Annotated in this window: 57 protein-coding genes and 4 tRNA genes; 28 read left to right on the top strand and 33 right to left on the bottom strand. The window is 71.2% G+C overall.

Going from position 1 to position 54,877, the window contains the following annotated elements:
- The first annotated feature begins 298 nt into the window (after positions 1-298).
- Complete coding sequence (locus PUR26_RS04580; protein WP_329869455.1) at positions 299-568, top strand: GlsB/YeaQ/YmgE family stress response membrane protein; 270 nt, start codon at positions 299-301, stop codon at positions 566-568.
- Between the two features lie 38 nt (positions 569-606).
- Here the strand turns inward: PUR26_RS04580 and PUR26_RS04575 are convergent, their stop codons facing one another.
- The 3 genes from PUR26_RS04575 to PUR26_RS04565 all read right to left on the bottom strand — a co-directional run bounded on the left by PUR26_RS04575 (position 607) and on the right by PUR26_RS04565 (position 2,559).
- On the bottom strand, positions 607-1,311 hold the full coding sequence (locus PUR26_RS04575; protein ID WP_329869453.1) for an alpha-ketoglutarate-dependent dioxygenase AlkB family protein: 705 nt from the start codon (positions 1,309-1,311) through the stop codon (positions 607-609).
- On the bottom strand, positions 1,308-1,898 hold the full coding sequence (locus PUR26_RS04570; protein ID WP_329869451.1) for a methylated-DNA--[protein]-cysteine S-methyltransferase: 591 nt from the start codon (positions 1,896-1,898) through the stop codon (positions 1,308-1,310). The genes PUR26_RS04575 and PUR26_RS04570 overlap by 4 nt, the downstream gene beginning before the upstream one ends.
- A 172-nt stretch (positions 1,899-2,070) precedes the next feature.
- Entirely contained in the window at positions 2,071-2,559 is a 489-nt protein-coding gene (locus PUR26_RS04565; protein ID WP_329869450.1) for a YajQ family cyclic di-GMP-binding protein, read from the bottom strand.
- 190 nt (positions 2,560-2,749) lie between these two features.
- Here PUR26_RS04565 and PUR26_RS04560 point away from each other — a divergent pair.
- Both PUR26_RS04560 and PUR26_RS04555 read left to right on the top strand, forming a co-directional pair.
- A tRNA-Tyr gene (locus tag PUR26_RS04560) sits at positions 2,750-2,831 on the top strand.
- Positions 2,832-3,723: 892 nt separating this feature from the next.
- Complete coding sequence (locus tag PUR26_RS04555; RefSeq protein WP_329869448.1) at positions 3,724-3,993, top strand: hypothetical protein; 270 nt, start codon at positions 3,724-3,726, stop codon at positions 3,991-3,993.
- 144 nt (positions 3,994-4,137) lie between these two features.
- Here PUR26_RS04555 and PUR26_RS04550 read toward each other — a convergent pair whose 3' ends face one another.
- Genes PUR26_RS04550 through PUR26_RS04540 form a run of 3 tightly spaced genes read right to left on the bottom strand, consistent with a single transcriptional unit; the run spans position 4,138 to position 6,567 of the window.
- The gene (locus PUR26_RS04550) at positions 4,138-4,629 is read right to left on the bottom strand and encodes a GyrI-like domain-containing protein (RefSeq protein WP_329869446.1); all 492 of its coding nucleotides are present in this window, start codon (positions 4,627-4,629) and stop codon (positions 4,138-4,140) included.
- 14 nt (positions 4,630-4,643) lie between these two features.
- Positions 4,644-5,300 carry an SDR family oxidoreductase gene (locus PUR26_RS04545; protein WP_329869444.1) on the bottom strand — a complete coding sequence of 219 codons (657 nt, stop codon included), beginning with the start codon at positions 5,298-5,300 and terminating at the stop codon, positions 4,644-4,646.
- A gap of 34 nt (positions 5,301-5,334) precedes the next feature.
- Positions 5,335-6,567 (bottom strand): amidohydrolase family protein, encoded by a 1,233-nt coding sequence (locus PUR26_RS04540; RefSeq protein WP_329869443.1) that lies wholly within the window; start codon positions 6,565-6,567, stop codon positions 5,335-5,337.
- A gap of 352 nt (positions 6,568-6,919) precedes the next feature.
- Here PUR26_RS04540 and PUR26_RS04535 point away from each other — a divergent pair.
- The 6 genes from PUR26_RS04535 to PUR26_RS04510 all read left to right on the top strand — a co-directional run bounded on the left by PUR26_RS04535 (position 6,920) and on the right by PUR26_RS04510 (position 9,487).
- Positions 6,920-6,992, top strand: a tRNA-Thr gene (locus tag PUR26_RS04535).
- A gap of 46 nt (positions 6,993-7,038) precedes the next feature.
- Positions 7,039-7,111: transfer RNA gene (locus PUR26_RS04530), tRNA-Met, on the top strand.
- Between the two features lie 88 nt (positions 7,112-7,199).
- The gene (gene rpmG / locus PUR26_RS04525; protein ID WP_003956487.1) at positions 7,200-7,364 is read left to right on the top strand and encodes a 50S ribosomal protein L33; all 165 of its coding nucleotides are present in this window, start codon (positions 7,200-7,202) and stop codon (positions 7,362-7,364) included.
- 85 nt (positions 7,365-7,449) lie between these two features.
- Positions 7,450-7,902, top strand: coding sequence for a MaoC family dehydratase N-terminal domain-containing protein (locus PUR26_RS04520; protein WP_329869441.1), 453 nt, complete (start codon positions 7,450-7,452; stop codon positions 7,900-7,902).
- Between the two features lie 4 nt (positions 7,903-7,906).
- Positions 7,907-8,335 (top strand): MaoC family dehydratase, encoded by a 429-nt coding sequence (locus PUR26_RS04515; protein WP_329869439.1) that lies wholly within the window; start codon positions 7,907-7,909, stop codon positions 8,333-8,335.
- Positions 8,336-8,431: 96 nt separating this feature from the next.
- Entirely contained in the window at positions 8,432-9,487 is a 1,056-nt protein-coding gene (locus PUR26_RS04510) for a UDP-N-acetylmuramate dehydrogenase (RefSeq protein ID WP_329869437.1), read from the top strand.
- 26 nt (positions 9,488-9,513) lie between these two features.
- On the opposite strand, the gene PUR26_RS04505 is transcribed toward PUR26_RS04510, so the two are convergent.
- On the bottom strand, positions 9,514-10,146 hold the full coding sequence (locus tag PUR26_RS04505) for an NAD(P)-dependent oxidoreductase (protein ID WP_329869435.1): 633 nt from the start codon (positions 10,144-10,146) through the stop codon (positions 9,514-9,516).
- Between the two features lie 83 nt (positions 10,147-10,229).
- Between PUR26_RS04505 and PUR26_RS04500 the strand changes: the two genes are divergently transcribed.
- Entirely contained in the window at positions 10,230-10,820 is a 591-nt protein-coding gene (locus PUR26_RS04500; protein ID WP_329869433.1) for a TetR/AcrR family transcriptional regulator, read from the top strand.
- A 61-nt stretch (positions 10,821-10,881) separates the two neighbouring features.
- On the opposite strand, the gene PUR26_RS04495 is transcribed toward PUR26_RS04500, so the two are convergent.
- A complete protein-coding gene (locus tag PUR26_RS04495) occupies positions 10,882-11,898 on the bottom strand; it encodes an adenosine deaminase (protein ID WP_329869431.1) in 1,017 nt (338 codons plus the stop codon).
- 121 nt (positions 11,899-12,019) lie between these two features.
- Entirely contained in the window at positions 12,020-13,249 is a 1,230-nt protein-coding gene (locus tag PUR26_RS04490) for a pyridoxal phosphate-dependent aminotransferase (RefSeq protein ID WP_329869428.1), read from the bottom strand.
- Between the two features lie 193 nt (positions 13,250-13,442).
- Here PUR26_RS04490 and PUR26_RS04485 point away from each other — a divergent pair.
- The 9 genes from PUR26_RS04485 to PUR26_RS04445 all read left to right on the top strand — a co-directional run bounded on the left by PUR26_RS04485 (position 13,443) and on the right by PUR26_RS04445 (position 25,949).
- Positions 13,443-13,515 (top strand) — tRNA-Trp (locus PUR26_RS04485).
- Positions 13,516-13,617: 102 nt separating this feature from the next.
- Positions 13,618-13,905 carry a preprotein translocase subunit SecE gene (gene secE, locus PUR26_RS04480; RefSeq protein ID WP_329869426.1) on the top strand — a complete coding sequence of 96 codons (288 nt, stop codon included), beginning with the start codon at positions 13,618-13,620 and terminating at the stop codon, positions 13,903-13,905.
- Between the two features lie 77 nt (positions 13,906-13,982).
- Positions 13,983-14,885 carry a transcription termination/antitermination protein NusG gene (gene nusG / locus PUR26_RS04475; protein ID WP_443076966.1) on the top strand — a complete coding sequence of 301 codons (903 nt, stop codon included), beginning with the start codon at positions 13,983-13,985 and terminating at the stop codon, positions 14,883-14,885.
- A 186-nt stretch (positions 14,886-15,071) separates the two neighbouring features.
- Entirely contained in the window at positions 15,072-15,506 is a 435-nt protein-coding gene (gene rplK / locus PUR26_RS04470) for a 50S ribosomal protein L11 (protein ID WP_329869423.1), read from the top strand.
- Between the two features lie 163 nt (positions 15,507-15,669).
- On the top strand, positions 15,670-16,392 hold the full coding sequence (gene rplA, locus PUR26_RS04465; RefSeq protein ID WP_329869421.1) for a 50S ribosomal protein L1: 723 nt from the start codon (positions 15,670-15,672) through the stop codon (positions 16,390-16,392).
- A 466-nt stretch (positions 16,393-16,858) separates the two neighbouring features.
- Positions 16,859-17,389, top strand: coding sequence for a 50S ribosomal protein L10 (gene rplJ, locus PUR26_RS04460; protein WP_329869419.1), 531 nt, complete (start codon positions 16,859-16,861; stop codon positions 17,387-17,389).
- 111 nt (positions 17,390-17,500) lie between these two features.
- Complete coding sequence (gene rplL, locus PUR26_RS04455) at positions 17,501-17,884, top strand: 50S ribosomal protein L7/L12 (protein ID WP_329869417.1); 384 nt, start codon at positions 17,501-17,503, stop codon at positions 17,882-17,884.
- A 533-nt stretch (positions 17,885-18,417) separates the two neighbouring features.
- Positions 18,418-21,903, top strand: coding sequence for a DNA-directed RNA polymerase subunit beta (rpoB, locus tag PUR26_RS04450; RefSeq protein ID WP_329869415.1), 3,486 nt, complete (start codon positions 18,418-18,420; stop codon positions 21,901-21,903).
- A gap of 131 nt (positions 21,904-22,034) precedes the next feature.
- On the top strand, positions 22,035-25,949 hold the full coding sequence (locus tag PUR26_RS04445) for a DNA-directed RNA polymerase subunit beta' (protein WP_329869413.1): 3,915 nt from the start codon (positions 22,035-22,037) through the stop codon (positions 25,947-25,949).
- Positions 25,950-26,007: 58 nt separating this feature from the next.
- Here the strand turns inward: PUR26_RS04445 and PUR26_RS04440 are convergent, their stop codons facing one another.
- From PUR26_RS04440 to PUR26_RS04355, 18 genes are all read right to left on the bottom strand, one after another.
- A complete protein-coding gene (locus PUR26_RS04440) occupies positions 26,008-26,271 on the bottom strand; it encodes a hypothetical protein (RefSeq protein ID WP_329869412.1) in 264 nt (87 codons plus the stop codon).
- Positions 26,258-26,494, bottom strand: a complete 237-nt coding sequence (locus PUR26_RS04435; protein WP_329869411.1) for a hypothetical protein — start codon at positions 26,492-26,494, stop codon at positions 26,258-26,260. Before PUR26_RS04435 ends, PUR26_RS04440 begins: the two co-directional genes overlap by 14 nt.
- A 55-nt stretch (positions 26,495-26,549) precedes the next feature.
- On the bottom strand, positions 26,550-27,425 hold the full coding sequence (locus PUR26_RS04430; RefSeq protein WP_329869410.1) for a peptidoglycan-binding protein: 876 nt from the start codon (positions 27,423-27,425) through the stop codon (positions 26,550-26,552).
- Between the two features lie 27 nt (positions 27,426-27,452).
- Positions 27,453-27,602, bottom strand: coding sequence for a hypothetical protein (locus tag PUR26_RS04425; protein ID WP_329869409.1), 150 nt, complete (start codon positions 27,600-27,602; stop codon positions 27,453-27,455).
- Between the two features lie 111 nt (positions 27,603-27,713).
- Complete coding sequence (locus PUR26_RS04420; RefSeq protein ID WP_329869408.1) at positions 27,714-28,427, bottom strand: hypothetical protein; 714 nt, start codon at positions 28,425-28,427, stop codon at positions 27,714-27,716.
- On the bottom strand, positions 28,427-29,536 hold the full coding sequence (locus PUR26_RS04415; RefSeq protein WP_329869407.1) for a hypothetical protein: 1,110 nt from the start codon (positions 29,534-29,536) through the stop codon (positions 28,427-28,429). Before PUR26_RS04415 ends, PUR26_RS04420 begins: the two co-directional genes overlap by 1 nt.
- Positions 29,533-30,591, bottom strand: a complete 1,059-nt coding sequence (locus PUR26_RS04410; protein WP_329869405.1) for a hypothetical protein — start codon at positions 30,589-30,591, stop codon at positions 29,533-29,535. The genes PUR26_RS04415 and PUR26_RS04410 overlap by 4 nt, the downstream gene beginning before the upstream one ends.
- A 22-nt stretch (positions 30,592-30,613) precedes the next feature.
- A complete protein-coding gene (locus tag PUR26_RS04405; RefSeq protein WP_329869403.1) occupies positions 30,614-31,786 on the bottom strand; it encodes an H-type lectin domain-containing protein in 1,173 nt (390 codons plus the stop codon).
- 28 nt (positions 31,787-31,814) lie between these two features.
- The gene (locus PUR26_RS04400; protein WP_329869402.1) at positions 31,815-32,717 is read right to left on the bottom strand and encodes a phage distal tail protein; all 903 of its coding nucleotides are present in this window, start codon (positions 32,715-32,717) and stop codon (positions 31,815-31,817) included.
- Positions 32,718-32,906: 189 nt separating this feature from the next.
- The gene (locus PUR26_RS04395) at positions 32,907-34,088 is read right to left on the bottom strand and encodes a hypothetical protein (protein WP_329869400.1); all 1,182 of its coding nucleotides are present in this window, start codon (positions 34,086-34,088) and stop codon (positions 32,907-32,909) included.
- Between the two features lie 103 nt (positions 34,089-34,191).
- The gene (locus PUR26_RS04390) at positions 34,192-35,112 is read right to left on the bottom strand and encodes a phage distal tail protein (protein WP_329869399.1); all 921 of its coding nucleotides are present in this window, start codon (positions 35,110-35,112) and stop codon (positions 34,192-34,194) included.
- Positions 35,113-35,237: 125 nt separating this feature from the next.
- A complete protein-coding gene (locus tag PUR26_RS04385; RefSeq protein WP_329869397.1) occupies positions 35,238-36,509 on the bottom strand; it encodes a tape-measure protein in 1,272 nt (423 codons plus the stop codon).
- Positions 36,506-37,696 (bottom strand): phage tail protein, encoded by a 1,191-nt coding sequence (locus tag PUR26_RS04380; RefSeq protein ID WP_329869395.1) that lies wholly within the window; start codon positions 37,694-37,696, stop codon positions 36,506-36,508. The genes PUR26_RS04385 and PUR26_RS04380 overlap by 4 nt, the downstream gene beginning before the upstream one ends.
- Before the next feature lie 23 nt (positions 37,697-37,719).
- Positions 37,720-38,403 (bottom strand): hypothetical protein, encoded by a 684-nt coding sequence (locus tag PUR26_RS04375; RefSeq protein WP_329869394.1) that lies wholly within the window; start codon positions 38,401-38,403, stop codon positions 37,720-37,722.
- 51 nt (positions 38,404-38,454) lie between these two features.
- Entirely contained in the window at positions 38,455-38,793 is a 339-nt protein-coding gene (locus PUR26_RS04370; RefSeq protein WP_329869392.1) for a hypothetical protein, read from the bottom strand.
- 65 nt (positions 38,794-38,858) lie between these two features.
- Positions 38,859-39,149: a hypothetical protein gene (locus PUR26_RS04365; protein ID WP_329869390.1), complete on the bottom strand. Its 291-nt coding sequence runs from the start codon at positions 39,147-39,149 to the stop codon at positions 38,859-38,861.
- A gap of 76 nt (positions 39,150-39,225) precedes the next feature.
- Entirely contained in the window at positions 39,226-39,819 is a 594-nt protein-coding gene (locus tag PUR26_RS04360; protein ID WP_329869388.1) for a phage tail tube protein, read from the bottom strand.
- Between the two features lie 104 nt (positions 39,820-39,923).
- The gene (locus tag PUR26_RS04355) at positions 39,924-40,331 is read right to left on the bottom strand and encodes a hypothetical protein (protein WP_329869386.1); all 408 of its coding nucleotides are present in this window, start codon (positions 40,329-40,331) and stop codon (positions 39,924-39,926) included.
- 216 nt (positions 40,332-40,547) lie between these two features.
- On the opposite strand from PUR26_RS04355, the gene PUR26_RS04350 reads away from it, so the two are divergent.
- Positions 40,548-41,150 carry a hypothetical protein gene (locus PUR26_RS04350; protein WP_329869384.1) on the top strand — a complete coding sequence of 201 codons (603 nt, stop codon included), beginning with the start codon at positions 40,548-40,550 and terminating at the stop codon, positions 41,148-41,150.
- Positions 41,151-41,254: 104 nt separating this feature from the next.
- Here PUR26_RS04350 and PUR26_RS04345 read toward each other — a convergent pair whose 3' ends face one another.
- The 3 genes from PUR26_RS04345 to PUR26_RS04335 are packed head-to-tail and all read right to left on the bottom strand — an operon-like array spanning position 41,255 to position 42,734.
- A complete protein-coding gene (locus PUR26_RS04345; protein ID WP_329869382.1) occupies positions 41,255-41,494 on the bottom strand; it encodes a hypothetical protein in 240 nt (79 codons plus the stop codon).
- Positions 41,491-42,276: a hypothetical protein gene (locus tag PUR26_RS04340; protein WP_329869380.1), complete on the bottom strand. Its 786-nt coding sequence runs from the start codon at positions 42,274-42,276 to the stop codon at positions 41,491-41,493. Before PUR26_RS04340 ends, PUR26_RS04345 begins: the two co-directional genes overlap by 4 nt.
- A 41-nt stretch (positions 42,277-42,317) precedes the next feature.
- The gene (locus PUR26_RS04335; RefSeq protein ID WP_329869378.1) at positions 42,318-42,734 is read right to left on the bottom strand and encodes a WhiB family transcriptional regulator; all 417 of its coding nucleotides are present in this window, start codon (positions 42,732-42,734) and stop codon (positions 42,318-42,320) included.
- A gap of 197 nt (positions 42,735-42,931) precedes the next feature.
- Here PUR26_RS04335 and PUR26_RS04330 point away from each other — a divergent pair, with 197 nt between their 5' ends.
- The 6 genes from PUR26_RS04330 to tuf all read left to right on the top strand — a co-directional run bounded on the left by PUR26_RS04330 (position 42,932) and on the right by tuf (position 49,107).
- Positions 42,932-43,375: a helix-turn-helix domain-containing protein gene (locus tag PUR26_RS04330; RefSeq protein WP_329869376.1), complete on the top strand. Its 444-nt coding sequence runs from the start codon at positions 42,932-42,934 to the stop codon at positions 43,373-43,375.
- A gap of 230 nt (positions 43,376-43,605) precedes the next feature.
- Positions 43,606-44,457, top strand: a complete 852-nt coding sequence (locus PUR26_RS04325; protein WP_329869374.1) for a hypothetical protein — start codon at positions 43,606-43,608, stop codon at positions 44,455-44,457.
- A gap of 296 nt (positions 44,458-44,753) precedes the next feature.
- Positions 44,754-45,125 (top strand): 30S ribosomal protein S12, encoded by a 372-nt coding sequence (gene rpsL, locus PUR26_RS04320; RefSeq protein WP_003948652.1) that lies wholly within the window; start codon positions 44,754-44,756, stop codon positions 45,123-45,125.
- Between the two features lie 2 nt (positions 45,126-45,127).
- Complete coding sequence (gene rpsG / locus PUR26_RS04315; RefSeq protein ID WP_254372672.1) at positions 45,128-45,598, top strand: 30S ribosomal protein S7; 471 nt, start codon at positions 45,128-45,130, stop codon at positions 45,596-45,598.
- 38 nt (positions 45,599-45,636) lie between these two features.
- The gene (gene fusA, locus PUR26_RS04310) at positions 45,637-47,763 is read left to right on the top strand and encodes an elongation factor G (protein WP_329869370.1); all 2,127 of its coding nucleotides are present in this window, start codon (positions 45,637-45,639) and stop codon (positions 47,761-47,763) included.
- A 150-nt stretch (positions 47,764-47,913) separates the two neighbouring features.
- Entirely contained in the window at positions 47,914-49,107 is a 1,194-nt protein-coding gene (gene tuf / locus PUR26_RS04305) for an elongation factor Tu (RefSeq protein WP_329869368.1), read from the top strand.
- Between the two features lie 203 nt (positions 49,108-49,310).
- On the opposite strand, the gene PUR26_RS04300 is transcribed toward tuf, so the two are convergent.
- The 3 genes from PUR26_RS04300 to PUR26_RS04290 form a co-directional block, all read right to left on the bottom strand.
- On the bottom strand, positions 49,311-51,422 hold the full coding sequence (locus tag PUR26_RS04300) for a PIG-L family deacetylase (protein WP_329869625.1): 2,112 nt from the start codon (positions 51,420-51,422) through the stop codon (positions 49,311-49,313).
- Between the two features lie 260 nt (positions 51,423-51,682).
- Positions 51,683-52,687, bottom strand: coding sequence for a helix-turn-helix domain-containing protein (locus PUR26_RS04295; RefSeq protein WP_329869366.1), 1,005 nt, complete (start codon positions 52,685-52,687; stop codon positions 51,683-51,685).
- Between the two features lie 139 nt (positions 52,688-52,826).
- Positions 52,827-53,408: an ATP-binding protein gene (locus PUR26_RS04290; RefSeq protein ID WP_329869364.1), complete on the bottom strand. Its 582-nt coding sequence runs from the start codon at positions 53,406-53,408 to the stop codon at positions 52,827-52,829.
- Positions 53,409-53,572: 164 nt separating this feature from the next.
- On the opposite strand from PUR26_RS04290, the gene PUR26_RS04285 reads away from it, so the two are divergent.
- Together PUR26_RS04285 and PUR26_RS04280 are read left to right on the top strand one after the other, a co-directional pair.
- A complete protein-coding gene (locus PUR26_RS04285) occupies positions 53,573-54,451 on the top strand; it encodes a helix-turn-helix domain-containing protein (protein WP_329869362.1) in 879 nt (292 codons plus the stop codon).
- Positions 54,448-54,657, top strand: coding sequence for a DUF397 domain-containing protein (locus PUR26_RS04280; RefSeq protein ID WP_329869360.1), 210 nt, complete (start codon positions 54,448-54,450; stop codon positions 54,655-54,657). The genes PUR26_RS04285 and PUR26_RS04280 overlap by 4 nt, the downstream gene beginning before the upstream one ends.
- The last annotated feature ends 220 nt before the right edge of the window (positions 54,658-54,877 follow it).

Genomic DNA, 54,877 nt, shown 5'->3' with positions numbered 1-54,877 from the left:
GCCGGGGACCGCCCGACCGCTCGCGGTGGCCGGGCGGCCCACGGACGGAACCGCGAGCCGGGAGCTGGGAGCCGCGAAACGGTTAACGGCGAGCAGCGATCGTTCGCGAGCGCACAGAGCTGCCCCGGGTCGCCGTCCGGGGGGCGGGCCGCCGCAGCACCTTCCGCGCGTGCCCTCGGCCGGCGTTCCGGCCCGCGAGGGGCCGTGTGTCCTGTGCCGCACCTGTGGGATCTCCGCAACCGCCACGGCGGCCCCCGGCGTCTTCCCGGGCACACGCGCGAAAGGCAGGTTCCACGACATGGGCATCATCAGCTGGATCGTCCTCGGGCTGCTGGCCGGAGTCGTCGCGAAGGTCCTGCTCCCGGGGCGCGACCCCGGCGGGCTGATCGGGACGACCCTCATCGGCATCGCCGGCGCCTTCGTCGGGGGATGGCTCTCCGCCCGATTCCTCGACAGGCCGATCACCAACGAGTTCTACGACGGCGCCACCTGGATGGCGGCCATCGGCGGCTCCCTGGTGCTGCTGGTCGTCTACCGCATCCTCTTCGGCCACTCCCGGGCACGCTAGCGGGCGCCGCCCAAGACGGCGGGACTTCCCGACGCGACCTAGGCGCCCAGCGGCCCGCGGGACGGCCGGTGGGGGCCGGCCAGTCCCGTCTCCCGGAGGGTGATGTTCAGCCGCCCCGACCCCAGCCCCGACTCCGGGTCCGTCGTCCCCGTCCCCGTCCCCGGGCACACCTTCGGCACCCCGTGGTAGGCGAAGCGAGACGGCCCGCCGAAGACGAACAGATCACCCGACTCCAGCGTCACGTCCGTGTACGGCCGGCCTCGGTTTTCGGTGTTCCCGAACCGGAACACGCAACTGTCGCCGATGCTGAGCGACACCACCGGGGCACCCGACCGCTCCTCCTTGTCCTGGTGCATGCCCATGCGGGCGGCGCCGTCGTAGAAGTTGACCAGCGCGGTGTCCGGCGCATAGCCGTCGTCGTCCCCGTACGCCTCCACCAGCGCCGCCCGCCCCAGCTCCACGAGCCACCCGGGAAACGCGGCCACCCGCGCACCGTTCACGTCGTCGGCGGTCCGGGTGTAGCGGTACGGCTGCCAGTGCCAGCCCACGCACACCGTCCGTACGGACATCACGCCGCCGCCCGGCAGCGCGGTGTGCCGCATCGGCACGGGGCCGCGCGCCCACTCCCGGCAGGCCGCGACCAGCTCCCGCCGGCGCGCCGGGGGCAGCCAGCCGGGGACGTGCACCGCCCCGGGAGCGATCTCCGCCCGCTCCCGGGGAAGCCGGAAGAGCCCGTCCGTCACGACGCCAGCGCGCCTTCCAGGCCGAGCAGCCGCTGCTTGCTCTCCAGCCCGCCCGCGTAGCCCCGCAGCGCCCCGTCCGCGCCGATGACCCGGTGGCAGGGCCGCACGACCAGCAGCGGATTGCGCCCGATCGCGGTGCCGACCGCCCGTACCCCGGCCCCCGGCGTCCCGATCCGGGCGGCGATGTCGCCGTACGACACCGTCGCGCCGTACGGAATGTCCTCCAGGGCCCGCCAGACGCGCCGCTGGAAGTCCGTGCCCCCCTCGGCACACGCGATGTCGAAGCGCGTCAGCTCGCCCGCGAAGTACGCCCGCAGCTGGGCGGCGATCGCCTCGAACGCCTCCGGTGCCCGTCGCCACCCGTCCTGGACGACCGCGCCGCCCTTCTGCCCCGGCAGGGAGAGCGAGACGAGCACCGTGGCGCCCCGCGTGCCTCCACCGGACGCCGGCCCGCCCTCGGTGCCCGCGGCCCGGGGCAACCCGTCGGCGCGGGCCGGTCCTTCCCGCGCCGGCCGGTCCTGGGTCGCCTCCTCGCCGACCAGCAGCATCTCGCCCAGCGGGCCGTCGACGTACGCGTACACCGTCATGGCTCGGTCCTTTCCTCGCGCGCCACGAGCGCCCCGCCGTGCGGGCTCCCGCTCTCCCGCCAGTCTCCGCCCGCGCCGGCCGGAGGGCTGGCGGGATTCGGACACCGTGCGCCCCGGGAAACAGGGCGGGGGCGGACCGGCCGCAGCCGTGTCCGCCCCCGGTCCGCCCGGGTCAGCGGTAGTTCACGAACTGCAGAGCGAAGTCGAAGTCCTGCCCCTTGAGCAGCGCCTGCACGGCCTGGAGGTCGTCACGGCTCTTCGAGCTGACCCGCAGCTCGTCGCCCTGGACCTGGGCCTTGACGCCCTTGGGGCCCTCGTCGCGGATGACCTTCGCGACCTTCTTGGCGTTCTCCTGGGAGATGCCCTCCTCGATCGAGGCGAAGATCTTGTACTCCTTGCCGGACAGCTGCGGCTCGCCCGCGTCCAGCGCCTTGAGCGAGATCCCGCGCTTGATCAGCTTGGTCTGGAAGACGTCCAGGATGGCGGTGACCCGCTCCTCGGAGTCCGCCTCCATCAGGATCTTCTCGCCGGACCAGGAGATGGAAGCACCGACGTTCTTGAAGTCGTAGCGCTGCGAGATCTCCTTCGCCGCCTGGTTGAGGGCGTTGTCGACCTCCTGCCGCTCGACCTTCGAGACGATGTCGAAACTGGAGTCGGCCATGTCCTGTGGCTCCTTTGTCGGGTGCGAAGAGATACGGCCCGGCTCCCCGGACCGCCACCGCAAAGCCTAGTCACCCGGACCCGCCGTCAGTGCTGATCAATCCGGTGGCGAAGCATCCCCGAGCATCAGGTATCGTTTACGTCGTTGCCACGGAGCACCGCGAGGAGCGGACTCCCGAGCGACATCCCATGGCGGTGTGCCCGAGTGGCCAATGGGAGCGGACTGTAAATCCGTCGGCTTAGCCTACCCAGGTTCGAATCCTGGCGCCGCCACGCGATAGAAACGGCCCCTGATCTGCGGAAACGCGATCAGGGGCCGTTCTGCTGTGCGCATGCGCCAGCTGGGCGTGCGACCGGCCGGACCGGCCTGCGGTGTCTCCTTCCGTCGGGCCGTCCGCCGAGGGGCCCGGACGGCGCGGAGACGGCCGCCCGTGCCGCTCCTCCCGCCGGCCGGATGCCGGACGCGCACCGACACATCCTGCGCGGCTGCCCCGGCCCTCCCGGCCCTCCGGTCCGCCCGGTGCCGAGGCCGGTCCTGGGTGCGGGCCGTTCCCTCGGGGCCCCGTGGATACCGAAGAACCGGAGAAACCGAAAAGCCGGGGAAACCGAGGAAGTCGGGGAAAGGGGGCCGGAACCAGGCGCGGCAGCCCCTGGGTGAATGCGCAATCACCTCAGAGAGGTGCCGCATTCCGGCGCCCTGTCCGGCGGGAGGGAAAGCGCCGCAGGCGCAACGGGGCCTGTGCCCACCCGAGATGCGGCCGAAAGGGGGTGGTGTCACTCTGATGGGCAGGGCCCTCGCCGGTGGAGGGGACGGGGCTCCCCACCGACCCCCACCAAAACCTCCTGGCGCCAACGCCGTTGAGCCGTCAGACGAGGAGCGGGGGACGGGCCGGACGCCCCCCCCGAGAGGGCGGCACTCCGGTTCCCGGAGCCGAGCCTCGACTCGGCTCGGCCATGCACGTCTCCATGGGATCCGGCCCCATCGCGTCCCTATGCGCGTCGGTACGGCATTCGAGTACCGGGTGGAGTGGCCGGAGCTACGGCAGGGAGTGCGGAAATGGAAAGAATTCTGCAGCGTCGCCGGATGGTCAATGCGGCTTCGGCCGTTCTCATCGCGGTTGCGGGAAGTGTGATGCTCTCACCCGCGACGGAAGCAGCCCCGAACGTGCCCTCGCAGTCGGACACCTGCAAGTCGGGCTATGTGTGGCGGGAAGCCACGGCGGGGGACCGGGTGTGTGTGAGGCCCTCGGTCCGGACGCAGGCGTGGAACGACAACGCCCAGGCCGCCGACCGGCGGGTCAGCGATGACGACCCCACGTGCCGGTCGGGCTATGTGTGGCGAGAGGCCACGGCGGGGGACCGGGTGTGTGTGAGGCCCTCGGTCCGGACGCAGGCATGGAACGACAACGCCCAGGCCGCCGACCGGCGAGCCTAGGGTCCGCCGGAACGCCCCCGCCGGTCCGCCGCGACACGCGGCCCCCGGCGGGGGTCCGGCCGTCCGGGCCGGCCGGTGCGAGCCGTACGGTGCGACGCGTACGAGGCGACGCGTACGAGGCGACCCGTACGGCTCCCGCACGGGTCAGTCGGCCAGACGGAAGGCCAGCTCCGTCTCCCACCGGGACGGGTCCGGCTCCGACCGGGGGCCCGTCCAGTACGACTCGATGCGGCAGCCCCAGCGTTCGACGCCGTCGGTCTCCCGCATGTCCCACTCCAGCTCCCGCTGCGCCGCCCACCTCCGCAGCTCCTTGATGGCGTCCAGCAGCCCGTCCGGATGGCCCAGGTGAGTGACCGTCGCATAGCGGCCGGCCGGCAGTACCGCCACCGAGACATCGCCCTCCGGCTCCGGCGGGGAGGCGACCGGCAGACCCGCCTCGACCTCCGACTCACCGTCGGTGCCCACGGAGTTGAAACGGAGGAACGGCGCGCCCGCCGCGCCGATGCCACGGGCGTCCAGCCAGCCGGCGAGCTCGGGAATCAGGTCGGCCAGCTCGCCGAAGCCGTCCGCGCCGACCCGCCGCCGCATGAACACGTACGGCTGCTCGGCGCGTTCCACCACCACGGGGTTGGGCATGTCGACTCCTCGGATCAGTTGCCCGCTACCTGTCGCACGGCGACCGCGACCGGCACGGAACCGCCGACCAGCTCCAGCGTCAGCCCCGCCGTCGCCGGCGTGTCCACCAGCTCGGCGAGGACGGCCGCCACGTCGTCCCGGGCCACCGTCCCGCGCCCGGTGGACGCCTCCAGCCGCACCAGACCCGTACCCGCGTCGTTCGTGAGCGCGCCGGGCCGCAGGATCGTCCAGTCCAGGCCCTCCCTGGACCGGACGTACGCGTCGGCCTCGCCCTTCGCCCGCAGGTACGCGTCGAAGACCTCGTCGCCCGCGTGGTCCGGGTCCGCGCCCATCGACGAGACGACGATGTACCGCCGGGTACCCGCCCGCTCGGCCGCGTCCGCGAAGAGCACGGCGGCGTCCCGGTCCACGGTCCCCTTGCGTTCGACGCCGCTGCCCGGGCCCGCGCCCGCGGCGAACACCGCCACGTCCGCGCCCTCCAGGGCGGCCGCCACCTCCTCGACGGACGCCGACTCCAGGTCCAGCACGACGGGTTCGGCGCCCGCCTCCCGCAGGTCCCCCGCCTGTTCCGGCTTGCGGATGACGCCCGCGACCTCGTGCCCGCGTGCCGAGAGCAGCCGCTCCAGCCGCATGGCGATCTGACCGTGTCCTCCAGCGATGACGATGCGCATGCTCCCGACCGTACGACCCGAACGCCGAAAGCGCTCAGGGGCCGAGGTCCGGACGCCCCTGGCGCGGCAGTTCGAGCGCCGCCGCCGAGTCGCAGTACTCGCGTACCGCGCTCGTCCGCGCCACCACCCGCCCGCGGTGCACGACGATCCTGCTGTACGCCAGCGAGAGCACACCCGAGAGCCGCTCCCCGCGCACCGCCAGCAGCTCCGCCGGGAAGCCGGCCTCCACCCGCACCGCGGGCAGCCCCATGGCCTCGCGGGCCGCCGCGCTGACCGCGCCGTACGCCTCTCCCGGCGGCAGCCCGCCCTGGGTGGCCAGCAGGTACGCGGCCTCCAACGGGTCCCCGCGCCCCACCGGGTTCGACACGTCGCGCAGCGCCCCGCTGCCGGCCGCGATCCGCACGCCCGCCGCCCGCAGCAGCCGTACCGGCGCGGCCCCCCGCTTCTCCGTCCCGCCGCAGCCGCCCTGCGGCAGGCAGATCACCGTCGCACCGGCCGCCGCGAGCCGATCCGCCGTCCGGGCGGCGACGTCCCCGGGAAGCCGTCCCAGCGCCCCGCACGGACCGATGGTGACGCCCGGCCGCATCCCGCCCGCCATGGCGGCCAGCCGCGCCAGCCTGGCCGGGTCGTCCCCGTCCGTGTGCAGGTCCACGGGGCAGCCGTGCTCGGCCGCCACCTCCAGCACCGCCTCCGCGTACCCGGCCGGGTCGGGGTCCAGGTCCGGGCAGCCGCCGACGACGGAGGCGCCCATCTTCACGGCGTCCCTCAGCATCGAGAGACCGTCCGCGCCCGCGACGCCCGTGAGCAGCCGGGGCACGGCGACCGCCGAGAGGTCGGCGAGGCCGCGCAGGGAGCGCCGGGCCTGGAGCACCGCCTCCAGCGGCCCCAGCCCCTGTACGTCCCCGATCCGCACATGGGCGCGCAGCGCGGTCGCGCCATGCCCCAGCTGGAGCAGCGCCGCCTCGGTGGCGCGGCGCTGCACGTCCTCGGTGGCGTACGAGACGGGGCCGGGGGAGTCGGCGCTGAGGGCGGTGTCGGCGTGGGCGTGCGGCTCGGCGGGGGCGGGCAGGAGCAGGTAGCCGGCGAGGTCGACGCGGGCGCCCTGGGTGGGCAGGCTGCCCGCGGTGCCGACAGCCTCGATGCGCCCGCCGCTGAGCCGTACGTCGACGGTCCGGCCGTCGATCAGGCGGGCGCCGCACAGCAGCAGCGAGGCGGTGTCGGCGGTGGCACCCTCGGGCGGCTGCGGCTGCTGGCTGTCGGAGGACATCGGGCTCCTGGCGGGGCTCGGGCGTGACGGGGTGGTGGGCGGCGTGGCACCGGCGCGTGCGCGTGTCCGTACGCGCGGGATCACGCAGCGTGAGGTGAGCCTAGGGGCCGTCCCGCCAGGCTTCGAGGAGGAGCGCAATAGTCGTACCGGCGCGGGCGTGCCCTCAGGGCTCCGGTCGTGGGGGCGGCCCGGTGGTCGCTCCGGGCGAGCCGGGCGGGGCGGCCGAGGCGGTGAAGGGCGCGGCGCGTGAGGTCCGGGAGAGGGCCCCGGGGGCCTGTGGGGCGGACGGGGCGGGGGGCCGGGATATGGATTTGGGCGATCGGCGGCCGACCGTGTAATGTCTTCATCGCTCGCCCCAATAGCTCAGTCGGCAGAGCGTCTCCATGGTAAGGAGAAGGTCTACGGTTCGATTCCGTATTGGGGCTCTGATGTCGGTGATCCTCGCCTTCGGGCGAGGGGATCCAGCATCGAAGCGGTGTAGCTCAGTCGGTAGAGCAAGCGGCTCATAATCGCTGTGTCACCGGTTCAAGTCCGGTCACCGCTACACACAGTAGCCGATTGTGGGGTCGGTCCTCCGATCGGCTACTCTTTTATGCGTTCATCCGTCCATCCGTCCGTCAAGGAGCACTCACGTGGCTGCCACCGACGTCCGCCCGAAGATCACGCTGGCCTGCGTGGAGTGCAAGGAGCGGAACTACATCACCAAGAAGAATCGGCGTAACAACCCGGACCGTCTTGAGATGAAGAAGCATTGCCCGCGCTGCAACTCGCACACCGCGCACCGCGAAACGCGCTGAATCAGGCTCGTACACGAGGCCGTCCCCACCAGGGGGCGGCCTCGCGTCGTTCTCTTTCCCTTTATTCACCAGGAGGTAGCGAGTCATGGCGCTCGACCAGTCCTTCGTGGGGCGGACCTATCCGCCCACCGCACCGTACGAGGTCGGCCGGGAAAAGATCCGCGAGTTCGCCGAGGCCGTGGGTGACACCAATCCGGCCTATGTCGACCCCGAGGCCGCCAAGGCGTTCGGTCACTCCGATGTGATCGCCCCGCCCACTTTTGTGTTCGCCATCACTTTCAAGGCGGCCGGGCTGGTGATCGAGGACCCGCAGCTGGGGCTGGACTACAGCCGCGTGGTGCACGGCGACCAGAAGTTCGCGTACACCCGGCCGGTACGGGCGGGGGACCGGCTGACGGTCACCTCGACCATCGAGGCGATCAAGTCCCTCGCGGGGAACGACATCCTGGACATCCGGGGCGAAGTGCACGACGAGAGCGGCGAGCACGTCGTGACCGCGTGGACGAAGCTCGTGGCGCGCGCGGCCGAGGGGGCGTGAGGCGATGACTGCGAAGATCGCATTCGACGAGGTCGAGGTCGGCGCCCAGCTGCCGGCCCAGAGCTTCCCCGTGACGCGCGCCACTCTGGTGCGCTACGCGGGAGCCTCCGGCGACTTCAACCCGATCCACTGGAACGAGAGGTTCGCCGTCGAGGTCGGGCTGCCCGACGTCATCGCGCACGGCATGTTCACCATGGCCGAGGCGATCCGCGTGGTGACGGACTGGACGGGCGACCCCGGCGCGGTCGTCGAGTACGGCGTGCGCTTCACCAGGCCCGTGGTCGTCCCCAACGACGACAAGGGCGCGCTGATCGAGGTCAGCGCCAAGGTGGGCGCCAAGCTGGACGACAACCGGGTGCGGGTCGACCTGACCGCCATGAGCGCGGACCAGAAGGTCCTCGGCATGTCGCGCGCCGTGGTCCGGCTCGCCTGAGCCGGCCCCCGCGCGACCCTCGGCCCCGCCGCCCGCCACCCGGGCGACGGGGCCGAGGCGCGTCCGCCGTCAGGGGTGCCCCGTACTCTTGAGCCCGTGCAGGAACTCCACGACGCCCCCCTCGCCCCTCTGACCACCTTCCGGCTCGGCGGCCCCGCGAACCGGCTCGTCACGGCCACCACCGACGACGAGGTCATCGCCGCCGTGCGCGAGGCCGACACCGCCGGCACCCCGTTGCTGATCATCGGCGGCGGCTCCAATCTGGTGATCGGCGACAAGGGCTTCGACGGCACCGCCCTTCGCATCGCCACCAAGGGCTTCTCCCTGGAGGGCACCCGCCTGGAGCTCGCGGCGGGTGAGGTCTGGACGGACGCCGTCGCCCGGACGGTGGAGGCCGGGCTCGCCGGCATCGAGTGCCTGGCCGGCATCCCCGGCTCGGCGGGGGCCACCCCGATCCAGAACGTGGGGGCGTACGGCCAGGAGGTCTCCGCCACCATCACGGAGGTCGTCGCCTACGACCGCCGCGCCGGAGAGACGGTCACCGTGGCGAACGAGGACTGCGACTTCTCGTACCGGCACAGCCGCTTCAAGGCGGAGCCGGACCGCTTCGTCGTGCTGCGGGTCCGCTTCGGGCTGGAGGACGCCCGGGGCATGAGCGCGCCGGTGAAGTACGCCGAGACGGCCCGGGTGCTCGGCGTCGGGACCGGCGACCGGGTCCCGCTCGCCGCCGCGCGCGAGACGGTCCTCGGGCTGCGCGCGGGCAAGGGCATGGTCCTGGACCCCGACGACCACGACACCTGGTCGGCCGGGTCGTTCTTCACCAACCCGATCCTCACCGAGGCGCAGTACGCGACCTTCCTCACCCGGGTGCGCGACCGGCTCGGACCGGACACCGCCCCGCCGGCCTTCCCCGCGGGCGAGGGCCTGGTCAAGACCTCGGCCGCCTGGCTGATCGACAGGGCGGGTTTCACCAAGGGGTACGGCTCCGGGCCGGCCCGGATCTCCACCAAGCACACCCTGGCCCTCACCAACCGGGGCGAGGCGACCACCGAGGACCTGCTGGCCCTGGCGCGCGAGGTCGTCGCGGGCGTCCAGGACGCCTTCGGCGTCACCCTGGTGAACGAACCGGTGACGGTCGGCGTCAGCCTCTGACTCCCGGGGGCCCGCGCCTCCGGGAGTCAGTAGGCGACCGCCACCGGCTGCCTCAGCGCCGACGGGTCGTCGATCAGCGCCAGCATCGCGTGCGCCGCGTCGGCCCGTGCGATCCTGGCGCCGCCGCGCAGACCCGCGCCGACCGCCGTCCGGTAGACACCGGTCAGCGGCCTGTCGACCAGTCGCGGCGGCCGCAGCACCGTCCAGTCGGTGGAGCCGCGGCGCAGATCGGCCTCCATCACCCGCAGGTCGTCGTAGTGCTCGCGCAGGATCCGGGAGACCAGCGGCGTCATGACCCGCAGGTACGGCGTCTCGTCCCGCGGTACGGGACCGAGCGGCGCGGCGCTGACCGCGAGGAAGCGCCGGGTGCCCGTCTCCTCCAGGGCCTCCACGACGAGCCGCGTCAGCGCGGACGCGACGCCGACGTGCTTCCTGGAGCGCGGGCCGAGCCCGGAGAGCACGGCGTCCCGTCCCGCGACGGCGGCCCGAAGCGCCCCCGGGTCGTCGAACCGGACGGGGGCGACCTCCAGCCGCCCACCCGTCGCCGTCACCGCCCCGGGGTCCCGCACCACCGCCGTGACGTGGTGGCCCGCCGCCAGGGCCTGCTCGACGATCTGCCGTCCTATGCCGCCGCTCGCCCCGAACACGGTGAGCCTCATGACGCCCCCTCAAGGTGGGTAAGTGTTCACTCACCTCTAGGGTGAGTAAGTACCCACTAACCGTCAAGTCCGGTGGAGGACAGATGAAGCCCGCCCGGGAGCGGATCCTCGACGCGGCCCACGAGCTGTGGCTGACCGTCGGGCTCGCCCGCACCACGACCAAGGAGATCGCCAAGGCGGCGCAGTGCTCCGAAGCGGCGCTCTACAAGTACTACGGCAGCAAGGAGCAGCTGTTCGTGGACGTCCTGCGCGAGCGGCTGCCACGGCTGGCCCCCCTCCTGCACGGTCTGACCGCCGCCCCGGGGGACCGCACCGTCCAGGAGAACCTCACCGAGGTCGCCCGGCGGGCCACGCTCTTCTACGCCGAGAGCTTCCCGATCGCCGCGTCGCTGTACGCCGAGACCAGGCTGAAGGCCCGCCACGACGCGGCGATGAGGGACCTGGGGACCGGCCCCCACCTGCCCGTCGAGGCCCTGGACGCCTATCTGAGGACCGAGCGCGACGCGGGCCGCGTCCGCGCCGACGCCGACACCTTCGCGGCGGCGTCCCTGCTCCTGGGCGCCTGCGCGCACCGGGCGTTCGCGTACGACGCGAAGGTCGGCAAGGAGCCCCCGCAGGACGTCGACGCCTTCGCCGCCTCCCTGGCCCGCACCCTGCTGGCCGGCCTCTCCTGACCCGCGCCGGTCCCGTGGAGGTCCGGCCGCGGGGCCGCGCCCCCGGCGGCCGGGGCGGAGATCAGTGGATCCAGTGGTCGACGCCCGAGAGCAGCTTCGCCTTCACGTCCTCCGGAGCGGCCGAGCCGCGCACCGACTGGCGGGCCAGCTCCGCGAGCTCCTCGTCCGTGAAGCCGTGGTGGCGGCGGGCGATCTCGTACTGGTCCGCCAGGCGCGAGCCGAACAGCAGCGGGTCGTCCGCGCCCAGCGCCATCGGCACCCCCGCCTCGTACAGCGTCCGCAGCGGCACGTCCTCCGGCCTCTCGTACACGCCGAGCGCCACGTTGGAGGCCGGGCAGACCTCGCACGTCACCCCCTTCTCGGCCAGCCGCCGCAGCAGCCTCGGGTCCTCCGCCGCCCGCACCCCGTGGCCGATCCGCCCCGCCCGCAGATCGTCCAGGCAGTCGCGCACGGAGGCCGGGCCGGTCAGCTCCCCGCCGTGCGGCGCCGCCAGCAGCCCGCCCTCACGGGCGATCGCGAAGGCGCGGTCGAAGTCCCGGGCCATACCGCGCCGCTCGTCGTTGGAGAGCCCGAAGCCCACCACGCCCCGGTCCGCGTACCGCACGGCCAGCCGCGCCAGCGTCCGCGCGTCCAGCGGGTGCTTCATCCGGTTCGCGGCGACCAGCACCCGCATCCCCAGCCCGGTCTCCCGCGAGGCGGTCTCCACGGCGTCCAGGATGATCTCCAGCGCCGGGATCAGCCCGCCCAGACGAGGGGCGTACGACGTCGGGTCCACCTGGATCTCCAGCCAGCCCGACCCGTCCCTGACGTCCTCCTCGGCGGCCTCGCGCACCAGCCGCCGGATGTCCTCGGGCGCGCGCAGGCAGGAGCGCGCGGCGTCGTACAGCCGCTGGAAACGGAACCAGCCCCGCTCGTCGGTCGCCCGCAGTTTCGGCGGTTCGCCGCTGGTCAGCGCCTCGGGCAGATGCACGCCGTACTTGTCGGCGAGTTCCAGCAGGGTGGCGGGCCGCATCGACCCGGTGAAGTGCAGATGCAGATGGGCTTTCGGCAGCTGCCGCAGATCTCGAACGTGCTCCATTGAGGGATCTTGCCGCACGCGCCGGGCGTGGGGCAGCCCCTTTCACCGATCGGGTGCTCGCGGGAACGAAGAAACGGGCCCCCGGCCGTAGCCGGAGGCCCGTGGTGCACGCGTGTCGTCGCTACTGGTCGCGCGCCTCGGCGAGCAGCTTCTGGAGGCGGGAGACACCCTCGACCAGGTCCTCGTCGCCCAGCGCGTAGGAGAGCCGCAGATAGCCCGGCGTACCGAACGCCTCACCCGGGACCACGGCCACCTCGGCCTCGTCCAGGATCAGCGCGGCCAGCTCGACGGAGGTGCGCGGGCGCTTGCCCCGGATCTCCTTGCCGAGCAGCCCCTTCACCGAGGGGTACACGTAGAAGGCACCCTCCGGCGTCGGGCAGTAGACGCCGTCGATCTCGTTCAGCATCCGCACGATCGTCTGGCGGCGGCGGTCGAAGGCGGTGCGCATCTCGGCGACCGCGTCCAGGCTGCCGGAGACGGCCGCCAAGGCCGCGATCTGCGCGACGTTCGACACGTTGGACGTGGCGTGCGACTGGAGGTTCGTCGCGGCCTTCACCACGTCCTTGGGGCCCACGATCCACCCGACGCGCCAGCCCGTCATCGCGTACGTCTTGGCGACACCGTTCACGACGATGCACTTGTCGCGCAGCTCGGGCACGATCGCCGGCAGCGAGGTGAACTTCGCGTCGCCGTAGACCAGGTGCTCGTAGATCTCGTCCGTCAGCACCCACAGCCCGTGCTCGACGGCCCAGCGGCCGATCGCCTCGGCGTCGGCCTCGGAGTAGACCGCGCCCGTCGGGTTGGACGGCGAGACGAACAGGACCACCTTGGTCCGCTCCGTGCGCGCGGCCTCCAGCTGCTCCACGGAGACCCGGTAGCCGGTGGTCTCGTCGGCGACGACCTCCACCGGCACACCGCCCGCGAGCCGGATGGACTCGGGGTACGTCGTCCAGTACGGGGCCGGGACGATGACCTCGTCGCCCGGGTCGAGGATCGCGGCGAACGCCTCGTAGATCGCCTGCTTGCCGCCGTTGGTCACCAGGACCTGGGAGGCGTCGACCTCGTAGCCGGAGTCCCGCAGGGTCTTCGCGGCGATGGCGGCCTTCAGCTCGGGGAGCCCGCCGGCCGGCGTGTAGCGGTGGTACTTGGGATTGCGGCAGGCTTCGATGGCGGCCTCGACGATGTAGTCGGGCGTCGGGAAGTCGGGCTCGCCCGCGCCGAAGCCGATCACCGGACGGCCGGCGGCCTTGAGGGCCTTGGCCTTGGCGTCGACGGCGAGGGTCGCGGACTCGGAGATCGCACCGACACGGGCGGAGACCCGGCGCTCGGTGGGAGGAGTGGCAGCGCTCATACGGCCCATCGTCCCAGACCCGAAACCGGCGCGGCACACAGGTTTCGCTCCACGGACACGAAGGCGTCGCGAACGGACGTGGGCGGGTCCGGAGCTATCTGTTCGACGCGGAGCCCCTGACCACGTACACTCTCTGCTCGTTGGCCCTCACCGACCACATCCATGGATGCGGTAGGTTGGGGGAGAACGACAAAGGGTCGTAGCTCAATTGGTAGAGCACTGGTCTCCAAAACCAGCGGTTGGGGGTTCAAGTCCCTCCGGCCCTGCTACACACACCGCCAGGATGTGTGCGCAGGTATGTACTCCATTGCACCGCCGTGCGGCTCAACCCGGGCGCGGCACGGCCGACCCGGAATCAGGTGAGAGACGTGACGGACGCCGTAGGCTCCATCGACATGCCTGATGCCGAGGACGAAGCGCAGGAGTCCAAGAAGAAGGGCCGCAAGGGCGGCAAGCGCGGAAAGAAGGGCCCACTGGGCCGTCTCGCGCTCTTCTACCGCCAGATCGTCGCCGAGCTGCGCAAGGTCGTCTGGCCCACTCGCAGCCAGCTGACGACGTACACCACCGTCGTGATCGTGTTCGTCGTCATCATGATCGGTCTGGTGACCGTGATTGACTACGGCTTCCAGGAAGCAGTCAAGTACGTCTTCGGCTGATTCCCGCGGAGGGCGCCCACCGCGGCGCCCCTTTTCGCATGTTCCACCCCATCTGTATCCAGGAAGAAGCAGCCACCGTGTCTGACCCGAACCTGAACGAGTCCGCCCAGGACGAGCTCGACATCGTCGAGGCGGCCGACGAGGACCAGGCGGAAGCTGCGGACGCCGCTGCCGGCGAGGCGGCCGAAGAGGCAGCACTCCACGTCGAGGACGCCGAGGACGCCGAGGACGCCGAGGACGAGGACATCGCGGATGTCGAGGACATCGACGCCGACGCCGAGACGCTCGCCGAGGACACCGACGAGTCCGCCGAGGGCGACGACGAGCCCGCCGAGGACGTCGAGGCGGAGCCGGCCGCTCCGGTCGACCCCATCGCCGCGCTCCGCGACGAGCTGCGCGGTCTGCCGGGCGAGTGGTACGTCATCCACACCTACGCGGGCTACGAGAAGCGTGTGAAGGCCAACCTGGAGCAGCGCGCCGTCTCGCTGAACGTCGAGGAGTTCATCTACCAGGCCGAGGTGCCCGAGGAAGAGATCGTCCAGATCAAGAACGGCGAGCGCAAGAACGTCCGGCAGAACAAGCTGCCCGGTTACGTTCTCGTCCGCATGGATCTGACGAACGAGTCCTGGGGCGTCGTCCGCAACACCCCGGGTGTCACCGGCTTCGTGGGCAACGCCTACGACCCCTACCCGCTGACCCTGGACGAGATCGTCAAGATGCTCGCCCCGGAGGCCGAGGAGAAGGCCGCCCGCGAGGCCGCCGAGGCCGAGGGCAAGCCGGCTCCGGCCCGCAAGGTCGAGGTCCAGGTCCTGGACTTCGAGGTCGGCGACTCGGTCACCGTCACCGACGGCCCGTTCGCCACGCTGCAGGCCACGATCAACGAGATCAACGCCGACTCGAAGAAGGTCAAGGGCCTCGTCGAGATCTTCGGCCGCGAGACTCCGGTCGAGCTCAGCTTCGACCAGATCCAGAAGAACTAGCTCCTCGCCGCAGGAGCGGCATCCTCTGGAACATATGCCTCCGAACAGGTCAGACCGGCTCTCGCAGCCGCTCTGACCTGCTCGGTTTTTGGCCGCGCGGCTGTACCCGTTATCGTTGTGCGGTATGCCTCCATCCGGATGACCGGATGGCTGGCTGAAAACTCTCACTAGGACCCGGAGAGAGCAATGCCTCCCAAGAAGAAGAAGGTCACGGGGCTTATCAAGCTCCAGATCAACGCCGGTGCGGCCAACCCGGCCCCGCCGGTCGGCCCCGCACTGGGCCAGCACGGCGTCAACATCATGGAGTTCTGCAAGGCCTACAACGCCGCGACCGAGTCGCAGCGTGGCATGGTCGTGCCGGTGGAGATCACGGTCTACGAGGACCGTTCCTTCACCTTCATCACCAAGACTCCGCCGGCCGCCAAGCTGATCCTCAAGGCCGCGGGTGTGGAGAAGGGCTCCGGCGAGCCGCACAAGACCAAGGTCGCGAAGCTCACGAGCGCCCAGGTCCGCGAGATCGCCACGGTCAAGCTCCCCGACCTGAACGCCAACGACCTCGACGCCGCGTCGAAGATCATCGCTGGCACCGCCCGTTCCATGGGCATCACGGTCGAGGGCTGACACACCGGCTCGCGCGACGGCCGGCCGACGAGGCCGTCCAGGCGCGGCAGGAGCGGCGAACCCGGGCCGAGAGGCAAGGGTCCGCTCAGCCCCGAAGCACCAAGTGGTAGGGCCAGCGCCGGCCCGCACCACGACTCCGTACCTGAACCAAACAGGAGAAGAAGTGAAGCGCAGCAAGGCACTCCGCAGCGCGGACGCGAAGGTCGACCGGGAGCGTAACTACGCCCCCCTGGAGGCCGTCCGTCTCGCCAAGGACACCGCCGCCACCAAGTTCGACGGCACCGTCGAGGTCGCCTTCCGCCTGGGTGTCGACCCTCGCAAGGCCGACCAGATGGTCCGTGGCACCGTGAACCTTCCGCACGGCACCGGCAAGACCGCCCGGGTCCTGGTCTTCGCGACCGGTGACCGTGCTGCGGCCGCGGAAGCCGCGGGCGCCGACATCGTCGGCTCCGACGAACTGATCGACGAGGTTGCGAAGGGCCGTCTGGACTTCGACGCCGTCGTCGCCACCCCGGACCTCATGGGCAAGGTCGGCCGCCTCGGCCGCGTCCTCGGCCCGCGTGGTCTGATGCCGAACCCGAAGACCGGCACGGTCACGATGGACGTCGCGAAGGCTGTGACGGACATCAAGGGCGGCAAGATCGAGTTCCGCGTGGACAAGCACTCGAACCTGCACTTCATCATCGGCAAGGTCTCCTTCGACGAGACGAAGCTGGTCGAGAACTACGCCGCGGCTCTGGAGGAGATCCTCCGTCTGAAGCCGTCCGCCGCCAAGGGCCGCTACATCAAGAAGGCGACCCTGAGCACCACGATGGGCCCCGGCATCCCGCTGGACTCCAACCGCACCCGCAACCTCCTCGTCGAGGAGGACCCGGCCGCCGTCTGAATCTGACGGCAGTCGCGGTCGCGTACGCGCACTGAAGCCGGCCCCCGCCGCTCTCCGGAGTGGCGGGGGCCGGTTCTTCGTGTCTCCGGCGGGCAGGGGGCTGTGAAGGGCAGCGGACAGGCCGCCGGAACGGCCGCGCACAGGCCGTGGGACGGGCCCCGGGGAGGTCCGCGGAAGGGCCGGAGCGCCGTCCGAGGGTCACTCCGATGGGCCGATTTGCTCGACGGTGACCCCTTCACGTACTCTCATGCAGAAGCCAAAGACCGCTGGTCGTTGCTGTGCTCTCGCAAGGGGTGCAGTGGCCGAAGGATCCGCTGAATGTGGACGACCCGCGCAGGTGACTGTGGATGAACTCCTGGAGCGCATGCTCCGGTCGAGTCACGCCCCGTGCGCCTGCGCCGGGGCGTTCTGTTTTGTTCAGCCCCTTCTGAGCGGTCCTCATCACCCGGAAGGAGGCCGACGCTCTATGGCAAGGCCCGACAAGGCTGCCGCGGTAGCCGAGCTCACGGACCAGTTCCGCAGCTCGAACGCCGCCGTGCTGACCGAGTACCGGGGTCTCACCGTGGCGCAGCTCAAGACGCTGCGTCGTTCGCTCGGTGAGAACGCCCAGTACGCCGTGGTGAAGAACACGCTGACCAAGATTGCGGCCAACGAGGCCGGGATCACTTCGCTCGACGACCAGTTCACTGGTCCGACGGCGGTTGCCTTCATCACCGGTGACCCGGTGGAGTCGGCGAAGGGTCTTCGTGACTTCGCCAAGGAGAACCCGAACCTGATCATCAAGGGCGGTGTCCTTGATGGCAAGGCGCTGTCCGCCGATGAGATCAAGAAGCTCGCGGACCTCGAGTCCCGCGAGGTTCTGCTCAGCAAGCTGGCCGGCGCGTTCAAGGGCAAGCAGTCCCAGGCTGCCTCGCTCTTCCAGGCGCTGCCGTCGAAGTTCGTCCGCACCGCGGAAGCGCTTCGCGTCAAGCTCGCCGAGCAGGGCGGTGCCGAGTAATTCGGCTCGCTTATTGATCGCCGCCCAGCAGGGCGACGGTCGCAGCGGGCCCGACGTACGCCCGCCTCACATGTACATCGGCACCAGCCGAATGAGTGGAAGGACGCCATCATGGCGAAGCTGTCCCAGGACGACCTGCTCGCGCAGTTCGAAGAGATGACCCTCATCGAGCTCTCCGAGTTCGTGAAGGCCTTCGAGGAGAAGTTCGACGTCACCGCCGCCGCGGCCGTCGCCGCCGTCGCCCCGGGCGCCCCGGGTGCCCCGGCCGAGGCCGTTGAGGAGCAGGACGAGTTCGACGTCATCCTCACCGCCGCCGGTGACAAGAAGATCCAGGTCATCAAGGTCGTGCGCGAGCTGACCTCCCTCGGTCTGAAGGAGGCCAAGGACCTCGTCGACGGCGCCCCGAAGCCCGTCCTCGAGAAGGTCGCCAAGGAGGCCGCTGAGAAGGCCGCCGAGTCCCTCAAGGGCGCCGGCGCCTCGGTCGAGGTCAAGTGACCCCAAGGCCTGCTGCCACGTGCCCCTAGGGCGCGTACACGCATGGCCTGGGTGCCCTCAGGGGCACCCTCGAAGGGCGATCACCCGTTCGGGTGGTCGCCCTTCGGCGTTGTCGTGATGTCCGTCTTGCACTGGGCTCAGGGGCGAGTATGGTGATCTTCGCCGTGCGCCCCGCGCACCCGGGGCCTTGACGAACCGCACGCAGCGCGCAATTCTCAGGACGCGTCGTCACAACGATCCGCATCCGAGGCATGGATCGACGACCGAACGGGCAGTATCGATGTGCGCCAACGGCGCGAGGTGACGCGGAGTTGAGAACAACGAGGGTTGCGAATTGCTCGCCCTGGACATCAGTGGGCCAAGTGGCTACACTGTCCCTTTGCGCTGCCTGTTAGCTGCCCCCTGCCCGTCACCAGGGGCATCCCCTCGCAAGAGCACAGTTGACCGAATGCCCTGACCTGGGATTCTGTCTCCGTGTCCAGCTTGGGACCGGTACGCGCGTAGTGAGTCCGAGCCCTCGGAAGGACCCCCTCTTGGCCGCCTCGCGCAACGCCTCGACCGCGAATACGAACAACGGCGCAAGCACCGCCCCGCTGCGCATCTCCTTTGCAAAGATCAAGGAGCCCCTCGAGGTTCCGAACCTCCTCGCGCTGCAGACCGAGAGCTTTGACTGGCTGCTCGGCAACGCCGCGTGGAAGGCTCGTGTCGAGGCGGCTCTGGAGTCCGGACAGGACGTTCCCACCAAGTCCGGTCTGGAAGAGATCTTCGAGGAGATCTCGCCGATCGAGGACTTCTCCGGGTCGATGTCGCTGACTTTCCGCGACCACCGCTTCGAGCCTCCCAAGAACTCGATCGACGAGTGCAAGGAGCGCGACTTCACGTACGGCGCCCCGCTCTTCGTCACCGCCGAGTTCACCAACAACGAGACCGGCGAGATCAAGTCCCAGACGGTCTTCATGGGCGACTTCCCGCTCATGACCAACAAGGGCACCTTCGTCATCAACGGCACCGAGCGTGTCGTTGTGTCGCAGCTGGTCCGCTCGCCGGGTGTCTACTTCGACTCCTCCATCGACAAGACGTCCGACAAGGACATCTTCTCGGCCAAGATCATCCCGTCCCGGGGTGCCTGGCTGGAGATGGAGATCGACAAGCGCGACATGGTCGGTGTCCGCATCGACCGCAAGCGCAAGCAGTCCGTGACCGTCCTCCTCAAGGCGCTCGGCTGGACCACCGAGCAGATCCTGCAGGAGTTCGGCGAGTACGAGTCGATGCGCGCCACCCTGGAGAAGGACCACACCCAGGGCCAGGACGACGCGCTGCTCGACATCTACCGCAAGCTGCGTCCGGGCGAGCCGCCGACGCGCGAGGCCGCTCAGACGCTGCTCGAGAACCTCTACTTCAACCCCAAGCGCTACGACCTCGCGAAGGTCGGCCGCTACAAGGTGAACAAGAAGCTCGGCGCGGATGAGCCGCTGGACGCCGGCGTCCTCACCACCGACGACGTCATCGCCACCATCAAGTACCTGGTCAAGCTCCACGCGGGCGAGACCGAGACGGTCGGCGAGAACGGCTCCCAGATCGTCGTCGAGACCGACGACATCGACCACTTCGGCAACCGTCGTCTGCGCAACGTCGGCGAGCTCATCCAGAACCAGGTCCGTACGGGTCTGGCTCGTATGGAGCGCGTCGTGCGGGAGCGCATGACCACCCAGGACGTCGAGGCGATCACGCCTCAGACCCTGATCAACATCCGGCCGGTCGTCGCCTCCATCAAGGAGTTCTTCGGCACCAGCCAGCTGTCGCAGTTCATGGACCAGAACAACCCGCTGTCGGGTCTCACCCACAAGCGCCGTCTGTCGGCGCTCGGCCCGGGTGGTCTCTCGCGTGAGCGGGCCGGCTTCGAGGTCCGTGACGTGCACCCGTCCCACTACGGCCGCATGTGCCCGATCGAGACGCCCGAAGGCCCGAACATCGGTCTGATCGGCTCGCTCGCGTCGTACGGCCGGGTGAACGCGTTCGGCTTCGTCGAGACGCCGTACCGCAAGGTCGTCGACGGCCAGGTCACCGACGAGGTGGACTACCTGACCGCCGACGAGGAGGACCGCTTCGTCATCGCCCAGGCGAACGCGCCGCTGACGGAGGAGCTCCGGTTCGAGGAGTCCCGCGTCCTGGTGCGCCGCCGTGGCGGCGAGGTCGACTACGTCCCCGGTGACGACGTCGACTACATGGACGTCTCGCCGCGCCAGATGGTGTCGGTCGCGACCGCCATGATCCCGTTCCTGGAGCACGACGACGCCAACCGTGCCCTCATGGGCGCGAACATGATGCGTCAGGCCGTCCCGCTCATCAAGAGCGAGGCGCCGCTCGTCGGCACCGGCATGGAGTACCGCTGTGCCACCGACGCCGGTGACGTCATCAAGGCGGAGAAGGACGGTGTCATCCAGGAGGTCTCGGCCGACTACGTCACCGTCACCAACGACGACGGCACGTACACCACGTACCGCATCGCCAAGTTCTCCCGCTCCAACCAGGGCACCTCGGTCAACCAGAAGGTCGTCGTCTCCGAGGGCGACCGGGTCATCGAGGGCCAGGTCCTCGCCGACGGGCCGGCCACCGAGAACGGTGAGATGGCGCTCGGCAAGAACCTGCTCGTGGCGTTCATGCCGTGGGAGGGTCACAACTACGAGGACGCGATCATCCTGTCGCAGCGCCTCGTGCAGGACGACGTCCTCTCCTCGATCCACATCGAGGAGCACGAGGTCGACGCCCGTGACACCAAGCTCGGCCCGGAGGAGATCACCCGGGACATCCCGAACGTCTCCGAGGAGGTCCTCGCCGACCTCGACGAGCGCGGCATCATCCGTATCGGTGCCGAGGTCGTCGCCGGCGACATCCTCGTCGGCAAGGTCACGCCCAAGGGCGAGACCGAGCTGACGCCGGAGGAGCGCCTGCTCCGCGCGATCTTCGGTGAGAAGGCCCGCGAGGTCCGTGACACCTCCCTGAAGGTGCCCCACGGCGAGACCGGCAAGATCATCGGTGTGCGCGTCTTCGACCGCGAAGAGGGCGACGAGCTGCCGCCGGGCGTGAACCAGCTGGTCCGCGTCTACGTCGCGCAGAAGCGCAAGATCACCGACGGTGACAAGCTCGCCGGCCGCCACGGCAACAAGGGTGTCATCTCCAAGATCCTGCCGATCGAGGACATGCCGTTCCTGGAGGACGGCACCCCGGTCGACATCATCCTCAACCCCCTGGGTGTGCCGTCCCGAATGAACCCGGGACAGGTGCTGGAGATCCACCTCGGCTGGCTCGCCAGCCGCGGCTGGGACGTCTCCGGCCTCGGCGACGACTGGGCCCGGCGTCTGCAGGCCATCGGCGCCGACCAGGTCGCGCCCGGCACCAACGTCGCGACCCCCGTCTTCGACGGCGCGCGCGAGGACGAGCTGGCCGGTCTGCTGGAGAACACCATCCCGAACCGCGACGGCGAGCGCATGGTGCTCCCGTCCGGCAAGGCCCGGATGTTCGACGGCCGCTCCGGTGAGCCGTTCCCGGACCCGATCTCGGTCGGGTACATGTACATCCTCAAGCTCCACCACCTGGTCGACGACAAGCTGCACGCCCGGTCGACCGGTCCGTACTCGATGATCACCCAGCAGCCGCTGGGTGGTAAGGCTCAGTTCGGTGGCCAGCGCTTCGGTGAGATGGAGGTGTGGGCGCTGGAGGCTTACGGCGCCGCTTACGCCCTCCAGGAGCTGCTGACCATCAAGTCCGACGACGTCACCGGCCGCGTGAAGGTCTACGAGGCCATCGTCAAGGGCGAGAACATCCCCGAGCCCGGCATCCCCGAGTCCTTCAAGGTGCTCATCAAGGAGATGCAGTCCCTGTGCCTCAACGTGGAGGTGCTGTCCTCGGACGGCATGTCCATCGAGATGCGCGACACCGACGAGGACGTCTTCCGCGCTGCGGAGGAGCTCGGCATCGACCTGTCCAGGCGAGAGCCGAGCAGCGTCGAAGAGGTCTGACGGGTTGGCCGGCCGCCTCCCCGAAAGGAGGCGGCCGGCACCTCCTCCGACCCTCCCCCTACGCCCCAGCGGGCGTGGAGGAAACCCCCAGACCATGATTGAGACACAACCCTGAGAGGGATTGACGCATAGTGCTCGACGTCAACTTCTTCGACGAGCTGCGGATCGGCCTGGCCACCGCGGACGACATCCGTCAGTGGTCCCACGGCGAGGTCAAGAAGCCGGAGACCATCAACTACCGCACCCTCAAGCCCGAAAAGGACGGACTCTTCTGCGAGAAGATCTTCGGTCCTACCCGGGACTGGGAGTGCTACTGCGGCAAGTACAAGCGTGTCCGCTTCAAGGGCATCATCTGTGAGCGGTGTGGCGTCGAGGTCACCCGCGCGAAGGTGCGCCGTGAGCGGATGGGCCACATCGAGCTCGCCGCCCCCGTCACCCACATCTGGTACTTCAAGGGCGTCCCGTCGCGCCTGGGCTACCTGCTGGACCTGGCGCCGAAGGACCTCGAGAAGGTCATCTACTTCGCCGCCTACATGATCACGTTCGTGGACGAGGAGCGCCGCACGCGCGACCTGCCGTCGCTGGAGGCGCACGTCTCCGTCGAGCGCCAGCAGATCGAGAACCGCCGCGACGCCGACCTCGAGGCCCGCGCCAAGAAGCTCGAGACCGACCTGGCCGAGCTCGAGGCCGAGGGTGCCAAGGCCGACGTGCGCCGCAAGGTGCGCGAGGGCGCCGAGCGTGAGATGAAGCAGCTGCGCGACCGTGCGCAGCGCGAGATCGACCGTCTCGACGAGGTGTGGAGCCGCTTCAAGAACCTCAAGGTCCAGGACCTGGAGGGCGACGAGCTGCTCTACCGCGAGCTGCGTGACCGCTTCGGCACGTACTTCGACGGTTCGATGGGTGCCGCGGCGCTGCAGAAGCGCCTGGAGTCCTTCGACCTGGAGGAGGAGGCCGAGCGCCTCCGCGAGATCATCCGTACCGGCAAGGGCCAGAAGAAGACCCGTGCGCTCAAGCGCCTCAAGGTCGTCTCCGCGTTCCTGCAGACCAGCAACAGCCCCAAGGGCATGGTGCTCGACTGCGTGCCGGTGATCCCGCCGGACCTGCGTCCGATGGTGCAGCTGGACGGTGGCCGCTTCGCGACCTCCGACCTGAACGACCTGTACCGCCGTGTGATCAACCGCAACAACCGTCTGAAGCGTCTGCTCGACCTCGGTGCTCCCGAGATCATCGTGAACAACGAGAAGCGGATGCTCCAGGAGGCGGTCGACGCCCTCTTCGACAACGGCCGTCGTGGTCGCCCGGTGACGGGCCCCGGCAACCGTCCGCTGAAGTCCCTCAGCGACATGCTGAAGGGCAAGCAGGGTCGATTCCGTCAGAACCTGCTCGGCAAGCGTGTGGACTACTCCGCGCGTTCCGTCATCGTCGTCGGCCCGCAGCTCAAGCTGCACCAGTGCGGTCTGCCGAAGGCCATGGCGCTGGAGCTCTTCAAGCCGTTCGTGATGAAGCGCCTGGTGGACCTGAACCACGCGCAGAACATCAAGTCGGCGAAGCGCATGGTCGAGCGCGGCCGCACGGTCGTGTACGACGTGCTCGAAGAGGTCATCGCCGAGCACCCGGTTCTGCTGAACCGTGCGCCCACGCTGCACCGCCTCGGCATCCAGGCCTTCGAGCCCCAGCTGGTCGAGGGCAAGGCCATCCAGATCCACCCGCTCGTCTGCACCGCGTTCAACGCGGACTTCGACGGTGACCAGATGGCCGTGCACCTGCCGCTCTCCGCGGAGGCGCAGGCCGAGGCCCGCATCCTGATGCTGTCCTCGAACAACATCCTCAAGCCGGCCGACGGCCGTCCGGTCACCATGCCGACCCAGGACATGGTGCTGGGCCTCTTCTTCCTCACCACGGACGAGGAGGAGCGCGAGGTCAAGGGCGAGGGCCGGTCCTTCGGCTCCACCGCCGAAGCGATCATGGCGTTCGACGCCCGCGAGCTCTCGCTCCAGGCGAAGGTCGACATCCGCTTCCCGATCGGCACCGTCCCGCCCCGTGGCTGGACCCCGCCGGCCGAAGAGGCGGGCGAGGACTCCATCGGCGCGGCCGCGTGGCAGCAGGGTGACTCGTTCCGTCTGCGGACGACCCTGGGCCGTGCGCTCTTCAACGAGCTGCTGCCCGAGGACTACCCGTTCGTCGACTACTCCGTCGGCAAGAAGCAGCTCTCCGAGATCGTCAACGACCTCGCCGAGCGCTACCCCAAGGTCATCGTGGCGGCGACGCTCGACAACCTGAAGGCGGCGGGCTTCTACTGGGCGACCCGTTCCGGTGTCACCGTGGCCATCTCCGACGTCGTCGTTCCCGAGGCGAAGAAGGAGATCGTCAAGGGTTACGAGGCGCAGGACGAGAAGGTCCAGAAGCAGTACGAGCGCGGTCTGATCACCAAGGAAGAGCGCACTCAGGAGCTCATCGCGATCTGGACCAAGGCGACCAACGAGGTCGCCGAGGCGATGAACGCGAACTTCCCCAAGACGAACCCCATCTTCATGATGGTTGACTCGGGTGCCCGAGGAAACATGATGCAGATGCGGCAGATCGCCGGTATGCGTGGTCTGGTGTCGAACGCCAAGAACGAGACGATCCCGCGTCCCATCAAGGCGTCCTTCCGCGAGGGCCTGTCCGTGCTGGAGTACTTCATCTCCACCCACGGTGCCCGTAAGGGTCTCGCCGACACCGCCCTGCGTACCGCCGACTCGGGTTACCTGACCCGTCGTCTGGTGGACGTCTCGCAGGACGTGATCATCCGCGAGGAGGACTGTGGCACCGAGCGCGGTCTGAAGCTGAAGATCGCGGTCAAGGGCGAGGACGGTGTCCTGCGCAAGACGGACGACGTCGAGACCTCCGTGTACGCGCGGATGCTCGCCGAGGACGTCGTCGTGGACGGCAAGGTCATCGCGCCGGCCAACGTCGACCTGGGCGACGTGCTCATCGACGCCCTGGTCAACGCGGGCGTCGAGGAGGTCAAGACCCGTTCGGTCCTGACCTGTGAGTCCGCGGTCGGCACCTGTGCCTTCTGCTACGGCCGTTCGCTCGCCACCGGCAAGCTGGTCGACATCGGTGAGGCGGTCGGCATCATCGCCGCCCAGTCCATCGGTGAGCCCGGTACCCAGCTGACGATGCGTACCTTCCACACCGGTGGTGTGGCCGGTGACGACATCACCCAGGGTCTGCCCCGTGTCGTCGAGCTCTTCGAGGCTCGTACGCCCAAGGGTGTCGCCCCGATCTCGGAGGCGGCGGGCCGCGTCCGGATCGAGGAGACCGAGAAGACCAAGAAGATCGTCGTCACCCCGGACGACGGCAGCGACGAGACGGCGTTCCCGATCTCGAAGCGTGCCAAGGTCCTGGTGCACGAGGGCGACCACGTCGAGGTGGGCCAGAAGCTCACCGCGGGTGCCACCAACCCGCACGACGTGCTGCGGATCCTCGGCCAGCGCGCCGTCCAGGTCCACCTGGTCGGCGAGGTCCAGAAGGTCTACAACTCGCAGGGCGTGTCGATCCACGACAAGCACATCGAGATCATCATCCGGCAGATGCTGCGCCGTGTGACGATCATCGAGTCCGGCGACGCGGAGCTGCTGCCGGGCGAGCTCGTCGAGCGCTCGAAGTTCGAGACCGAGAACCGTCGTGTGGTCACCGAGGGCGGTCACCCCGCCTCCGGCCGTCCGCAGCTGATGGGTATCACCAAGGCCTCGCTCGCCACCGAGTCGTGGCTGTCGGCGGCGTCCTTCCAGGAGACGACCAGGGTCCTGACCGACGCGGCGATCAACGCCAAGTCGGACTCCCTGATCGGCCTCAAGGAGAACGTCATCATCGGTAAGCTCATCCCGGCCGGTACGGGTCTGTCCCGCTACCGCAACATCCGGGTCGAGCCGACCGAGGAGGCCAAGGCCGCGATGTACTCGGCCGTCGGCTACGACGACATCGACTACTCGCCGTTCGGCACCGGCTCCGGCCAGGCCGTCCCGCTGGAGGACTACGACTACGGTCCGTACAACCAGTAAGTAGTGGATCCGAAGGGCGGTCACCTCGTTTCGTACGGGGTGGCCGCCCTTCGGCGTTTCAGCGCACGCCGATCTCCCAGAGGGCGAGGGCGAGGCCGGCGCTCGCCGTGAGAGCGGCGATGCTGCTCAGCGGCCAGCGGGAGCGCTCCAGGGCGTCGAGCCGGGCCTCGTGGTCGGCGAGCTGCCGGTCGGTCTGGTCACTGCGCTGGACCAGCAGGGCGAGCGATCCGTCGACCCGGGCGAATCCCGCCTCCAGGGTGCCGCGCAGCCGCTCCAGCTCCAGGGCGACGGCGACCGGGTCGTTCGGGTCAGTCTCGGTCATGGGCGGCTCCCGGGGACTCGCCCCGCAGCCAGGGCGGCAGCAGGGCCTGGACGGACGGCAGGGCCATCACACGGGTCAGCGCGCCGGCCACGGCCAGGGCGCCGGCCACCCAGGGGAGGGTGGCCGGGATGCCGGAGGCGTCCACCAGCGCCGGGAGCACGACGGCGATCGCGACGGCGGTCTGGAGGACGGTGCGGGCCGTGCGCCTGGAGGCGTCGGACATGGGGATCTCCTCACGCGGGTCTTCCGCAAGCGGGTCTTGCTCAGGCGGGTCTTCCTCAAGTGGTGTACGGAACCTTCAGCGCGTCCCAGGACGCGCGGCCCGGCCATCCGTCGGCGTCGTCGCCGGTGTGGCCGAGCTTGCGCTGCCACTTCGCGTACGAGAGGCGGTCCGCCTCGCTCCAGGTGGAGCCGGGGCCGACGCGGTACGCGGAGCAGCCCTCGGCGACCAGCCGGCGGCCCATCGCGGTGATGATCGGCGAGACCGGCTGGGTGGCGAAGAACCCCGCGCCGGGGAACGGCTGGTAGCGGGGGGTGACGGGACCGGTGGGGCGGCCGGGCGCGGACTTCAGCCGGGAGGCGATCCGGGACCGGAGCCCTTCCATGGTGAAGCCGCGCGGGTCGCTCTTGGCGGCGGTCCACTCCTTGTGGCCGATCACGGAGCCCGCGCCCCAGCGGTGGGCCCGGCAGATGGCGGCGGAGGTCCGTTCGACGGCGTCGAGCTGGGCGGCGGGCCAGGGGTCCTTGCCGTCGCCGAGGTTGACGCACTCGAAACCGTAGAAGCGGGCGTTGCCGTCGGTGTTGTTCTCGCCCGGCTCGGGCAGCGGGGTCTCGGCGATCACCGCGCGCAGGACGTCGTCGTCGCCCGTGCCCGCGTGGTTGGCCCGCCCGTTCGCGATGAGGTGGACCCGGCCCTCCTTGTCGATGACGCCGTGACAGAGCGGGCCGGGCAGCGCGCTGTAGCCGTCGCGGCACAGGGCGACGGAGGAGGCGGAGCCGGTGGAGACGGTGTGGTGGATCACCACACCGTGCACCGGGCCCCAGGCGCCCTTGTGGTTGCGGTTGCGGGTGCGCCAGCCGGGGTGCTCGACGACGCGGACGCCTTCGGCCCGGAGGGCGGCGAGGAGGCGGTCGGGGGAGAGGGGTGTGGCCATGGCGGTCTCCAGTCGTGCGGGGCCCGGTCAGGCGGCCGGGCCGGCGGCGGTGGCCGGGGCGGCTGCGGGGAAGGCGGGCGGGTGGTACGGGGCCGGGGCCGGCGGGAGGATCAGCTCGCCGCCGGGCGGGGCGATCACCTCGTCGGGCAGGGGTTCCTCGGGGAGGGCGTCGGACATGGGCGCTCCTTTCGGGGCGGAGGGGTGCCGGGCAGGACGGGGTGGCGCCGAAGGGCCGCCGCCGCGGCTGCGGCGGCGGCGGCGGTGGCGGCGTCGCGGGCGGGGGCCGGGTCAGGACTGGCGGCCCTCGGCGAAGAGCACCCCGACCGCCGCGTCCCCCGTCCCGGACGTGCGGCGCCCCTCCACGTACAAGCTGCTCCAGCTGAAGATCGGCCGTTCGTGCGGAGCGAGGATCATCCGGGTGAACGCCTCGCCGGTCGCGGTGACCGTCTCGCCGAGCTGGGCCGTGGCGCCGTCCTCGGCGAGGTAGCGGACCCGGGCCTCGACGGTGGTGTCCGCACCCGCCTGCACCCAGACGCCGACGGCCAGCTGGGGGTGCTGGAGGTACATGCCGCCCTGGAGCACCCGGGTCCACTGGTCCGAGACGAGCGGCGCCGGGGCCGGATAGAGGGGGATGGGCACATAGGGGCGGGCCAGGCCGCCCCGCTGGGTGTCGTCGGCGGCCACGATGGAGCCGAACCGGTCCCAGATGCTCAGCGCCTGGGTCTCGTCGCCGTACAGGCCGAGCGCGAGGGAGCCGTCCTCCCGGCGGATCAGGGCGCCCTGCTGGGGCGTGCCGTCGTCGTGGTCCTGGATCGATCCCAGGTACAGCAGTGTGTTGTCCTGCGCGTCGCGCACCGTCAGCCGCCCGCCGTCGGTGATCGTGAGACCTCCGCCGGAGATGGTGTCGAGCGCGGGGCGGGTGACGGCGGCCGTGGACAGCCGCTGCACCTTGCGCTGGAGTTCCCGGATCAGATCGAGCAGGTCCTCGGGGAGAGCGGGCATCAGGTGGCCTCCAGGAAGAGTTCGGCGGTCTCCGGACGGCCGCGCTGCGGTGGGGCGACCTTGACGCCGATCACCCGGTACCGGGCGTCGAGCCCTTCGGCGTACCACTCGTCGGTGATCCGCAGCCGTACCGTGCGGCCCAGCAGCATCGGCGGCACCGGGTCCCGGTCGTCGAGGCGGACGGTGACGGCCGGGATGACCACGGCCCCCCGGGCCTCGGCCAGCTCGGCGGCGGCCAGCGCGTTCAGCGCCGGCACGGAGCTGACCGACGAGTGCTCGGAGCTCAGGTCGATCCTCGGGTGGCCGCCGTCGATCAGGTCCTGGGCGACGTGCTCGACGGAGACGGCCGGCCGGCTCTCCTGACTGGGGTCGGAGTTGGCGCTGGCGCCGCGGGCCCGGGCGGTGGTGCCGCCACGGGTCGCGTCCCGGGGGAAGGAGTAGCTCAGCACCGGTCCCGGCCGGTCCAGGACCAGGTCGGTGGAGCCGGTGCGCAGTTTGGGGTGGCCGAGCCGCAGCCGCTTGACGCGCCGGCCGGTCACCGGATCGCGGTAGACGGCGATGTGGTGCTCGAAGCCGTTCTCGACCTCGGCCAGCTGCTTGAACGCCTCCTCCACGGGGGTTTCGTCGCCGTCCCGCCACACCATGTCCCGCACCACCCCGGACGTCTCGTCGCCCCAGGTGACGCCGATGTCGCCGCCCTCGGTCCCGTGCTGGATGTGGTCCCACAGGGCGCGGGCGATCGCCAGCTGGTCCTGGCCGGCGAAGGGCAGGTCCTTGCGGATGCGGCGGCGGGCGGCGTACGAGTCGAACGTCGCCGCCTGGAGGGCGAGGGTGAGGATGCCCTTGTCGTCGGCGTTGAGGGTGGCGGTCCACAGGATGCCGCCCCACCACAGGTCACCGCCGCGCTCCAGATAGACGGCCGTACGGCCCTCCTCGATGCGCCTGACCCGTTCGGCGAGCCCGGCGTCCGGGATCGGGACGGTGCCGGTGAGGGAGCCGGGGCGGCCGATGTAGTCGTCCACCGACACGTCCCGCAGCGGCAGGACGTCGATGGGGCGGTCGGTGCGCAGGTCGCAGAAGAGCGCGCGGTAGGGGCTGGTGGCGGTCATACGGCGGCCTCGTAGGTCGCCGAGCCGATGATCGCGTGGGCGGACGCCCAGGCCCAGGGCGTGACGGCGTCCGCGAGACCGGTGCCCGCCACGGCGGTCGCGTTGGGCTTCCCGGAGCTGACCTCCAGCTCGAAGAAGGCGGTGCCGGTGCAGCGCATCCGGGCCATCACCCGCTCGGACGTGGTGGCGGTGAGCTCGGCGAAACCGATGCCCTGGGTGGGGGTCGCGGCCGGGACGGGCAGCGAGAACCGCCAGTTGTCGGCCGTCGTGCCGGCGCCGAACCTGGTGGTCGAGCCGAACACGATCCGGAAGTTGACGTGCACGGTCGGGCCGGAGTGCACATAGCGGCAGTCGATCAGGGCGTTGCCGTAGGCGGGGGTGGCGGAACCGCTGCTGGTCGTCCACGCCGGAGTCCAGTTCCGCCACACCGGCGGCGGCGGGTAGGCGGTCCAGGCGGTGCCGTTCCAGCGCTCCAGCCGTCCGTTCGCGTCCCGGTACTGCCCGGCGTACATGCCGTCGAAGCCCGCCGCCGGCACGATGCCGCCCAGCGCGGCGGTCGGGTGGCGCCGGTTGACGACGGCGGTCGTCCAGTCGATGCCGCCGTTCCCCGCCGACGCCCCGGCGCGCACGGTGACGCTGTACAGCGGCAGCGAGCTGACCGGGAGCGCCGGCTCGGCCGGGACGGCCGCGGGGGTGCCCGGGACGATCCGTACCAGCGCCCGGGTCTCCCCGGAGCCGTCGTACGGGTGGTCCTCCACGTCCAGCACGATCCGGTCGATCCGCGGGTAGGTGGGATCGCCGTCGGCGACCGTCAGGGTCTCCGGCTCGGTGACGGCGACCGGATAGGCGCCCTGGTCGGCGGCGCCCTGCACGACGGCCCGGCCGGTGCCGATGGCGCACTGCATGGCGGACACGCCGGTGAGGGCGAATCCGCCGGGCACGACGCCGGCCCGGGCGGTCAGCTCCCCGTTGGGCGTGAGCAGGGCGGAGGTGGTCAGTCGGGTGTCCTCACGGGTCTGGCCGGAGGACAGCAGCCAGGCGCTGCGTACGGTCATGAGCTGCTCCTTGGAAGAGGGTTCAGGACGCCAGGGCGGTCCAGGAGACCGGGACGCCCGACCAGGAGGCGGCCGCCGGCCCGAAGACGAACAGGGAGAACTCGGTGGCGGAGATGCCGAACGCGCGCGCGTGCCACTGGGCGGTGGAGCCCACACCGGAGTTGATGTTGCAGTAGACCCGCGGCGGGGCGGCGAACGGCGTGTCGAAGGTGACGACCCGGGTGTGCGAGGTGCTGTTGGTGAAGGTCAGCGTCTCGGTGCGGCTCTCGCCGTAGTGCGCCTTGTGCGTACGGACGATGAAGTCGTCGTCCGTCTTGAGGGTGTTGGCGGCCGCCCGGTAGAGCGAGGTGTCCACCACGGCGGTGCCGCCGGCGCCCCACATCAGCGCGCCGCTCGCCTTGATCAGCAGGCGGGACGCCCCGTCGTCGCGCACGCGCACCGAGATGGCGTCGGAGGCGGGTTCCGCCTCGCGGAACCGCAGGATCGAGTCGGTGCCGACGGTGTTGACCGCGTCCCGGTACAGACGGGCGTCGCCGAGCTGCAGGACGCCGTTGTTGCCGAGCCGCAGGATCGGCTCCCACACCGTGCCGCTCCAGCGCTGGAGCACACCGTCGAGGTCCCGGTACTGGCCCGGGTAGCCGCCGTCGAATCCGCCCGCCCAGCCAGGCGGGACGATCCCGCCGAGCGCGGCGGTGTAGCGGCGCCGTTCGGCCACGGCGGCGGCCCAGTCGAGGCCGCCGCTGCCGGCGCTCGCCCCGGCCGGGACGGTCACCTCGTACAGCTTCTCGCTGTTGGCGGGGGAGACCGGGGCCACCGGGGTGGCCGTGGCAGCGCCCTCGATGACCAGTACCTCGCCCTTGGGCGTGGTCGACCCGTCGTAGACCGGGTCGTGGACCTTCACCACCACGGCGTCGATGCGGCCGTAGGTCGCGTGCCCGGGGCTGAACGTCAGCAGCTCGTCCGCGTCCACGGCGACGGCGTAGCCGCCCTGGGTGGCCGCGTGGGCGCCCTGGATCCAGAGCCGGCCGGGGGTGAGGGTCGCCTGCATGGCGGAGGCGGGCCGCAGATCGAGTCCGCCCGGTACGCAGCCGCCGCGGGTGGTCAGCGGGCCGCTCGGGGTCATTCCCGCGGAGGCCGCCAGACGGTGGTCCTCGGGGGACATGCCGCTGCTCAGCCGCCCTACTCGTACGCTCATCGTCTGTTCTCCCTGAAGGTGATGGGGGCTAGAGGTGGGCCGAGCGCCAGCTCAGGCGGGCGGCCGCGGCCGGATCGCCGTCGGGGGCGCGGAAGTCGAGCCGGTTCTCGCCGGGCGAGAGGACGAACGACTGCTCGGGGCTGCTGCCGGGGGCCGCCGTGTACAGCCGTGAGGCGCGTCCGCCCAGCAGGACGGTCCCTTCCTGGACGTCCACGGTCAGCCGGTCGTCGGCCGCGAGCGTGATGTCGTACTCCAGGACCCGGCCGGTGGTGTGGTTGACCAGCCGCGGGCGGGTGACCGGGCCCGTGAACTCGACGCGGGGGCAGGTCGCCACCGAGCCGCTGTTCACGGCGACGGCGGAGCCGCCGGAGGCAGGGGCGCCGTAGTCCAGCGGGTAGCCGAGCGGATAGCCGAGGCCCGCGCCGTAGCGGGGGAGGGCGAGCGAGACGCTCTGCTCCTGCGGCTCGTAGCGGCGCGGATCGGTGGCCGTCCACTGCACGGTCACCCTGGTGGCGCCGCCGGTGGTGAACCTCCGGTCGGTGGGGACGGCGCGCTGGGCGATCCGCGCCCGTACGGCGGTGGTACGGCCGTGCAGCCGGACGGCCAGCCACTGTTCGGCGTCGTCGGTTCCGGTCCCGGTGGCGCGGACGAACGCGTCCAGCAGTTCGCCCGGGGCGCCGGGAGCGGCGTCCGGCAGCAGCCAGACGCCCGCCGTGACGACGCGCGGACGGGCCCAGCGGGCACCGGGCCAGGCGCCGTGTGCCGTGGGCCGGTCGGCGTCGGCGGCGTCCAGGGCGGGCAGGTCGGCCCAGCCGGTGAGGCCGTCGCGGTCGATCTGGAACGGGGTGGTGGGGCCCAGAAGAAGCCCGGCCCACTGGATCTGCCCGTCGAGGGTGATCAGTGAGCCGGGCGCGGATGTGGTGTCGGTCATGTGCGGTTGCCTCGCAGCGTCACGGCCTCGCAGCGGCCTCGGAGCGGGGTGCCGGGCGGGTGTCCTGAGCGGGTGGTGCCGGGCGGGTGTGCCGGGGGCCGGGCGTCCGGGGCGGTGCCCCGGGCCGGCGGCCCGGGAGCGGCTCGTGGGACGGGCCCGGCGGGAGCGGGCCGGGGCAGGGGGCGGGCCTCAGAGCAGGGGGTCGACACGGAGGTAGCGGGTGTCGAACCACGCCTCCACGGCCGCGTCCTCGGTCCGGTAGAGCGCCGTGACCACGTGCTCCGCCCCGGCGGCGAGCCCGGTCACGCGGTACGTGGACGTCACGGACATGTAGCGGGACCCCGCGTACACGGCACACAGGTCGTCGTTGGCCGGCGAGACGACGGTGGTGCCGCGCCGGACCACGGCGCCCGCGAAGCCGTACGCGGTCGACGAGGTGACCATCTTGATGCGGGCGCCCACCGTGACCAGGACGCCCCCGGTGCGCGGCGCGGTGAACGGCAGCGCCATCGCGGTGCCCGGAGTGTCGAGCAGTTTGTCGGTGAAGGCCGTCGACTTCGTGTAACCGGCGTCGTTGGAGAGCGTGTACGCCGGCCCGGGCACCGCCGGACGCCAGAGCGTCCCGTCCCACCGCTCCAGCCGCGTGGCCGTGTCCCGGTACTGGCCCGGATAGCCGTCCCCGCTGTGGGCGCCGGCCGGCGCGATGCCCCCGATCCCGCGGCCGTACGCCTCCCAGCGCGCCCCGTCCCAGCGCTGGAGCACGCCGTTCAGGTCGCGGTACTGGCCGGGATAGGCGCCGTTGCCGGAGTCGCCGGTGACCGGGAGGACCCCGCCCAGCGCGACGGTCGTGGTGCGCCGGTCGGTCAGCGCGGCCGCCCAGGCGATCCCCCCGTTCCCCGCGCTCGCCCCGGCCGCCACCCGCACCTCGTACAGCGCCAGCGCGGTGCCGGGCACGGCGGGGGCGGCCGGGACCGGGGCGGCGGTGCCCTGGAGGACCTCCACGACGGCCTCCGCGCGCTGCGAACCGTCGTACAGGTCGTCGTACACGCGCAGCACGACCAGGTCGACCCGGTCGTGCTGGGCGTGGCCGTCGGCGAAGGTCAGCGCGGTGGGCTGGGTGAGCGCCACCGGGTAGGCGCCCTGGCTGTCCATGCCCTGGACGATCGCCCGGCCGGGGAACACCGTCGCGGCCATCGCGGACGCGCCGGAGACGGTGAAGCCGGAGATCCGGTGCGTGCCGTCGGCGGAACCCGGCAGGATGCCGGAGCGGGTGCGCACCGGCGACTCGGGGGTGAGCGCGCCGAGCGCCGTGACGCGGGTGTCCTCGCGGGTCTGGCCGGACGGCGCCAGCCATCCGCTGCGTACGTTCATCGTCGTCGCCTCTCTGCTCGGGGCCGTGGGCCCGGTCGGTCGTCCGGGGGCCGGCGCGGTCGCGGCGACCGGCCCGGGTGCCGCGCCGGTCGCGGGCGTCGCGTCACCACTCGGCGCTGCGCCAGCGCACGGAGGCGGACGCGCCCGGGGCCGACCACTCCGGGCGGAAGGCCAGTTCGCCGCGACCGGCGCCGAACGCGAAGAGCTCCTCGGGCCCGCTGTCGGGGGCGGCGGTGTGCCGGCGGGACGCGGTGCCGTTGAGGGTGACCGTGCCGGCGGCGGTGTCCACGACCAGTTCGTCGTCGGCGGCCAGCTCGATGAGGTAGCGCAGCCGGCGGCCGCTGCCGCGCTCGGTCAGCGCGGGGTTGACGCAGGGCCCGCGGAAGGTGATCACCGGCTGGGTCGGGGCCGATCCGTCGTTGGTGACCGCCATGTCGCCGGTACTGGCCGCCTCCCCCCACTCCAGGGGCCAGGTCAGCGGCCAGGTCAGCCCGGTCTCCGGCTCGGGCGCGCCGGTGGAGGCGGACCGCTCGTCCACGGCGTAGCGCCGCGGGTCGGTGGCGAGCCACTGGACGCTCGCCCTGGCGACGCCCTGGGTGATCAGCTGCCGGTCGGCGGGCAGCACGCGCTGGGTGACCCTGGCCCGTACGACGAGGGTCTCGCCGTGCACGCGCACGGCCAGCCACTGCTCCTCGTCGCCCAGGGCGAGGCTCCGGCGCAGGGTGCGCAGGGTGTCGAGCGGGTCGCCGCCCGGCGGCGTCAGCAGCCACACCTGGGCGCCGATCCGGCGGGGGCGGGCGTACTGGGCGCCGGGCCAGGCCCCGTGCGCGGTCGGGCGGTCGGCGTCCGAGAGGTCGGCCTCGGGGAGGTCCTCCCAGCCGGTCATCCCCTGCCGGTCGATCTCGTACGGGGTGCCGGGGCCGAGCAGCAGTCCGGCCCACTGGATCTGCCCGTCGCGGGCGATCAATGAGCCGGGTGAGGTGTCGTCGGGTGTGCGGGGGGTCGTCGTGGCGGTCGCGGCCATACGGCCGTCACCTCCTGTCATGAGGCGGGAGCGGGCGTCGTCGGGGGCCTGCGGGGAGGGCGCGGGGACGCGCGCTCACGGGGAGGGCGTCGTCGGGGGCCTGCGGGGAGGGCGCGGGGACGCGCTCACGAGGCGCGGGCCAGGAAGAGCAGGTCCTCGGCGATCCCGTACGCGCTGCCGCCGGCCGGCTCGTGGAAGGTGTGCAGGCCGACGCGGCGCGGCCCGGACGTGTCCGCCCGGCTGCCGGGTTCGGCGGGCCGCAGCTGCTCCAGGGCGGCGAGCGGAAGGACGGATCCGGGGCGCGAGCCGTGCGGCGGGGTGACCACACCGCCCTCGGCGAGCATCGGGATCTTCGGGATGTCGACGCCGAACTTCTTGCCGAGGATGCTGAAACTGAGGCTGTTGAGGCCGTCGATGACCCAGTTGGCGAAGGAGATCAGTCCTTCGAGCGGCGCCTTCATCACGCCGACGACGGCCTGGAGCCCGGTCAGGATGAAGTCGCCGATGCCTCCGAGGGCGTCGCCCGTCGCGTTCGTCACCCGGGTGAAGGCGTCCGGGATCTTCTGCGTGATCCAGTCCAGGACGGGCCTGACGCCGTTCTGCAGGCTGTCCCAGGTGCTCCGCACGATCCCGCTGAGCGCCCGGGTCACGCCCTCGACCTTCTGGCGGACGGCGGGGAACCCCTTGTCGAGGAGCGCGCCGATCACCTTGAGGACGCCGGTGACGATGGTCAGTACGGCCGTGAAGTACGCCGAGACGACGGTGGCGTAGGCCCGGACGACCGGGGCGAGGAACTTCCCGATGCCCTGGAAGCCCTTGAGGACCTGGGTGAAGACCTGCCTCATGATCCGCTGCCCGGTCTGCGATTCGACCGCCAGCTCGATGAGGTAGCCGATCACGGGGACCAGCAGGCCGAGGACGAAGCCGAGCGGATTGGCCCGCATGGCGATGTTGACGGCCGTCATGGCACCGGCCGCGACGGCCAGCGCGCCGCCGAAGACGGCCATGAAGCCTCCCACGGTGATCCCGGCGGCGCCCAGCAGATCGGCCACGGAGACGAACCCGCCGGCCTCGGCGGCCAGGGCGCCCAGGGCGCCGCCCGCCGACCGCACCCGGCCGTTCGGGCTCCGCAGCCGGGAGCCCGCGGTCCCGGCCGTCCGTCCGGTCGCGACGGCGGAGCGCCCGGACGCCTCGGCCCCCGCCTTGAGGCCGCCCACCGCGGTGGCCGACGCCTGCGTGCCGGGCCGTATGCCGTCGAGGGTCCCGGCCGCCGCCCTGATGCCCCGGCCGATGGTCCGCAGGGACCCCGTCGTGCCCGACAGGTGCCCGCGGAGGCCGCGCAGCGCGGCCGCCACGCCGGCCATCGGATCCATCGCCGGAAGGGCCGCGGCACTCATCCGCGGGCCTTCGCCAGGAACATCAGCGCCTTCGCCGTGTCCCGTACGTCACTGGAGGGGGCGGCGTAGTAGTGCTCGATGTGGAATCCGGACCCGCCCGTGGTGACGCTCCGGGCCCTGGCCCGGGCCGCGGTGTGCCGCAGCAGCCGGTTCAGCTTGGACAGCGGGAGCACGGCCTCGGCCTCGCCCGCCTCGGCGATGATCGCCGGGACGCCGCCGGCCCGGGGGGTGATGACGCCGCCCTCGGCGAGGCGGGGGATGCGGGGCAGGCTGACGCCGAAGGTCTTGCCGCCGACGAGCGGCACCCAGCCGGGGATCGACACCTTGATGCCGTTGAGCTTGCCGATGGCCGAGTTGATCAGGTCGATGACGGCGTTGATCGGGCCGCGGACGGCTCCCTTGATGGCGTCGAAGGCGCGCGAGGCGATGCCCTTGAGCCCGCCCCAGATGCTGGACAGCTTGTCCTTGACCTTGGTGAACGCCTGGGGAATGACATCGCGGACCCAGTTGATGACGGGCGAGATGATGTTCTTGATGCCGTTCCAGACACCGGATATCACCGACTTGACGGCGTTCATCACCGTCGTGATGACATTTTTCCAGGCGTTGAAGTACGTCGTGATGACCTTGGCGACGGCCTGCACGACCACCGTGACGGCCTTCTTGATGCCGTCCCACACCTTTTTGATCAGGTCGCCCGCGGCCTTCATGATCGGCCCCACGGCCTTCATGACACTGCTGATGACCTTCTTGATGGCGTCGAAGGCGACCTTGAGCACCTTCTGCATCGTCTTGGACTGGGTCGCCATGTCGACGACCTTCTGGATCAGCGGGGCGAGCAGATTGAGCAGAGTGCCGATGAAATTGCCCTTCATCGACTTGTTGAGGCCGTTCATGCCCTTGGAGGCGTTGTCGGCCCCCTTCTTGAAGTTGCCGATCTGGGTGCCGCCCCGCTGGCCGGCCTGACCGGCCTTGGAGAGCGACTTGTCCGCCCGGTCGGCGGCCGATCTGAGGTTGTTCAGCTCACGGGTGGACCCCTGGGCGGCGGACCGGAGCGCGCTCAGCCCGCTCTGTCCGGTACGGGCGCCCTGGCCGATGCTCTGGGCCGCCCGGGCCGAACCGTCGGCCTGGGCCTTGAACTGTTTCAGTGAGCCCGCGGCCCGTGCTGCTGCGGAAGCGAGCGACATGGCGACTCCTTGCGATAGGGCGATCAGGCGAAGGCGGTGGCGAGTGCGTCGACGGTGCTGCGCAGGACACGGAGGTCGGAGGCCACTCCCTTGATCGTGGGGCTGGCGTTGTCGACTCCGCGCGGAAGGCGATGGGCGGGGAGTCCGGCGACCCGGTCCGCCTCCCTCTGGCGCTGGGCCTGCGTGGCCTGACCGGCCCGCGCCGCACCCCGGAGGGCTTCCTTGATCTTGTCCATGTCACGCCGGAGGTTTTCCAGGATCGCGTCGTCCTGCTCCTTCTCGCGCCTCTTCGCTTTCTGCGTCCGGCTTTCGAATACCTTCTGCCACTTGTCGATCCACGTGTTGGTCCATTTGAACTCGCGTGTGGCGCCGAGAATGGTGATCCCCTTTTCGTCGACCTTGAAAAGGGAGATTCCGATGGTGGCGAGCGTCAGCCCGGTGACCGTCGCACCGACTCCGGTGAGCGTTCCGCTCAGCTTGCTCTGGGAGATGCTCAGGTCGCTGATGGTCCTGCTCAGGCCGGCGATGCTCGTGGAGTTTCCGCTCAGGGTGCGGCGGTCCTCCTTGTAGGACTCCTTCAGCGTCGCGATGTCGGAGCCATGGGTGGCGAGCGTCCCTCCATGACTGGCTATCGTCGTGCGGAAGGATTTGATGGCGCCCTCGGCGATGCCGAGGTCCCTGTCCAGTTGTGCCGTATCTCTGGCCATGTCCACCTCGCAGTGGGGTTCGGGTGAGGGCGTTCTCCCGGTGGCGAGAGGTCACCTGAAGAAGCCGAGCAGTTCGGAGGGGCTGGGGGCTTCCGGGCCTGCGGCGTCTTCGGTGCCTGCCGCGCCGTCCGCGGCGGTGTCACCCGGCCGCGGCACCGGCGCCGGGGGCTCCGGCGGTTCGCCGTCCTCGTCCGTGTTGACCGTGGCGAACATCCAGTTCGCGGCGGCCAGATGGTCCACCACCGCCGCCAGCAGGTGGTCGGTGACCGACCACTCGGCCTCTTCGCCGTACAGGTCGCGGTTGACCGCGCTGTCGCGTGGCAGGTGCTTGACGAGCACCGCGAGCCGACGGGAGGTCAGCCGGCCGCGGTGCCAGTCGAGCAGGTCCACGCCGTAGTAACGGAGCAGGTCGGCTTCGAGGGCCTCGGCGTGTTCTTCGGCGAACGCGACGAGGCTCAGTCTTCCCCCAGGCCGAGCCCGGTCTCCTTGCCGTACGCCTCAAGGATCCCGGCGATGTCCTGCATGGTGATGTCGTGCCGGGTGAAGCGCTCGAACTGCTCGGCGCCCATCAGCAGCCCCAGCAGTCCGTCGACGTCGTTGTCGTCGAGCTGCTGGAGTGCCTTGGCGGTGACACGGGTGAGTTCGGTCGGGAGCTGGAAGGTGTCGCCGTCCAGGTCGAAGGACCAGGAACGGCCGACGGCCTCCATGCGCTGCGCGCGTGCGGCGTTGACGTCGAAGCGGGCCATGGGCGGGTGCCTCCAGGGAGAGAGAAGGGGGTGGGCGGTGCCGGGCGGGGCCGTGGACGGCCCCGCCCGGCGGGTGTCACACGGCGGAGTACGCCGGGTCCTTCATCACGAAGGTGGCCAGCGGCGCGTTGTCGCCCGAGGACAGCGCGGTGAAGGTGACACCGAGCGACGCCGCGGACTTGCGGGCGAGCTTGATGTCGTCGGCGGCGGTCACCTGGCCGCGCGGGATCACGAAGCGGTACGTGATGTTGGTGCCGTCCGTGAACTCCAGGCCGAGCGCGCGCTCGTCGAAGGTCGGGCCGTCCGGGATGCTGAGGCTGAAGACGCCGGCGGCGTCGGCGACCGGCTTGACGTCGGCCTTGCTGCCGCCGATGAAGAACGGCAGCGTGTCCTCGTTGAACTGGAGCATCGCGAACTTCAGCGTGAGGTCACGGTCCGAGTAGACGAACCGGGCCGGGCTGATGGCCTGCCAGGTCTCCACCGGGTCGAGCTTGTCCTTCTTGGCGAAGGTCACGCCGTCGGTGGTGGTGTAGCCGAGGTCCGTCCACGCCGCGCCCCAGTCGGCCGCCGGGTTGGCGGAGAAGGTGGTCGGGGCGGCGGCGCCGACCGTGCCCACGAGGACTCGGCCGGTACCGGCCACACGGATCTCGGACGCGTTGTTTCCTGCCATGACTGGTACTCCTTGGGTGAGGTGGTGCCTGAGGGCTGCCGCGGATACGGCAAAGGCCCCGCCGTGGGTGGCGGGGCCTGGACTGTGGGGCGTACGGGGCGTGTTCAGGCCGTACGCAGGGAGAACCGCAGCACGCAGAGATAGCGGTTGGCCGCGGTGTAGAGGTAGTCGGGCAGCCAGCGGGGGCCGTCGGCCTCGCTGACGTCCGTGACGGTCGAGGACCCGTGAACCGTGCCGGCCGACTGGAGCAGCACCGCCCGCGCCGCGTTGGCGAGGGTGTGCGCGGCCGGTTTGTCGGGGCCGTAGACCTCCAGCTCGATCAGCGGCTGGTCGAGGTGCAGATCGTCGATCCAGGCACCGCCGCGCCGGGAGACGATCACGGCCCGCGCCGTGCCGTCGAAGCCGGGCGGCGGGGTCTCGTCCACGATCGCCCCCGCCAGCTCCGGGCGGTCGGAGAGGAGGTCCACGACGATGGCCTCCACGTCGGGGAACGTGCTCGGGGCTGAGCTCATGACGGGATGTCACTCCATTCGTACGCGGGGGAGACGAGGACGGCGGAGCTGTGTCCCGGAGGGATGGGGGCACAGCTCCGCCGCTGCACTCATTGTGATTGAGATCGTGCGAGCGCGCAACTAGTTCGTGCGCGGCCGCACTTGGAACGTCGTTCGGAGTGGTGTCCGCCGACCCCGGCGCGTTACGCTGCCTACTTCGAACGTGTATTCGAAAAGGTGGCGGTGCATGTGGAGGTGCGCATGGTCAGCAGTGCTCAAGAGCGGCTGACCGAGGTGGTCGCCGCAGTCGTGGAAGTCGCCGCGGAGGCGGGGGAGTCCGGTACGTACACCGGAGAGGTCGCGAGAACGCTCACCGCCGTCGTCGGCAAGATCGGCGCGCGCATCGCCGTCGACGCCGAGGTCCGCGGGTTCACCAGCGGCTGGCAGGAGGCGGTACGGCTGACCGGCACGCACCCCGGTGCCGATGGGGCCCGTGTGCCGCGCGTCCACGCCGAACGGCCCGGCGGCCCCGAGAACCTCGCCGGCCCCCCGGAGCGGTCCGGGCGCCCCGGAGGCGCCGAGAGCTCTGTGAGCGCCGGAGACCCCGAGAAGCCCGGAAACCCCGACCCCGAGAAGCCCGGAAACCCCGACCCCGAGAAGCCCGATAGCCCCGGAAAACCCGAGAGCCCCGACAGGCGGCCAGGTGTCTCCGGTGCCTCCGGCGGCCCGGACGGTCCCCGCGGCCCGGGCGGTCCCCGCGGCCCCGGCGGTCCCGGGGCGTCCGGCGGTCCCGGGGCGTCCGGCGGTCCCGGGCGGCCTGTCAGGGGTGACGGCCCATGACACCCCCACCTCCCGGTCCGCGGGCACGCCGGAGACGCCGGAGACGCGAGAAGAGGCGGCCGCCCCGCGAAGGGGCGGCCGCCTCTGGTCTCCGCGCCGACGGCTCAGCCGGCGGCCGGCGCATCGCCGTGCCCGCTGTGGCCCCCGGCGGCGGGGGCGCCGAGGCCGGCGGGCCTGCGCCGCGCCGCGCGCTCCGCCGCGAACACGTCCTCCAGCCGGTAGAGCAGGGCCCGCCCGCGATGACCGGCCGGCCGCAGATGCCCGAGCTGGACCCACTTGCGGATGGTGGCGGGCACCACCCCCGCCTCGCTCGCCGCCAGTTCTCCGCCGATCAGCGCGCTCATCGCCGATTCCCTCCCGTGTCTCCCGTGTCTCCGATGTCTCCCGTGTCCACGGTGTCTCCCGCCCGCTCCCGCGCGCGCTCGTCCATCGAGGCGCCGATCTCCCCGGCGTCGCCCCCGGACGACGAGGCCAGCGCATCCCACTGCGCCTCGCGCCATACGTGCCGGTAGGCGGGATCCGTACGGCAGTCGCACTCCTCGTCCTCGCACCGGCAGGCCGGGTTGACGCACAGCACCGCCCGGCGGGCCGGGAAGGCGCGCAGGGACACCGAGTCGCACCACGGGCAGCGCCCGCGCACCCGGACCATCGACTCGGTGTCCCCGAGCGCGCGGGAGCAGCGCCGCGCCATCCGCCGGGCTTCGTCGCGGACGTGCTCGACCAGCGCCGGGTGGGCCAGGGCCGGATCCAGCAGACCGGCGATCCGCGACAGGCGCTGCGGTACGCGGGCGTGGCGCGGCCGCCCGAGCCCGAGCTTGTCGTGGACGGCCTCGTCCAGCTCGACCACCCCGTCGGTGATGTCGCGGATCGCGTCCGAGACGTGCAGCCGCAGGGGCGCGGCCGAGTGGCCGGGCACGGCGAGCCCGTGCCGCTGCTCGACGAGCAGCGCCTCGTGCCGCTCCTCGCGCAGAAGCTCGTCGCCGGGGCCGCTCGGGGCGTGTCCCGCCCCGGGTGCCCGCCGTCCGGGCGCGAGCTCGGTCAGCAGCTCGGGGAACTGCCGCAGGAGGGCTTCTATCCACAGGGCGGCGTCACGGCGGACGCGGTCGGGGTCGTTCGGTACGGGCACGGTGCCTCCCAAGGGGTACGGGCGCGGGCGGGGACGGATCGTCATGCGGGGCGAGGTGCCCTTCCACGGGGAGCGACCGGGCGCCCGTTGCGCCACAGCCGTCCGGCGCTCACGCCGTCGAACCAGCTCTCCGCCGGGGCGACCGTCTCCTCGCACTCGCGCACCACGGGGCAGCGCCCGCAGGCGAGCAGGGCGGGCCGGGCCTCCGCCTCGCGGCGGGAGAAGACGACGTGCGCGGGCAGACCGGAGCACGCCGCCGCCGCTCGCCAGCCGAGGAACTCCAGGACCTCGGGCAGCGGCAGGGCGGGCGCGGAGGGACCCGCGCCACGGGCCGCGGCTCCCGGTCCGGGCGGCGGGCCCCCGGATCCACGGCGGGGGGCGCGAGCAGGTCCGGGCGCGGCTCCGGGCAGGGACGCGGCGGCGGGCAGGGACACGGGCACGGACACAGGTACGGACACGGCGGCGCTCCTGACTCGGCGCGACGCGCCGGACGCGGGCTGTTGCGGATTCGCACCCTCGCATGTTGCGTGCTCGCACGCAACTTCTTTCCCTTGGGTCCCTTTGCACAATCCACACCCCACAGGCCTGAGACCACGTAATTCCGTGCGCGCAAGCGCGATAAGCTGAGGCCCGCTTCGGAGGGAGGCGACCATCCATGACCGCCAATGAGCTGGAGCAGTTCGCCGCCTGGATCGAGGAGCTCATCCGTCGGCGCGGCTTCGACATCGACAGCCCGCGCGGGGGCGGCAAGTCCCGCCTCGCCGACGAGGCGGGCGTCCACCGCGCCGCCATCACCCGGCTGCTCCAGCGGCAGAGCATGCCGGACCTGGAGACCACCCGGCGCCTCGCCCACGTCCTGGACGTGCCCGTGCGGGACATGCTCATCCGGTCCGGCCGGCTCACCGAGGAGGACCTGCCGCTGCCGCAGGCCGCCGAGGGGGCGACCGGTACCGAGGCCCGGCAGCTCACGCTGGAGGAGGCCGCGACGGCCCTCGGCGTCCCGTCCGACCAGCGGGAGATGTTCATCAAGGTCGCCGGTCAGTTCCTCCCGGCCTCGCCCGTGCGCAGAGGTGAGCGCGCCCCGCTCGCCCGCGACTGAGCCGATCCCGGCCGGCCCGCCCCGCGGCCGCGGGCCGTCGGCGCCCGTGCGCGCTCGGCCGGGCCTGGAAAGGTTCTTCCGGACCCCCACCAGTAAGCTGGCCCGGCCTGGCCCCCCACGCCACGAGCAGGCTGTACGCCCCTCAAGTGCCGCGCACGCGCCCGGCAGCCGTCACCAGAGCTGACGCGTGACCGACGTGTGCCTCCGACGCCAGGGCGGGATTGGCAGCGATGGGACGCGAGAGAGAGATACGCATGGCCGAGGGCGACGAGCGCTCCCGGCCAGCCGACGGCCCGGCCGGCGGCCGCCACGAGGGCCACGCCGACGGTCACGGCAGCCGTGACACCCCCGCCGGCGGCCACGGCGGCCGCGCGGACACCCATGACCGCCATGACGGCCATGACACCCATGACGACCGTGACGACCGTGACGGCCGGCACCGCCGCTCCGACGGCCGTTCCGGGGCCGACGGCCTCCCGCCGCTGCCGCCCGACGACGTTCCGGGGCTGCTCGGCTTACTCGGCAGACTGCTGGAGCGCCACGGCCCCGGGGAGATCGCCCTTCTCCTGCGCGACGAACTCGACCGCCGTGAGGTGCGGGCGTACGCCGACGGCTGGCGGGACGCCGCCGCCCACTACGCCGCCGCGCTGGAGGAGGCCCGGCTCGCGCGCGCCCGGACGCTGCGGCTGGTGGGCCGTACGCCGGGTCAGGCGGCGGTGATCCCCTTCCCGCAGGACCGGCAGGACGGCGACGACCCGGTGCGCGGCGGTCCGCCGTCCCCGGGCCCCGCCGCGAGCGGCCCCGGGTCCCCGGCGGGCGGAACCGGCTCCACCGCCGTCGGCACCGGCCGGGCCCCCGGCGGCGGCACCGGCCACGCGCCCCGGAGCGGCGCCCGGCAGGAGGCCGCGGCGGACGAGCCGGGCGACGCTTCCGCCGGTTCCGCGCGGGCGGAGACCGACCCGGGGGCCAGGCCCGCCTTCGTACCGAAGAGCCGCAACTCCCGCGTACCCACGATTCCCAGGCTCGGTCCGTCCCGGCCCCGGCGCGAGCCGTCCGCCGCGCCGGACGACGACACCCTGTGAGAGCCTGACGGCGACACCCTGTGAGAGGGGCGTGGCGGGCCGTCGTGGGGCGGGGCGCTGGCGTGGCATTTGTTTTGACCGGAGTCCATGCGATAGGTACGCTCAGACCTTGTGCCTGGGGTGTGCCTGGGCTCCTGTGCGTGTCCTCAACCGCACGGCGAGTCCGTAAGGGCCACCGCAATCTGCGCTCCTTCCTGCCTTTGGGTGGGAGTCCGCAGTATTCGACACACCCGACCGCGTGGGTCGGTGACTGTTCCAGGTTAGTTTCACTACGGCACACAGAAACCGGAGAAGTAGTGCCTACGATCCAGCAGCTGGTCCGGAAGGGCCGGCAGGACAAGGTCGAGAAGAACAAGACGCCCGCGCTCGAGGGTTCGCCCCAGCGCCGCGGCGTCTGCACGCGTGTGTTCACGACCACCCCGAAGAAGCCGAACTCGGCCCTCCGTAAGGTCGCGCGTGTGCGTCTGACCTCCGGCATCGAGGTCACGGCCTACATCCCGGGTGAGGGACACAACCTGCAGGAGCACTCCATCGTGCTCGTGCGTGGTGGCCGTGTGAAGGACCTGCCGGGTGTTCGCTACAAGATCATCCGCGGTTCGCTCGACACCCAGGGTGTCAAGAACCGCAAGCAGGCCCGCAGCCGCTACGGCGCCAAGAAGGAGAAGTAAGAATGCCTCGTAAGGGCCCCGCCCCGAAGCGCCCGGTCATCATCGACCCGGTCTACAACTCTCCCCTTGTCACGTCGCTGATCAACAAGCTTCTGCTCGACGGCAAGCGTTCCACCGCCGAGCGGATCGTGTACGGCGCCATGGAGGGCCTGCGCGAGAAGACCGGCGCCGACCCGGTCATCACGCTGAAGCGCGCCCTTGAGAACGTCAAGCCGTCTCTCGAGGTCAAGTCCCGCCGTGTCGGTGGCGCCACCTACCAGGTGCCGATCGAGGTCAAGCCCGGTCGCGCCGCCACCCTCGCGCTGCGCTGGGTCGTGGGTTACTCCCGCGCCCGCCGCGAGAAGACGATGACCGAGCGCCTCATGAACGAGCTGCTCGACGCGTCCAACGGTCTTGGCGCTGCCGTCAAGAAGCGTGAGGACACCCACAAGATGGCCGAGTCCAACAAGGCCTTCGCGCACTACCGCTGGTAGTCGCTACCCACATCGAAACCGAGAGAAGACTGAGCCTTATGGCCACCACTTCGCTTGACCTGGCCAAGGTCCGCAACATCGGGATCATGGCCCACATCGACGCGGGCAAGACGACGACCACCGAGCGCATCCTGTTTTACACCGGTGTGAGCTACAAGATCGGTGAAGTCCACGACGGCGCAGCCACGATGGACTGGATGGAGCAGGAGCAGGAGCGCGGCATCACGATCACGTCCGCCGCGACGACCTGCCACTGGCCGCTCGAGGACGTCGACCACACCATCAACATCATCGACACCCCGGGCCACGTCGACTTCACCGTCGAGGTGGAGCGTTCGCTGCGCGTGCTCGACGGCGCCGTGACGGTGTTCGACGGTGTCGCCGGTGTGGAGCCCCAGTCCGAGACCGTCTGGCGTCAGGCGGACCGCTACGGCGTTCCGCGTATCTGCTTCGTCAACAAGCTCGACCGTACCGGCGCCGAGTTCCACCGCTGCGTCGACATGATCGTGGACCGCCTCGGCGCGACCCCGATCGTGATGCAGCTGCCCATCGGTGCCGAGATGGACTTCAAGGGCGTGGTCGACCTCGTCCGCATGAAGGCCCTCGTGTGGTCCGCCGAGGCGACCAAGGGCGAGATGTACGACGTCGTCGACATCCCGGCCACGCACACCGAGGCCGCCGAGGAGTGGCGCGGCAAGCTGCTCGAGACGGTCGCGGAGAACGACGAAGAGATCATGGAGCTGTACCTGGAGGGCCAGGAGCCTTCCGAGGAGCAGCTGTACGCCGCGATCCGTCGTATCACCATCGCTTCCGGCAAGGGCGGCGACACCACGGTCACCCCGGTGTTCTGTGGTACCGCGTTCAAGAACAAGGGCGTTCAGCCCCTGCTCGACGCCGTCGTGCGCTACCTCCCCTCCCCCCTGGACGTCGAGGCCATCGAGGGCCACGACGTCAAGGACCCGGAGGAGGTCGTCAAGCGCAAGCCGTCCGAGGAAGAGCCGCTGTCGGCGCTCGCCTTCAAGATCGCGAGCGACCCGCACCTCGGCAAGCTCACCTTCATCCGGGTCTACTCGGGTCGCCTGGAGGCCGGCACCTCGGTGCTGAACTCCGTGAAGGGCAAGAAGGAGCGCATCGGCAAGATCTACCGCATGCACGCGAACAAGCGTGAGGAGATCGACGCGGTGGGCGCCGGCGACATCGTCGCCGTCATGGGCCTGAAGCAGACCACCACCGGTGAGACGCTGTGCGACGAGAAGAACCCGGTGATCCTGGAGTCCATGGACTTCCCGGCGCCGGTCATCCAGGTCGCCATCGAGCCCAAGTCCAAGGGTGACCAGGAGAAGCTGGGTGTCGCCATCCAGCGTCTCGCGGAGGAGGACCCCTCCTTCCAGGTGCACACCAACGAGGAGACCGGCCAGACCATCATCGGTGGTATGGGCGAGCTTCACCTCGACGTCCTCGTCGACCGTATGCGTCGCGAGTTCAAGGTCGAGGCGAACGTCGGCAAGCCGCAGGTCGCGTACCGCGAGACGATCCGCAAGGCCGTCGAGCGTCATGACTACACCCACAAGAAGCAGACCGGTGGTACCGGTCAGTTCGCCAAGGTGCAGATCGCGATCGAGCCGCTCGAGGGCGGCGACGCCTCGTACGAGTTCGTGAACAAGGTCACCGGTGGCCGCATCCCCAAGGAGTACATCCCCTCGGTGGACGCGGGTGCTCAGGAGGCCATGCAGTTCGGCATCCTGGCCGGCTACGAGATGACTGGCGTCCGCGTCATCCTTCTCGACGGTGGCTACCACGAGGTCGACTCCTCCGAGCTCGCGTTCAAGATCGCCGGTTCGCAGGCCTTCAAGGAGGCCGCGCGCAAGGCTTCGCCGGTCATCCTCGAGCCGATGATGTCCGTCGAGGTCACCACGCCCGAGGACTACATGGGTGAGGTCATCGGCGACATCAACTCCCGCCGTGGCCAGATCCAGGCCATGGAGGAGCGCAGCGGCGCTCGCGTCGTGAAGGGCCTCGTGCCTCTCTCGGAGATGTTCGGCTACGTCGGAGACCTCCGCAGCAAGACCTCGGGTCGCGCAAGCTACTCGATGCAGTTCGACTCCTACGCCGAGGTTCCGCGGAACGTCGCCGAGGAGATCATCGCGAAGGCCAAGGGCGAGTAACTCTTCCGAGTTCACGCTTTAGGCTTGTCACCGGATACTCCGGGGCATTCGGTGCCGATCGCACCACGTGCCCCGGGGGCCGGCATCCCAGCAAAGATCACCTGGCGCCGATGAAGCAAGGCGTACAGAACCACTCCACAGGAGGACTCAGTGGCGAAGGCGAAGTTCGAGCGGACTAAGCCGCACGTCAACATCGGCACCATCGGTCACATCGACCACGGTAAGACGACCCTCACGGCCGCCATTACCAAGGTGCTGCACGACGCGTACCCGGACCTGAACGAGGCCTCGGCCTTCGACCAGATCGACAAGGCTCCTGAGGAGCGCCAGCGCGGTATCACCATCTCCATCGCGCACGTCGAGTACCAGACCGAGTCGCGTCACTACGCGCACGTCGACTGCCCCGGTCACGCGGACTACATCAAGAACATGATCACGGGTGCGGCGCAGATGGACGGCGCCATCCTCGTGGTCGCCGCCACCGACGGCCCGATGCCGCAGACCAAGGAGCACGTGCTCCTGGCCCGCCAGGTCGGCGTTCCGTACATCGTCGTCGCCCTGAACAAGGCCGACATGGTGGACGACGAGGAGATCCTGGAGCTCGTCGAGCTCGAGGTCCGTGAGCTCCTCTCCGAGTACGAGTTCCCGGGCGACGACCTGCCGGTCGTCAAGGTCTCGGCGCTCAAGGCGCTCGAGGGCGACAAGGAGTGGGGCCAGTCGGTCCTGAACCTGATGGCCGCCGTCGACGAGGCGATCCCGCAGCCCGAGCGTGACGTCGACAAGCCGTTCCTGATGCCGATCGAGGACGTCTTCACGATCACCGGTCGTGGCACCGTCGTCACCGGTCGTATCGAGCGTGGTGTCCTCAAGGTCAACGAGACCGTCGACATCGTCGGTATCCGTCCGGAGAAGACCACCACCACGGTCACCGGCATCGAGATGTTCCGCAAGCTGCTCGACGAGGGCCAGGCCGGTGAGAACGTCGGTCTGCTCCTCCGTGGCATCAAGCGCGAGGACGTCGAGCGCGGCCAGGTCATCATCAAGCCGGGTTCGGTCACGCCGCACACGGAGTTCGAGGCCCAGGCGTACATCCTGTCCAAGGACGAGGGTGGCCGTCACACGCCGTTCTTCAACAACTACCGCCCGCAGTTCTACTTCCGTACCACGGACGTGACCGGCGTCGTGACCCTCCCCGAGGGCACCGAGATGGTCATGCCGGGCGACAACACCTCCATGACGGTCTCGCTGATCCAGCCCGTCGCCATGGAGGAGGGCCTGAAGTTCGCCATCCGTGAGGGTGGCCGGACCGTGGGCGCCGGCCAGGTCGTCAAGATCAACAAGTAGTCTTGTTGGTATGACCTGGTAGCTCCCTGGAGCATCAGCAAGGGCCCCGCACCGAAAGGTGCGGGGCCCTTGTCGTGCTCCGCCCCGGGCCTTCCGCGTCCCGCCGGACCGCCGTGTCCGGCCGGTTCTTCGCGTCCGGCCGGCGTCCTGATGCTTCGGGGCTCCCGGACGCTTCGGCGGCAACGGGCCGGCCGGGTCCGGCCTCAGCTCTCGGTACGGGCCTCGGGCGCCCACGTCCACGGGTGCGCGTCCGCGCCCAGGCCGATCGCGAGGGCGCCGTCGCGGCCCAGGTGCAGGGTCGCGGCCTCCACCGCCACCGCCCCGCGCGTACGGGTCGACAGCCGGTCCCCGTCCCGCAGCAGCATCCGCCCGTCGGCGTCCTTGCCGAGCAGCACCGGCCCCTTGGGCGTGGCGGCCGCACCGACCGGCCCGTGTCCGTCCAGCTGGACGCGCGAGGGGGCGGCGCCGTCCACCCGGACCGCCAGCAGCTCCTTGGCGGCCGGCGCCCGGTAGTACAGCTCCAGGTCCCCCGTCGGCGTGGTGGCGACCGCCACCGGGTCGCCGGACAGCGGAAGCGCGCTGTCCGCGCGGAAGACCACCGGCGACCCGGTCGCGTCCTGCGACCAGTGGTGGACGCCCTCGCGCCCGGCCGCGAAGAGGTGCACCCGGCCCGCGCTGTCCACGGCGGCCGACAGCCCGTCCTGCACCTCCTCGCCGCCCAGGTCCCGCCAGGGGCCCCAGGCCCCGTCCGTGTCACGGACCCGGCTGCTGACGCCCTTGTCCGCGTTCCGTACGAAGAGGTGGATCCGGCCGTCCCCGCCGGTCACGGCCACCGGAACGCCCAGCCGCCGCCCCCGGTCGTCACCGCGCTCCGGGTTGCCGAGCCCCGCCCAGGCGCGGAACGGACCGCCCGGCGAGCGCTGCTCCAGCACGACGATCTCGCGCCTGTTGGCCCCGCCGTGCCCCCCGAGCGCGGCGAACCGCAGTCCGAACAGCAGCTGCCGCCCGTCCGGCAGCGCCGCCGCCCCGAGCCCGGGCGCCAGCGGCCCCCCGCCCAGGTCGTCCGGCGCGCCCCACCGGCCGCTGCCGCCCTCCGTCTCGCGCCAGCGCACCGCGCGCAGCCCCAGCACCCCGTACGCGGTGAGGCGCCCGTCGCGTCCGGTCGTCACGACCGGCCCCGCGTCCGGGTAGCGGTAGTGGGTGGCGCGCACCCAGCCCTTCTTGTTGGTGAGCGGACGCCTGCCGCCGACGCTGTAGTCGCCGCATCCGGCGCTGTTGCCGCACTGCCAGGACGGGTCGCCGCCGTACGGGACGAGGTGCGACGCCTTCTCCTGGAGGACCTGGGGCGGCAGGTTCTTGGGCCAGTGGCGGTTGTAGTACCCGCGGAACGACGTGGTGACGAAGGCGGGTATCGCCCCGCCGTCCTTCGTCGCGTCGGCGACCCAGCGCACCATCGCGGCCCAGCTGAAGCAGGCGACCGCCGTGTGGTCGGCGTGGTCCGAGTAGCCGGGCTGCTCGGAGTCCTTCTTGCGGGTCTTCTCGTCGCTGTGCTGGATGTCCGGGTCGGGATCCAGGGTGTGTATCACGGTCGGCCGGTACTGCTCCATCAGCCCGACGAGCACGTCGATCAGCCGGTCGTAGTCGTAGTCGTCGGCCTTGCGCACGGGCGAGTCGTCGGCCACGACGGTCCGCAGGCCCAGCGCACGGTCCTTCCACAGGCTGGGGAGGGCCATCCAGCGTCGCGGGGCGTGCATCGAGAGGTTGAGGAAGACCAGCTCCACGCGCCGGTTGCCGTTGGTGATGGTGTTGATCTCCGCCCGGCGGCCGCCGCGCAGCGTGACGACGCCCTTCTGCCAGCTCGCGAAGACGTCCAGGCCGAGCATGGTCGCGTACGCCTGGCGCAGGCCCTGGTGGCGGGCGGAGGAGTAGGCGGACTTGTCGGCGGGGGTGCCCTTGCGGCCGGGTATGTGGTTCCTGCCGTCGTGCTCGCCGGCCGTGACGTAGACCGTCACCAGCGGCACCCCGGCGTCGAGCATCCGCCGGGCGTCCGGGTTCATGAAGTACAGGTCGTCGTCCGGGTGGGCGGCGATCTGCATCAGCTGGGCGCGCCGCGAGCTGGTGATGGGGATGCCGGGAGCCGGGTCGGCGGTGGGCCCGGCCCGCCGGGGGGCGGGCACGGAGCAGGCGCCGAGGGCGGTCGCGCCGGTCAGGGCGGCGAGGGCGGCGACGACACCGCGCCGCCGCGGCCGCCGCCCACCCGTCCGCGGGCCCCGGTCCTCGGTGTGCCCGGGGGTCTCGCGAGGCGAGCCGCCCATGCCTGCGCGAGCAGCGCTGTCGTCCACGTGTGGTGCTCCGTCCGCTTCCCCCGCAGCGGCCGGCAGAGGGCCCCGTCTGCGTAACGTCATCTCCCCAGGCGGCGGGCGGGCGGTCGGAGCCGCGGCCCCCGCGATCGAGTAGACGGCTGAGCGATGCCCGGGGTTGCCCGTGGTGACGTCCTTTGTTCGAAACGGGACATCCGTTCGGGGCGCGGGGGTCGGTTCCAACGGGGCGTCCCCCTCACGGTTCTGTCGTGGCGTCACCCGACCCGGCCGAGGGGCCGGTCCGCGTCCCCGGGAAGCGCCCGGCAAGCGCCGCACTCGCCCGGTTCCGGCGCCCGGAACGCCCGGTCGCAGCGCTCGCAGTTCTGCAACGGGTGCTGCCGCGCGGCCGGGGCGGCGCGGGGCGCGGGCGGTGGCGGGAGCAGGGCGGTGAGCCGATGGGCGAGCAGTCCGGCGGCGCGGCGCACGCCCTCGGGCGGCAGGTCCGCCGTCAGGGCATGCCGTACGGACTCCGCGCTGACGTCCCGTTCCAGCCACGCGGCGACCCCTGGCGCCAGCCGCTCCGCGTCCCGCGCGGAGAGCAGCAGGCGCGGGTCCTGGCGGTGCAGGCCCGAGAGCAGGGCGGTTGCGGACGCGAGGAGGGAGGCGGCGGGGAAGGCCGGCCGGGGCACGCGCAGCGGCGCGGCTTCGCGGCGGGGGGCGTGTACGGGCTCGGGGGCGGGCGGCGCCACCGAAGCGCACGCGGCGTCGTCCTCGCCGATCGGGCGGCCGGGCGGTGGTCCGGGCGGGCAGGCGCGCTCCGGAGTGTCCGGGGCCACGCGCTCGCATCCGCCGTCCGGTTCGGTCCGCCGCGCGCCGGGCTGGTTGCACGAGATCGTGCGGGTGACCATCAGGCCGCTCGCCAGGCGCTCACGGACCCGCCGCAGATAGCCGTGGACCTCCAGCTCGCGAAGGGCCCCGGCGATGCGGTCCGCGCCCTCGGGGAACCTGGCGGTCAGGGTCCTGATGTCCACCAGTGTGCCGGTGGGCAGGGACTGGATGTGGGCGGCCAGCCCGATCGCCGTCAGGGACAGCTCGGGATGCTGGACGAGGTGGTTGCCGACGACGGTGAAGCGGGTGGTGTGCCGGGTGTTGTCGTGCCTCACGCCGTACGGATGCCGCTCGCGGCGGTCACCGTGGGTGCGGGTCCGGACGGGGGCGGGGCGCCTGTCCGCGACGGCGGACGGGGCGTGCGGGGGAGCGCTAAAGTGCTGGGTATCCATCAGGAAGGTACTGCTTCCTCGGTGGTCAGGCCCTCGCCCGGATTGCCGTCCCGGCGGGGGCCGTCGCATGTCTGTGGTCGGTTGTCGTGGTGAGCGTAGAACACGCAACGGGGCGCCCCGCCAGTCCAGTCGGAGATGTTCACCCCTGTGGGTGAGCCGGGTCCGGGGGCGGGAGGGGTGGGGTCTGGTGGGGTTCTTTCTTCTCCTTCGTTTCTTTGGAAAGACCGCCCGGGCCACCGGGACCCGGAAAACCGTGACCCGGTGCGACGTGCCGCGATGCGCTCTGATCGCGTGGCTCCGGTACGAGGTCCAGCTCGGCCCACACCGTCTTGCGCGGGACCGGCCCCATGGTCACGCCCCAGCGGTCCGCGAGGACGTCGACGATCAGCAGCCCGCGTCCCGACTCGTCGTAGGGGGCGGACGGCCGGTGCGGGCTCGGCAGCCGGTCGTGGCACGTATCGGTCACCTCGATCCGCAGAGCGCGATCACGGTCCGTCGTGCGGAGCGCGAGCAGGAAGTCCCGGTCGTCCACGCGCCCGTGCGTGACCGCGTTGGCGGCGAGCTCGCCGACGAGCTGCGCGGCGGTCCCGATCGCCCCGCCCGGCACGCCCCACGCCCGCAGCCACTCGGTCGCGAGCAGCCGCGCGAGGCGGGCACCGCGCGACGTGGGGGACAACTGCACGGTGAAGTGACGTGTGGGAATGCCGAGTTGACTGTTCATGTGGTTCACGTCACACATCCTGCCGACGCCACCTTTTCGGGCGCCAGTGACTCTGGGCGTGCGTACGGTGACTGTCCGGAGCTTGTCCCGTGCTGTCCGGCCTGTCCGCGCGGTTGTGCGGGCACGGGGGGTCCAGTGGCGGCGGTACGTCGGAGGTGGCGCGGGTGCGGGTGGAAGCGAACGGTACGGAAGGGCCCACGGGCGAGGCGGACGAGCCCGGCTGGGAGGTCGACCCGGACGACGAGTCGGGCGCGGCGGTGGTCGCCACGGTGGGCCGCCAGCTCCGGCTGCGCCGTGAGGCGGCAGGTCTCCGGGCGGCCGAATTCGGCCAGGCGATCGGGTACGGCGAGGACCTCGTCTACAAGGTCGAGGCCGGCCGCCGCATCCCGAGGCCCGAGTACCTGGACAAGGCGGACGCCGCGCTGCGGGCGGGCGGCCTGATCGCGGCCATGAAGCAGGACGTGGCGGAGGTCCGCTACCCGAAGAAGGTCCGGGACCTGGCCAGGATGGAGGCACGGGCGGTGGAGCTCTGTGTGTACGCCAACCATGGCATCCATGGCTTGTTGCAGACGGAGAGTCACGCGCGCGTGCTCCTGGAGACCCGACAGCCTGCGTACTCGCTGGACGAGGTCGAGCGAGGCGTGGCCGCCCGTATGGCCCGCCGGTCGATCTTCGACCGTACGCCTGCGCCCATGCTCAGCTTTGTTCAGGAGGAAGCCGCGCTGCGGCGCCCCATCGGGGGCAGAATGGAGTGGCGCCGCCAGCTTGAACGTCTGCTGGAAGTCGCCCGCTTGAGGAGCGTCTCGCTTCAAGTGATGCCATTGAACTGCGAGACCCACCCCGGACTGGACGGTGGGATCGAAGTGCTGAAGTTCGGGGATGGTACGGCTGTAGGGCGCTCAAGCGGGGCCTTCAGCGGACGGGCGGTCACTGATCCAAAACAGCTCAGGATCCTCGAATTGCGGTATGGCATGATCCGGGCGCAGGCTCTTGCGCCACGAGAGTCGCTGGCCTTCATTGAGCAAGTGCTGGGAGAGACATGATCCGCGACACCTCTGCCGGGGCGGCCGGTGCCATCGCCTGGTTCAAGAGCAGCTACAGCGACAGCAGCAGTGGTAACGACTGCGTCGAGGTGGCGATCGCCCCCGCAGCCGTCCACGTCCGGGACTCCAAGAACACCGAGGGCCCCCGGCTCGCCGTCGCGCCCGCTGCCTGGTCGGACTTCCTGACGTACGCGTCACGGTCCTGACCCCGGGCACTGGCTACACCGACCGAACACCCCCGCACCCGGCGGGTGCCGGGTGCGAGGGCGCTCCTGGTGTGCGTACCGGGCTCCCGCCCGGTGGCTACTCCTCCGCGAAGATCTCTTCGGCGGACGTGGCGCTGACCGCGCGGGTGAGCCAGCGGAGCAGGAGCTCGGGTTCTGTGCTGCCGACGATCCGCTCACGGACCTCGTCACTGACGTAGAT

Origin of the sequence: Streptomyces sp. SP18CS02 (genome assembly GCF_036322365.1) — a bacterium.
Lineage (GTDB): Bacteria > Actinomycetota > Actinomycetes > Streptomycetales > Streptomycetaceae > Streptomyces.
Note: the sequence above shows the minus strand (reverse complement) of the source record. Positions and strands in the feature narration are given on the sequence as shown.

What these genes read in the sequence shown, in the direction of transcription:
- PUR26_RS04325 (WP_329869374.1), top strand. Translation starts at nt 43,606, where the DNA reads ATGGGACGCGAGAGAGAGATACGCATGGCCGAGGGCGACGAGCGCTCC.
- PUR26_RS04365 (WP_329869390.1), bottom strand. Translation starts at nt 39,149, where the DNA reads ATGGCCCGCTTCGACGTCAACGCCGCACGCGCGCAGCGCATGGAGGCC.
- PUR26_RS04515 (WP_329869439.1), top strand. Translation starts at nt 7,907, where the DNA reads ATGACTGCGAAGATCGCATTCGACGAGGTCGAGGTCGGCGCCCAGCTG.
- PUR26_RS04390 (WP_329869399.1), bottom strand. Translation starts at nt 35,112, where the DNA reads ATGGCCGCGACCGCCACGACGACCCCCCGCACACCCGACGACACCTCA.
- PUR26_RS04565 (WP_329869450.1), bottom strand. Translation starts at nt 2,559, where the DNA reads ATGGCCGACTCCAGTTTCGACATCGTCTCGAAGGTCGAGCGGCAGGAG.
- PUR26_RS04290 (WP_329869364.1), bottom strand. Translation starts at nt 53,408, where the DNA reads ATGAACAGTCAACTCGGCATTCCCACACGTCACTTCACCGTGCAGTTG.
- PUR26_RS04430 (WP_329869410.1), bottom strand. Translation starts at nt 27,425, where the DNA reads ATGGCCACACCCCTCTCCCCCGACCGCCTCCTCGCCGCCCTCCGGGCC.
- PUR26_RS04300 (WP_329869625.1), bottom strand. Translation starts at nt 51,422, where the DNA reads ATGGGCGGCTCGCCTCGCGAGACCCCCGGGCACACCGAGGACCGGGGC.
- PUR26_RS04495 (WP_329869431.1), bottom strand. Translation starts at nt 11,898, where the DNA reads ATGGAGCACGTTCGAGATCTGCGGCAGCTGCCGAAAGCCCATCTGCAT.
- PUR26_RS04380 (WP_329869395.1), bottom strand. Translation starts at nt 37,696, where the DNA reads ATGTCGCTCGCTTCCGCAGCAGCACGGGCCGCGGGCTCACTGAAACAG.
- PUR26_RS04400 (WP_329869402.1), bottom strand. Translation starts at nt 32,717, where the DNA reads ATGACCGACACCACATCCGCGCCCGGCTCACTGATCACCCTCGACGGG.
- PUR26_RS04540 (WP_329869443.1), bottom strand. Translation starts at nt 6,567, where the DNA reads ATGTCCTCCGACAGCCAGCAGCCGCAGCCGCCCGAGGGTGCCACCGCC.
- PUR26_RS04500 (WP_329869433.1), top strand. Translation starts at nt 10,230, where the DNA reads ATGAAGCCCGCCCGGGAGCGGATCCTCGACGCGGCCCACGAGCTGTGG.
- PUR26_RS04375 (WP_329869394.1), bottom strand. Translation starts at nt 38,403, where the DNA reads ATGGCCAGAGATACGGCACAACTGGACAGGGACCTCGGCATCGCCGAG.
- PUR26_RS04550 (WP_329869446.1), bottom strand. Translation starts at nt 4,629, where the DNA reads ATGCCCAACCCCGTGGTGGTGGAACGCGCCGAGCAGCCGTACGTGTTC.
- PUR26_RS04410 (WP_329869405.1), bottom strand. Translation starts at nt 30,591, where the DNA reads ATGACCGTACGCAGCGCCTGGCTGCTGTCCTCCGGCCAGACCCGTGAG.
- PUR26_RS04295 (WP_329869366.1), bottom strand. Translation starts at nt 52,687, where the DNA reads ATGGATACCCAGCACTTTAGCGCTCCCCCGCACGCCCCGTCCGCCGTC.
- PUR26_RS04405 (WP_329869403.1), bottom strand. Translation starts at nt 31,786, where the DNA reads ATGAGCGTACGAGTAGGGCGGCTGAGCAGCGGCATGTCCCCCGAGGAC.
- PUR26_RS04425 (WP_329869409.1), bottom strand. Translation starts at nt 27,602, where the DNA reads ATGTCCGACGCCCTCCCCGAGGAACCCCTGCCCGACGAGGTGATCGCC.
- PUR26_RS04420 (WP_329869408.1), bottom strand. Translation starts at nt 28,427, where the DNA reads ATGCCCGCTCTCCCCGAGGACCTGCTCGATCTGATCCGGGAACTCCAG.
- PUR26_RS04570 (WP_329869451.1), bottom strand. Translation starts at nt 1,898, where the DNA reads ATGACGGTGTACGCGTACGTCGACGGCCCGCTGGGCGAGATGCTGCTG.
- PUR26_RS04490 (WP_329869428.1), bottom strand. Translation starts at nt 13,249, where the DNA reads ATGAGCGCTGCCACTCCTCCCACCGAGCGCCGGGTCTCCGCCCGTGTC.
- rplJ (WP_329869419.1), top strand. Translation starts at nt 16,859, where the DNA reads ATGGCAAGGCCCGACAAGGCTGCCGCGGTAGCCGAGCTCACGGACCAG.
- PUR26_RS04345 (WP_329869382.1), bottom strand. Translation starts at nt 41,494, where the DNA reads ATGAGCGCGCTGATCGGCGGAGAACTGGCGGCGAGCGAGGCGGGGGTG.
- PUR26_RS04505 (WP_329869435.1), bottom strand. Translation starts at nt 10,146, where the DNA reads ATGAGGCTCACCGTGTTCGGGGCGAGCGGCGGCATAGGACGGCAGATC.
- PUR26_RS04520 (WP_329869441.1), top strand. Translation starts at nt 7,450, where the DNA reads ATGGCGCTCGACCAGTCCTTCGTGGGGCGGACCTATCCGCCCACCGCA.
- PUR26_RS04545 (WP_329869444.1), bottom strand. Translation starts at nt 5,300, where the DNA reads ATGCGCATCGTCATCGCTGGAGGACACGGTCAGATCGCCATGCGGCTG.
- PUR26_RS04580 (WP_329869455.1), top strand. Translation starts at nt 299, where the DNA reads ATGGGCATCATCAGCTGGATCGTCCTCGGGCTGCTGGCCGGAGTCGTC.
- PUR26_RS04440 (WP_329869412.1), bottom strand. Translation starts at nt 26,271, where the DNA reads ATGACCGAGACTGACCCGAACGACCCGGTCGCCGTCGCCCTGGAGCTG.
- PUR26_RS04415 (WP_329869407.1), bottom strand. Translation starts at nt 29,536, where the DNA reads ATGACCGCCACCAGCCCCTACCGCGCGCTCTTCTGCGACCTGCGCACC.
- PUR26_RS04355 (WP_329869386.1), bottom strand. Translation starts at nt 40,331, where the DNA reads ATGAGCTCAGCCCCGAGCACGTTCCCCGACGTGGAGGCCATCGTCGTG.
- rplK (WP_329869423.1), top strand. Translation starts at nt 15,072, where the DNA reads ATGCCTCCCAAGAAGAAGAAGGTCACGGGGCTTATCAAGCTCCAGATC.
- rpsG (WP_254372672.1), top strand. Translation starts at nt 45,128, where the DNA reads ATGCCTCGTAAGGGCCCCGCCCCGAAGCGCCCGGTCATCATCGACCCG.
- PUR26_RS04435 (WP_329869411.1), bottom strand. Translation starts at nt 26,494, where the DNA reads ATGTCCGACGCCTCCAGGCGCACGGCCCGCACCGTCCTCCAGACCGCC.
- PUR26_RS04330 (WP_329869376.1), top strand. Translation starts at nt 42,932, where the DNA reads ATGACCGCCAATGAGCTGGAGCAGTTCGCCGCCTGGATCGAGGAGCTC.
- PUR26_RS04280 (WP_329869360.1), top strand. Translation starts at nt 54,448, where the DNA reads ATGATCCGCGACACCTCTGCCGGGGCGGCCGGTGCCATCGCCTGGTTC.
- PUR26_RS04395 (WP_329869400.1), bottom strand. Translation starts at nt 34,088, where the DNA reads ATGAACGTACGCAGCGGATGGCTGGCGCCGTCCGGCCAGACCCGCGAG.
- PUR26_RS04360 (WP_329869388.1), bottom strand. Translation starts at nt 39,819, where the DNA reads ATGGCAGGAAACAACGCGTCCGAGATCCGTGTGGCCGGTACCGGCCGA.
- fusA (WP_329869370.1), top strand. Translation starts at nt 45,637, where the DNA reads ATGGCCACCACTTCGCTTGACCTGGCCAAGGTCCGCAACATCGGGATC.
- PUR26_RS04385 (WP_329869397.1), bottom strand. Translation starts at nt 36,509, where the DNA reads ATGAGTGCCGCGGCCCTTCCGGCGATGGATCCGATGGCCGGCGTGGCG.
- rplL (WP_329869417.1), top strand. Translation starts at nt 17,501, where the DNA reads ATGGCGAAGCTGTCCCAGGACGACCTGCTCGCGCAGTTCGAAGAGATG.